A 56293-nucleotide genomic window follows, 5' to 3' on the forward strand; every position below is an offset into this window, starting at 1 on the left:
GAAGTTCGTCAGCCAGTTGATGCCGCCCTCGGCACCAATGTACAGACCCGGCTGCGGCGACTGCGCCTGCGCCGCAACAGGCAGCGCGACGATGGCGGCGGCCGCCAGAAGAGCCTTCTTCATCAGATATCTCCTTTACTTACACAGCCCACCGCGAGGCGGCTGGGCAGAAATTCTTCGCGTTAGCGGGGAGAATGTACCTGAGCCTCCCCCGGGCACGCCACAAACTAAGGCTGGTTGCGCTCATTGTTGCCAGCACTGTGGCGCCTCAGCCACACTTTCACAGGCCCGCCGCCCCATCGATAGAGTTTCCCAAAAAGACTTTTTCAAAAATGGCTCTCCACGGGCCGGATGGCACAGTTTCTTAATCGGTCTCTTCACGCCATCTGATTGCAACATCCTCTCGGAAGACGCAGAATCGGCGCTCGGGGGTGGTCAGCGACGATGAGATTTGCTTCAGCAGTTCTGCTCGCCGTTGCCGGCTGGGCGGTCGGTGCAGCGGCGCAGCCGCGCGGGCCCGAGGGTTTCCGCGTCTGCAATCTGACCGCCGCAGAGATCGAAGTGGCCAAGGCGCTGGACACCGGCGCCAGCGACGGCACGGGTCGCATTGTCATTTCGGAGGGCTGGTACAGGCTGCCGCCCAACGCCTGTACGGTCCTCTGGAGCGGTCCGCTGCAGTACGATCATTACCTCGTCTACGCCCAGGACAAGGCTTCGGGGCGCGAATGGGGGGGAACGGTGCCCGCCTGCGTCACCCCTCAGGCGTTCACGATCCGGGCCGGCGCGTGCGGCCCGAGCCACCAGCGGCGCCTGTTCAGACAGGTTTCCGTCGGGCGCCAGAACGGCTGGACCCACAATTTCACGCCATGAAGGCCTTTCTCCTCGACCATATCGGTCTGTCGCACCCGCGTCGCTTCGAACGGACGATCGGCGTCCTGGTGGCCTGCATCCTCGGGCTCGTGGTCGGCGCGGTGGCGTTGCGGCTGGTCCTGAAGGACGAGTTCCACTTCAACTCGCCGCGCTTCTGGTACTTCACCTACCTCGCGGCACTGCTTCTTCTCGCCATCGTCTGCGTCCGGCTTCCCCGGCTGACCATGGTCCTGCTGTCGGTGGCGGCGCTGGAGATCGGCCTCGGGTTCGGCACGGCCCTGCTCTACAAGCTGCGGCTTTCCTCCTCGGAGACACTGTTCGCCCGCGACTATGTGCGGCCCCACTACGACTGGCACCCGCTTCTGCAGGTCCGCCAGGTCCCGACGGCAGTGGCCCGCAGCACCCGCGAGGTGGCCTACGTGAACGCGGAGCGGCGGCGCGGCCGCGAGCGCGATCCGCAGGAACTCAGGAGCAAGTCCGTCGTCGCCCTGATCGGCGGATCGACGACGCTCGACATCCTCTCGCGCGAAGGCGAGACCTGGGCCGAGCACCTCGAACGGCTGCTCGGCGCCGACCGCTACGCGGTGATCAACCACGGCGTGAGCGGCTATACGACCTCGGAGCACGTCATCCAGACCGCCTTCTATCAGGACAGTTTCGGCGTTCCGGCCAACTGCGCGGTCTACTATATCGGCTGGAACGACCTCCGGAATGCCCACGTCCGCGACCTCGACCCGGCCTATGCCACCAATCATCTGGTCGGCCAGATCGACGCCCTCGACGCCCGGCGTATCAACGGTCCCGCCCTCTCGGTCTCGCCGATCCTGTCCTTCCTGGGCAAGCTGGCCATCCTGGCCTTCGACACGGTTCGCCCACCGGCGCCGGTCCGCAGCGATGGCGGCAAAGGACCCGATCCGGCGCTGGAGAAGATCTACGCCCGCAATATCGCAACGATCTCCGCGATCAATCGCGGACGGGGCATTCGCACGGTCTGGATCGGCCAGGTCATGAACAAGGCCGGCCTCAAGGACGACCAGATGGAGGGATGGCTCCCGTTCGTCCGTGACACCGAGATTCCAGCCATGATCGACTGGCTGAACGGCATCCTCAAGCGAGAGGCCGAGCGGCTGGGCGACACATACATCGACGTCCCCGGCGATGCGCTGGCGCCGGAAGACTTCGGCGATGTCGGGCATTTCAAGGCGAGCGGCTCACGCAAGTTCGCCGAGGCGATCGCGCCCGCCGTCGGGCGCGCGTGTGCAAGCACACCTGCACCACGGTGAATTCGAGGACGGCCAGAGCGAAGAACCGTTGGACGTCAGCCAGACGTAATGGACCGCGGTCTAGTTTCCATGCCGTGCCGACACCCAACATCCTCCACCTGATCGCAGCCCTTGCCGCCGGTGCCACGATCTACCTGCTGCAGAGAGAGGCGCGCGGACGTTCGCTGAGCCCCGGCCAGCTCTTCGCCGGCCTTCCCTTTGCGCTCGTGACGGCGCTGCTGCTGCTCGCGATGCAGTCGCCCGCCGACCGGCAACCGGTTCTCTGGCTCGCAGGCCTGGCCGGCGGGACGGCGGCCGGGGTCATCCGTGGCCTTTTCCTGACACTGCAACTCGATCGAATGTACTCCCGCCTCCGCCTGCCCAACGGGCGCGACGGACTGTGGGCCGCGTGCGGGATGGCCGCTTTCCTCGTCGCGGCGTTCGCGGCCGCGCTCGCCGGACCGGCGATCCCGTTCGTGGAACCCGGCGCCACCGGCGCGGTCGCCGCCTGCGCGGGATATCTCGTCGGCCGCGCGGGCACCCTGTGGCGCCGCTCTCTCACCGCCCCTCATTCCACACTTCACTGACGTCACGGATCGTCGGGCTGCAACATGCCCGGGAACGAAGAGGCACCACGCCCGTTGAGGAGGTCCCTTTCCCAATGGAGTCCCCGCATGCGCACGCTTCTCCTCACCGCCACGATCGCCACCGCCGCCGCTCTCGCCACGCCCGTCATCGTGCTGGCTCAGGGAACCCCACAGACCGTCCAGCTGGTGAAGGTCGACGTCATGAAGGTCTCGACGGGGTATCGCGCCAGCAAGGTCATCGGCTCGAGCGTCGTGAACGAGGCCGGAGACACCGTCGGCAAGGTCGACGAGATCATCGTCGGACCGGACGGTAAGGCGCCCTTCGTCGTCCTCTCGGTCGGTGGTTTCCTCGGCGTGGGCGACAAGCTCGTTGCCCTGCCCTACGAGCAGATGCGGACCGATGGCAAGAAGATCGTCCTGCCCGGCGCCACCAAGGACTCCCTCAAGTCGCTGCCCGAGTTCAAGTACGCCTCCTGACGATGGGCGCTCTCACGGAAGAGTTCGCTCACCCGACCTTCCTCGCCTTTCCTGTGATTGCGGCGCGGCTCCTGTTTGCCGCGCTGCTCGGCGCGTTGATCGGCTTTGAGCGCGAATGGCGCGCCCGACCCGCCGGCCTGCGAACCCATATCCTGATCTGCGTGGCGGCAGCGACCTTCGGAATCCTCACGGTCGAGATCGCCCATTCCACCGCCTTCGTCGGACGCGAAACGGTGAGCGATCCGCTCCGCGCGGTGGAGGCGGTGACGGCCGGCGTGGCGTTTCTGGCCGCAGGGTCGATCCTGTTCACGCGCGGCGAGGTGCAGGGGCTCACCACGGGAGCGGGGATGTGGCTGGCAGGAGCCGTCGGTCTCTCCTGCGGCTTCGGCCTCTGGCAGATCGCCGGGCTCGGGACTTTCCTGATCCTGGTCGTGATGGGGCTGCTTCATTCCTTCGAGGTGAAACTCGGGATTGCCGCGGACAAGCGCGCTCATCAGCGCGAGCGCCGGGAGGCGCGGTCGTCCCACAAGGCAAAGGACGATACCGAAGACCGGTGCTAACCTACGCCGGCCATGCGGTCCGTCGTCTTCCGATCCCTGCTCTTTGCCGTCGCCTTCGGCGCCGGCCTTCCTGCGATGGCGCAGACGTCGAGGCCGGTTCCAGAACTCGGGACGGCGCCGATTCCGCGGCAGTTGCCCACCCTCCCGACGCCCGGCCAGCCGCCGGCGGCCAGCGACGAAGTGAAGGATCCCAAGACGGGCTGCGGCGTGGTGATGATGAACGCCGAACCCAATATCAGCATCAGCTGGTCGGGTGCGTGCGATTACGACCTTGCCCAGGGCAAGGGTGTCCTGCAGTGGTACAAGGGCGGCATTCCCACGGATCGTTATGAAGGCGAGATGAAGGACGGCCTCTACGAGGGCCAGGGCAAGCTCACCTACGCCAACAAGGCGCGCTACGAAGGCGAGTTCAAGGCCGGCGAGCGCGACGGCAAGGGCACCTACGTCTTTCCGAGCGGCGCGAAGCTGACCGCGGAGTTCCGCGAGGGCCGGCCGCAGGGCCACGGCATGTATGTCTGGCCCAACGGCAATCGCTACATCGGCGACTTCCGCGACAATCAGCGCACGGGCCGTGGCATCATCATGTTCACCGACGGCGGACGCTACGAGGGCGAATTCGTGAATGGCAAGATGCAGGGCCGTGGCCTGCGCGTCTGGGCGAACGGCTCGCGCTACGAAGGCGAATGGATGAACGATCAGGCCAACGGCTGGGGCACGAAATCAGGCGGTCCCGACGGGCAGGTCTTCAGCGGCATGTGGGTCAACGGCTGCTTCCGCGACAACCAGCGCTGGGCCACCGTCGGCGCAACCGCCGCGTCCTGTGGCTTCCAGTAGGACCGGAGGGCCCCTATGTCAGCCAGCCCCGAGCTGATGATGATCCAGTTCCTCGAATGGGTGGCCGCCCGGCCCCGCCGTCGCGAAGACGTGCTGGAGGCCTGGCAGAGCTCCTGCCCGCGCTTCCCCGTCTGGGAGGATGCCCGCGCCGATGGGCTGATCCGCCAGTATGGTGGCGAAGCGGGCGAGCACCGCGTCGAACTGACCGAACGCGGCAGGGCGATGCTCGGTCGCGGCTGACATCGACGTCGCGGACGCGCCCGACATCTCCCCACGTCCGGCGACTGCGCCTATAGTACCACCATGACGTTGCAACGTGCCGCACTGTGGGCCGTGGTTATCGCCGCGACGATCTTCCTGCTCGTCGCCGGGCGCGGTCTCCTGCTGCCGTTCGTGCTCGGCATCGTGCTCTGGTACATGGTCGATTCGCTGGCCGACACGCTCGCGCAGCCGCGGCTGGGCAGACTGCGGCTACCCCAGCCGCTCGCCCTGCTTCTCGCTGTCGTCGCCATCGGCGGGTTGTTCTGGATCGTCGGGCGAACGATCGGCCGCAACGTGCAGGCCGTCGTCGCCGCGGTGCCGACCTATGAAGCGAGGCTCACCCACCTGATCGAACAAGGCACGCGCATGGCCGGCATCGAACAGGCGCCGACCCTTTCCGAGCTGGTGGCGCGCATCAGCCTGGCCGACACGCTGGGCAGCGTCGCGACCGCCGCCGCCTCGGTGGTGAGCGTCGCCGGTCTCATCCTGATCTACACGCTCTTTCTCTTCGTCGAGCAGGTCCACTTCCGGAGCAAGCTCGCCGCCATCTTCCACGGCGACGGTCAGGAAGCTCGCGTGCGCGCCGTCCTGGCCCGCATCGACCGTGAAATCCGCCTCTACATCCGCATCAAGACCACACTGGCGACGGTCACCTCCGCGCTCGCCTACGTCGTCATGTCCTCGGTCGGGGTCGACTTCGCAGGCTTCTGGGCGGTGATGGTGTTCTTCTTCTATTACATCCCGACCGTCGGCTCGATCCTCGCCATCGTCGCGCCGGCGCTCCTCACGCTGATCCAGTTCGACAACCTCACGCCCTTCCTGATCGTGCTGCTGGTGTTCGGCTCCATCCAGGTGATCACGGCCAACGTCATCGAGCCCGCGATCATGGGACGCTCGCTCAACCTCTCGCCGCTGGTGGTGATCGTGTCCCTGATCGTCTGGGGCACGATCTGGGGCGTGGTCGGCATGTTCCTGTGCGTGCCCATCATGGTGGTGGCCCTGATCGTCCTTGCACAGTTCGAGGCGACCCGGCCGGTCGCCGTGCTGCTGTCCGCTGACGGCCGCATCCCGGAGTCGACGCCATGAAACGAACGGTTCTGCTCCTCGTCCTCCTGATGGCTGCGGGCACTGCCTCCGCCCAGGTGCCTTCGCCCAGCCAGCCGCCCACGCCGCCGCCGATGCCCACGCCGCGGGGCGAGGTCCTGTACTCGTGCCCTGGAGGCATTGATTTCGCATCGACCTTTTCCAACGATGGTGAACTCGCCACCCTGCGCATGCCGGGCCAGCCCGACATCGAATTGTCGCGTGCACCGTCGGGCTCGGGCTTCGCTTATTCCGATTCCTACTACGAGTTGCGTGGCCGCGGCCGCGAGGCGACGCTGACCGCCGCCGGACGCTCCATGCGCTGTCACGCCGCCGGCCGCCCCGGCGAGCCGCCCCGCACCTATGCCGGCGGCACTCTCACGGTGACGCTGTTCCCCGACGGCACGTTCCGACTGCGCGACAGGCGCGAGGGAGCGGCCGAGCCGGTGCTCGACGTCGGCCAGTGGGCACAGGAGGTGGAGGGCGGTGTCCGGATGGTCTTAAGGGGAATCGACAACAGCCGCCGCGCCTTCCGCGAACTAAGCGTCGACAAACTGGTTGCCGACGACGGTACCGAACTCCGGCGTACCGAGAAGACCGATCCGATCGACGGCAAGTTCCGGCTGGCCGGCATGTATCGCGACGCCCAGGATGGTGGCCTCTTCACCGCCTGTCTGGTCGGACGCACCTACGGTGTGGCGCCCGGCGGCGCGGAGCCGGAACTCGAAAAGGCCTGGGTCGAAGCCACCCCTTCGCGCGAGGCGAGCCTCTATGTCGAGATCATCGGTGGGTTCGACAACAACAACTCGATCACGGTGGATCGCTTCCTCACGCTGAAGCGCGACGGTGCCTGCCCTGCCCTGGTCTTCCGTGGATCGGCGCTGCGCGACACCGAATGGCGCCTGGTCGAACTCGATGGCACCCGGCCGACCTTCACTGAATGGCGGCGCCGACCGCTCATGCGTCTCGACGATGCCGGCCGGTTTACCGCCTCCACGGGTTGCAACACCCTGGCCGGCGACTTCGTCCTCGATCCCGATGGGCTGCGGTTCGTCCCCGGGCCGATGACACTGATGGCGTGCCCGCCGACGGAGGCCGAGATCGAGAAGAGCTTCGTCGAGGCGCTGACGGCTGTGAGGACGGCACAGATCTCCGGCACGACGCTCGACCTCATCGACGCAACCGGCAAACGGCGCATGCGCCTTGAGGCGCGTGGGCGCTAGGGCGCCGGGACGGCCGTGGGATCGGCCCGCAGCGTCAGGCTCTTGTCGTCGATGGTGATCCGCAGGAACGGAATCTCCGGAAGTGCCGCGCTCCCCTGGGCCTGGCCGTCGAACTCACGATCGACGTCTCCGAACAGGCGGAGATAGAGCTTCCACTCGATCATCGTCGGATCGATCGGAACGCTCACGGCTTCGTTCCAGTCGAGCGCCCGGATGCCGCTCTTCACGACACCGTCGACCGGGCGGTCGCGTACCAGCGTCGCCTCGAAACGGCCGATCGTGGCGCTGCGCGCGGCCTTGGTCACGGGCTTGGCCACCACGGAGATGCAGATCTGTCCGGGCGCATCCTCGCGCACGAAGTCGACGCCGCCGCCGTTCATCGTCTCGTCGGGAATGTCGTCGAGCCAGCCCAGCCGCTCGACGATAACGACCCGTCGGCGGTCCATGTCGAAACGCCAGCCGGGCGGCGGATCGAAGCAGCGCCTGACCGTGCGGGTCTCGCCGACCGGTGCCCGCGCCAGGATCTCGGGCGACACCAGCGTGTTGGATTCAGACGTCATGCTCCTCACCTTCTGGTCGAAGGCGAAAGAGCCCGGTTTCTCCGGCAGCGAAAGAAAGAGGAGCTGGAATACCTGCGTGTGGCTGGCATGACGCACGAAGAGCGACCCCGCCGCCAGTTTGGCGCGCGCGATGTCGGTCGGGAATGCGCTCCGCGGCAGCCTGAAGCGCAGGCGCTCGGGCAGCACCTCCGCCTCCCCGCGCCACGGCCCCATCGTCAGGACGGGCGGTGCGGGGCCGGCCGTCAGGCGCAGGCCCACGATGTCGATCTCGACGACGGGGTCTTCGGCGACAGGTACGGCGAAGCTCGGCGCGAACCGGGGCACCATGCCGCCGGGGGAGTCTCCGCCGACGGGGCCGGCGGCGGCGCCGTCGCGCGCGGCTCCGTCCGTCGGCACGGCCGCTCCAGCCTCGGACAACAGCGTGAGTTCGCCGGTCATCCGCCGCGGCGTGAGGATATGCGGCGTGTACGAGAGGATGACCGGTGCCTGGTCATGCGAGGCGAGCCGTTCGAGATCGGCCGGGATGCCAACGGCGGCCTGGTTGACCGCCATCGCGCGGCCCGGCGCGCCCGGGCGGTCGAGCGCCGCCCGCAAAGCCGCATTGACCGCTTCCAGCCTGTCGAACATCTCGCGGCGGCGGGGCGGCAGCCCGTCGTAGGGCTGTTCCCGCTCGGGCTCGTACCGGGCGGCCAGCGCATCGAACAGGAGGCTGGCGGCGCGAAGGGACGCGAGCAGTTCGATCCGCGCCATGCCGTCGGCGCGGGCCTGCAACTCGGCCCGCTCGGCACGCAGGTTCACGAGTTTCTCGGCGATCGTCGGTCCGACGGGGACGCCGCGCGTCTCATGCAACAAGCCGAACGCCAGCGCTCCGCACGCGACCAGCAGGACCGCGACGAGCGCCAGCGTGCGGCCCCAGTAGGATTCGGAGGCGGTCGAACCAGCCGTCATGCGGCGCGTTCTAGCACGACCGCCGGCCGGAAAACCGGCGGCGGATTGTCTGGATCAGTACGAGAAGAGCACCGGCAGCGGCGACGACAGGATGAGGTCGCGCGTGACGCCGCCGAAGATCATCTGACGCAGCCGGCTCTGGGTGTAGGCGCCCTTCACGATGAGGTCGGCGCCCAGCGCCTGCGCGCGATCGATGATCGTCTGCCCCGCGGTCTTGCTGCCCGGCTTCACATGCTGGCCGGTCACGTTCAAACCATGACTCTTGAGCGATTCCGCGATCTCCGCCGAGGTCGGGCCCGGCACCATGGCTCCCTCGACGCTCAGCACCTCGATGGTCTCGGCCCCGCTGAGAACGGGCATGGCGAGCGAGATGGCGCGCGCACTTTCCGTCGAGCCGTTCCAGGCGAACAGGATCCGCTTGCCGACCATGCCCGTGAAGCCGGGTGGCACGACGAGGACCGGGCGGCCGGAGTCGAACAAGGCGGTCTCGAAAACGCTTTCCGGCATCTTGGGCAGAGCGCCCGGCTGCGGCAGCACGATCAGATCGTAGGCGCGTCCGATGGTTCCGATCGCGGTGGGGCCGCTGTCGTCGGCGGAACGCCATTCGGAGACGAGGCCGGCCGCGCGCTGATCGAAGGCCTGCTTCACCGCAGCGACCCTCTGACGCTCCTCGGCGTCCTCGGCCAGGCCGCCGCCGATCGGGGCACCCATGCCGGCATCGGCCCACGCCATGCTCATGACACCATAGGAAGGCGGCTCGAGCCCGATCAGGCGCGCCCCGAAGGTGCGCGCGATTTTGGCCGCCAGATCGAATGCCGACGGATCTTCCGCCGTCCAGGCCATGGTCAGAATGGACTTCATGACGCGCCCTCCTCTTCGTCCGACGATACCACGAGGATCGGGCCCGCGCGCGCCGGGATGTACTTGATACAATTCTCACATTGAATGGGTGTTTCAGTCCAATACGTTGAACGGGTTTGTTGATGCCGCGATCGAAGGCGGGCCGGCGAACGGCCCCCAAGCATTTCCTGCCCTGGAGTTATGCATGCTGTCGTTTTTTCGCCGCCTGCTGACGGACGACAAGGCCGCTACCGCGATCGAATACACTCTTATCGCATCGCTGATCGCCATTGCGGCGGTCACGGCCATCAGCACCGTCGGCGGCAGAACCCTCTAGCGCACCGAACCGGTGTCGGCGCGCATCGCACGCCGACGGGCCGCCACCGCGGCGATCAGACGATCTGGCCGGCCGAGGGAACGATCCACGCGAAGCGGTCCGACAGCGCGGCCAGCGTGATCCGGTTGATCTCATCCGCGCCGATCGTGCCCCCGCCCGTCGCATCGGGCAGGTCGCGCGTCGCCACCGTATCGGCCGCGATCGTGCACATGTACCCATGATCCGTCGCTGCGCGGACGGTCGCCGAAACGCACATGTGGGTCATGAAGCCGCCGACGATCAGGTTCTTGCGGCCGATCGCGGCAAGCCTGGTGGCGAGGTCCGTGCCCGCGAACGAATTGGGCAGGCCCTTGTCGATGATCGTCTCGCCCTCGCGGGGCGTCAGTTCCTTGACGATTTCGTAGCCTGTCGAACTCGGATTGAACGCCTTGCCCTTGGACTGGTGACGCACATGGACGACCGGCGCCCCCACCTTGCGGGCCTTCTCGAGCAGGACCGCGAGAGCGTTCACGGCCGGTTGCACGCCCGTGAGTGGCAGCATGCCATCGGTGTATTCGCGTTGTGCATCGATGATCAGCAGGATCCCGTCGGCCATGGTGGCCGGCGTCGGTTGCGCGCCGGCCATCTGCAGCATGGTCATCGCCATATTCATTCCTTCGACAAAAATACGGTTGTACAAGCCTCGAGCATATCAACGCCGAAGGCAGCCCGATTTGCAATACCTTCGAGGGGGGAGTCTGGAAGCCCCCTGGAGGCGACACCGATTCACCGGCGTCGCAATGTCCATTACCGGACGGTCTCGACTACGGTAGGGATGAAACCATGAAGACGATCATCATCGGCGGCGGCATCATGGGCCTGGCGACGGCGTGGGGACTCGCGCGCCAGGGACACGACGTCGAGTTGTTCGAACAGGGGCCTCTTCCCAACCCGCTCGCCTCGTCGATGGACGAGCACCGGCTGATCCGCCACCCCTATGGAACGCATGCGGGCTACGCGCGCATGATCGACGAAGCCTATGCGGCCTGGGATCTGCTATGGAACGACCTCGGCCAGACCCTGCATGAACCGACCGGGACGCTGGCGCTGTCGGGCAACGGCGCCGACTGGGCGCAGAATTCCGCAGCCACCCTCGCTTCGATCGGCAGGCCGATGACCGAACTGTCGATGGAAGAGCTGCCTCGTCGCTTTCCCCTGCTCGACACCAAGGGGCTGGAGCGTGCCTTCTGGATCGAGACGGGCGGCGTTCTGCTGGCGCAGGACATCGTGTCGGCACTCGCGTCGCATCTGAGTGCCCAACCGCGCGTGAAGCTGCATGCCGGCGTGCCCATCCGGTCAGTGGACCTCGAGCATGGGCGCGTCGCCACCGACCTCGGCACAACGCACGCCGCCGACGTCGTCGTGGTGGCCGCCGGCGCCTGGGCCTCGCGCCTCGTACCCGACCTGGCCGGACGTGTCGTGCCCTCCCGGCAAGTCGTGATCTATTTCGATCTGCCGGAGGACCAGCGCCTGCCCTGGGCAAAGGGACCGATGATCATCGAGAAGACAGGCGATGTCGGTCTGTATCTCGTCCCTCCCGTGCGCGGACGCGGCATGAAGGTCGGCGACCACGAGTTCAGCCGCACCGGCGATCCGACGGCAGCGCGTGACGCGGCACCGGATGAGATGCGTGCCCTGCTCGACCGCTGCGGCAGCCTGCTGCGGGGCTTCGATCGCTGGAAGATCCGCAACCTGAAGGTCTGCTTCTACAGCGTGACCGACGACGAGCGTTTCGTCGTCGAGAAGCAGGGCGGCAAGGGCTGGGTGATATCGCCCTGCTCCGGCCACGGCTTCAAGTTCGGCGCGGTGATGGGCCTCGAACTGGCCCGGACGATCGCCGAGGGTCGCGACGCCGCGGCGCATGCGCGCTGGGCGGCCGGTCTGGCCGGCGATGGGCCGACCTGACAAAATGCAGTGAATTCCGGGAGAGAAACCGACATGGCATCCGCCAAACGCAGCGCTAAGTCGAAGACCGCATCGAAGAAGGAGACCGGCCTGCGCCAGGGCCTCGCCACCTACGGCGACGCCGGCTTCTCGCTGTTCCTGCGCAAGGCCTTCATCAAGGCCGGCGGCTATTCCGACGATGCGCTCGACCGGCCGATCGTGGGCATCACCAACACCTTCTCCGACTACAATCCCTGTCACGGCAACGTGCCGGACCTGATCGAGGCGGTGAAGCGCGGCGTCATGCTGGCCGGCGCGCTGCCCATGGTCTTCCCGACCGTGTCGATCCACGAGAGCTTCTCCCATCCGACCAGCATGTTCCTGCGCAACCTCATGTCGATGGACACCGAGGAGATGATCCGCGCGCAGCCGATGGATTCGGTCGTGCTGATCGGCGGCTGCGACAAGACGCTGCCGGCCCAGCTGATGGCCGCCGCGAGCGCGGACCGCCCTGCCGTCGTGCTGCCGGTGGGACCGATGCTGGTCGGCCATTTCAAGGGCGAGGTGCTGGGCGCCTGCACCGATTGCCGTCGCCTGTGGGGCCAGTATCGCGCCGGCACCTTCTCCGAATCCGACATCGAGCAGGTGAGCGAGCGTCTGGCGCCGACCAAGGGCACCTGCATGGTGATGGGCACCGCCAGCACCATGGGCTGCATCGTCGAGACGCTGGGCATGGGCCTCCCCACGAGCGGCTCGATTCCCGCGACGCACTCGGACCGGCTGCGCATCGCCGAGCAGACCGGCCGGCTCGCGGCCGAAATGGCCGTGAAGCAGGGTCCCAGGCCCAGCGAGATCATGACAAAGGCGGCCTTCCGCAACGCGCTCACCGTGCTGCAGGCGATCGGCGGCTCGACCAACGCGCTGGTGCATCTCACCGCAGTGGCGCGGCGCCTCGGCATCGAGATCGAACTGGAGGAGTTCGACGAGATCGGCCGCAACGTGCCGGTGCTGGTCGACCTCAAGCCATCGGGCGACCACTACATGGAGCACTTCCATTGGGCCGGCGGCAATTCGCGCCTGATGAAGGAGATCCGCAAGAACCTCGACGAGAAGTGCCGGACGGTCGCCGGCAAGACGCTCAAGCAGGTGATCGATGCGGCCGAAATGGTGCCGGGTCAGACCGTGATCCGCACGCCGGCCAATCCGATCAAGCCGACCGGCGGCATGGCCGTGCTGCGCGGCAACCTCGCGCCGCGCGGCGCCGTCATCAAGCACGCCGCCGCCTCGCCGTCATTGATGACCCACACTGGCCGCGCCGTGGTGTTCGAATCGCTGGAGGATCTCGCCGCGCGCGGCGACGATCCCAACCTGGATGTGAAAGCCGACGACATCCTCGTGCTGCGCAATGCCGGTCCGAAGGGCGCGCCGGGCATGCCCGAGGCGGGCTCCTTCCCCATCCCCATGAAGCTCGCGCGTGCCGGCGTGAAGGACATGATCCGCATCTCCGACGCGCGCATGAGCGGCACGGCGTTCGGCACCATCGTGCTGCATGTCGCGCCCGAGGCCGCCGTCGGCGGGCCGCTCGCGCTGGTGAAGACGGGCGACCGGATCACGCTCGATGTCCCGAAGCGCAAGCTGGAACTGCACGTCGACGCGAAGACCCTGGCGGCCCGCCGGAAGATCTGGAAGGCGCCGCCCGCGCATCCTGGCAGTGGCCGCGGCTACACCGGCCTGTTCTTCAAGACCGTGCTGCAGGCCGACGAAGGTGTCGACTTCGACTTTCTCGGACCGGAAAAGTGACCGACGCCAGGCTTCCGTCGATCTCGGTCGTCGTCACGTGCTTCAACTGCCGTGACTACATCGCCGACGCCGTGCGCTCCGTCGCGCACCAGACGCTGCGCGACTTCGAATGCGTGATCGTCGACGACGCTTCGACCGACGATTCGGCTACGGTCGTGCAGCACACGCTGGACGAACTGGCGGACCCGCGTTTCCGGCTGGTCCGTCTCGACAAGAACGTCGGACAGACCGGCGCCACGCGGCGCGGCCTCGCGGAAACGAATGCGACGTTCGTCTGCTTCCTCGATTCCGACGACCTGTGGAATCCGGATTTTCTCGAGCGCCATCTCGCCGCACATCTGAATGAGAGCTACGCGGTGGGTTTCACGGCCTGCAACGCGCGGGTGATCGACGGACAGGGCAAGTTGATCGCCGGTGGCTTCTACTGGTTCGGCCAGGATCGCGCCCGCGCCGATCGCGACAAGTCGTTCGTTCCGATCGATGCCACCCGGGTGCCAACGCTGGACACCACGCAAGGCACAGCCAGATGGCAAGGCAGCACGCCTTACAGGCTGTACACCAAGCGCGTGGTCCATTGGGTCTGGGTCAGCACCTCCTCGATGATGTTCAGGCGGTCCCTGATCAATCTCGTCTTCCCAGCCGACGACGAGGTGTTCCGGCTCCACATGGACTTCTACGTCGTCGTCATGGCGCAGATGGTGGCGGGATCGCTGCTGATCGACGAGGCGCTCTATTCCTATCGCCTTCACGGCCGCAACGGCGCCGCCGACAATCCCGTGCTGGGTGGACGACTGCATCTTTCGAGTCGGAACTGGGGTAGCACCTATTCGACGATGCTAGATCGCATGCTCGATGCAATGTTGCGCGATGAGGAGCGTTTCACAACGGCGCTCGGCGATCGGCAGTATCGACGGATGGTGTTGCGAATGCGAGCCGCGCGCGCAGGTCCCATCGTCGGATTGGCGCATACCATCCGGAGTTGGTTGATCTAGAAAAAATCCTGCCTCATTCTGCATCGAAGAGATGCCCGCAGGCTGCGGGACTCGGGGGAGAATCTGGTGAGCAGGCTAGGACTTTGCGTGAGCGTCTTCGCTCTGCTGGCCGCCGCCCTGTCGGCGACGATCGTCGGTGTGCGCCCGGCGATCGCGCAGCAGACGCAGGCCGTCTCGCCCGAACTGGAAGCGGAGTACGATGCCGCCTTCCAGGAAATGCTGAAGAATCCCTCGGATCTCGACGTCCTCTTCAAGTTCGCGACCATCGCCTCGAAGACCGGCGACCTCGAAGGCGCGATTTCCGCGCTCGAGCGCATGTTGCTGGTCGACCCGGACCTGCCGCGCGTCCGCCTCGAACTGGGCGTGCTGTACTACAGGCTGGGCTCCTTCGAGGTGGCCCGCAGCTATTTCGAGGTCACGCTCAAGTCAGCCTCGCTTCCGCCGGACGTGAAGGCGCGCGCCGAGCAGTTCCTGGCGGAATCCGAGAAGCGCCTCACCAAGTCGCGTTTCACGGGCGAGATCTTCGCCGGCATGCGTTACCAGTCGAACGCCAATCTCGGCCCGCCGACCTCGAGCGTGCGCCTGTTCGGACAGACGGCCAACCTCAACCAGACGGCGCTGGGAACGGCCGACTGGGGTGCGGTGACGTCGGGCTTCCTGCGCCATATCTACGACCTCGGCCAGAACAACCCGGCGCAGCTCGAAACCCAGCTCTCGGGCTACCTCAACCGGCAGTTCCAGATCCAGGCGGCCAACGTGTCGATCCTCGACCTGACGTCGGGCCCGCGCTTCAAGGCCTTTAACGGCATCTTCGAGGACGTGACGCTGAAACCCTTCGGTACGGTGGGTTACATCTGGGTCAACGACGTCCCTTACTACGGCAGCTTCGGTTCGGGGCTCGAGGTCGGCACCCTCCTGTCGGACAAGCTGCGGAACACCACGAACTTCGTGTGGCGGCGGCAGATGTACCAGAACACCTGGTACATCCCGACCAACAACCAGTTCACCGGCGTGGAGTACTCGGCCAACTCGACGTTCCAGTACGCGGTGAATCAGGCCGTGATGCTCTACGCGAACGGCAACCTCCAGCGTTACCAGACCGACAGCACGCCCTGGCAGAACTACATGCTCTACGGTGTCGGGGGCGGCATGTCCTTCTCCTTCACCGACCCGCTTTTCAAGAGCGAGCTGCCGTGGAGCATCAGCCTGTTCGGCAACGTCCAGTGGTGGTACTATGACCAGCCGGACGCCGTCGTGGATCCGACCGTTACCCGACAACAAATCGACACGATCCTGAACCTTACTCTGTCGATCCCGTTCGACCAGCGGACGATGTTCACGGTTTCGGGCGGACGGTTCGTCCGGTCGTCGGACATTCCCAACTACGCGTTCACCAACAACAGTGCGCTCATCGGAGTAACCTGGCGCTTCTAGCGCCGCCCAGGAGAACACAGTGGCCTTCAGACTTCCCGGCGTGAACCTGTCCCTGTTGACGGCGGCCCTGCTCGCCGCAGGCTCATCCGCCCTGCTCCCGGCCATCGCCCATGCCAAGGTCGGCGTGACCTCGGCGACGGACGGCGATCCGCGCGGCAAGCCGCCGGCCGAAGCCGAGCGCGTGCTGCGCGTCGGCATCGACGTGCAGGCCAACGAATTGATCACCACGTCGGCCAACGACCGCGCCCACCTGATGTTCCTCGACGGCACGTCCCTGTCGGTCGGGCCCAACGCCCAGATCACTATCGACAAGTTCGTCTACGATCCCACCACAAAGACGGGCGATCTCGCCATCAATGCGAGCAAGGGGGTCTTCCGCCTGGTCGGCGGCAAGATCAGCAAGACCAACGCCATCACGGTCACGACGCCATCGAGCACCATCGGCATTCGTGGCGGCATCAGCCTCTTCAACGTCGAGCAGCGCTCGACCACGTCCGTCTTCGTCTTCGGCATCAGCATGAGCGTCGGCGCCGGCGGCCAGCTCGAAGTCGTGACCCGTCCGGGTTTCCAGGTGACGACGCTGCTGGGCGGGCAGCCCGGGCGGCCGGGCGCCGTGCCGCCGGGCACGCTGACGGCAACCCTGGGCCAGCTCGAAGGCGGCCGGGGCGGCCAGCAGGGCGGCGGCGCCGATCAGTCGGCCCAGAATTCGGGCTTCTCGAACGCCAACTCGGGCCAGGGCTCGGGGAACACGCTGGGCAACCGCTTCGGCAGCGGGCCGGGTCCGCGCAACGTCAATCCCAGCAACATCGTCACCAACGCCATCAGCAACGCGACCGAAACGGCGCCGTCGAATCTGCCGACCTTGCCCGACAGGATCGTCTCCCAGTCGACGCCGATGCAGCAGACGATCACCTACAGCGGCGTGATGGGCGGCCTGGTGAACAACAACGGCAATACCTCGTTCGGAACCGGCACCTATCAGCAGATCTGGTCGATGAATACCGGCACCGGCAACACCACGGCCAACTTCAACAACAGTACCTACAGCGGCACCACGACCCGCGTCGGCAATTCCGGCTTCCAGGCCACGATGCCGACGACCACGCCCGCCACGCCCGGCCGCACGATGACGATGAACGGTGCCTTCGTGGGCCAGGGAACGTTCCCGACGAACCAGGCCGGCACCTTCGCGGTCAACGGCCCGAACTATCAGGCCGGCGGCGCTTTCGCCGGACAGAAGACTCCCTAGAGCGCTTCTGGGCGAGATTGAATCAAGCCGAACATTCAAACAACGACCTCACCCTGAGGAGCATCGCGCAGCGATGCGTCTCGAAGGGTGGGAACGCGCACCTTGCCTGTTGCCCATCCTTCGAGACGCGGCCTGAGGCCGCTCAGGATGAGGTCGGTGGGTCAATGTGACCTGGAACGGCTCTAGCCGACTTTCGTCGCGATGAAGTCAGCGATGGCAGCGATGTCGTCGCGACGGAACCAGGGCAGCGCGGCATCGTGCGGCCGAACGTCGGACGCGATCGCCACGATGGCGGGATCGCCCGGCGCCAGAGGCTTGGCATCATCGGAGGCACGCACCTCGATCTTGAGGTGCGGCTCGTTCTTGTAGCCTTCGATCAGAACGAGATCCGACGGCGAGAGGCGCGCCAGAACGTCGGCAATGGACGGCTCGGGCGTCTCGCACAAGATGGCGTAGCGCCGGCCCCCGACCAGGGCCACCTCCCCCGCCCCGGCGGCGCGATGTCGCCAGGAATCAGTACCGGGCTGGTCGATGTCGATGTCGTGGTGGGCGTGCTTGACGGTCGACACACGCCAGCCGCGGCGCACGAACTCCGCCACCAGACGCTCCGTCAGGGTCGTCTTGCCGGCATTCTTCCAGCCGGTGACGCCGAAGACCCGCTGCCCGGTCACGTCATAATCGCTCACGCCGCAATCCGGTCGGCACAGGCATAGGCGGTCAGGCGCCCCTCACGCACGAACGCCACCAGGGCAATGCCCGCCTGCTCCGCCGTCTCGATCGCGAGCGAGGTCGGGGCGGAGACGGCCGCGATGGCCGAGGCGCCGATGGCGGCGGCCTTCTGCACCATCTCGTAGGAACAACGGCTCGTCACGACCACGAAACCGCCGGCAGCGGCCGCGTCGCTTCGCGCAAGGGCACCCGCCAGCTTGTCGAGCGCGTTGTGCCGGCCGACATCCTCGCGCACGGAGACCAGCCCGCCATCCGGTGCGGCCCAGGCGGCGGCATGCAGCGCCCCGCTCGCCCGGTTGAGCCGCTGCTGCGCCGGCAGCGCCGCCATTGCCCGCTCGATCGAGAGCCGCGACACGGGCCGGGGTTGCGCCACGCTTGGCACCGTCCGCAGCGCGGCGTCGAGGCTGTCGACCCCGCAGAGGCCGCAGCCGGTGCGGCCGGCGAGGCTGCGCCGCCGCTCCTGCAGGCCGGCCAAGCGCTGCGCGGCGATCTCGAGGCGCACTTCGATGCCGCGGCCCATCGGCTCGGCTTCGATGTCGTAGATTTCCGAGGCTTTCTCCACGATCCGCTCGGTGAGGGAAAAGCCGCGCGCGAAATCCTCGAGATCGCACGGCGTCGCCATCATCACCGCGTGACTGATACCGTTGTAAACCAGCGCCACGGCGACTTCCTCGGCCACCGCCTCCTCCAGCGACTGGCTGCCGCCGGCCGTCAGGCGGCGGGCCGTCCGGCGCACCGTTCCGTCCCGACTCATCCCGCAGCCTCGTCGATCCGCAGATGACGGCCCTCGCGATCGAAGAAGAGGCCACGATTGAGCGTCAGCGGATCGGCCTTCACGTCGGCCTCCACATCCTTCAGTCGCCGGGCCGCGACCGGATCGGGCAGCGGGCCGCCTTCGTGCCCCAGCCCCACGAAGAACGCGACACCGTCCCAGGGCGTACGCGCGCTATCCAGCAGGCCACGCATCTCCGGCCAGGTCATCTCGTCGCCGATCAGATGGGCATAGCTCGACTTCAAGGGCACGGCATTGCTGGGCGTGATGCGCACCAGCAGGATGAAAAGCGTGAAGGGGCCGGTCTCGGCGAACTGCGCCGCGAGCCAGTGCTCGAAGTCGGATTTCATCGAACGCCCTAGAATTCGACCACGGGCGTGGGCGGCACGTAGCGGTCGAAGACCTGCAGGAACGGCTCGCCGCGCTCGGCCTCGTACCAGGCCTCGAAGGCACGGAAGGCAGCAATGGGATCGGCGATGACCGGCGGCTCCGCCGCCTCGCCTTCGGCGGGCTCGACGGGATGGGCATCGGCATGCAGCGCCTCCGCGATCGGCCGCAGCCAGTCGAGAAGCGGCCGCGCCCCTTCCCCCAGCTCGGAAAGCCCGTTCTCGATCCAACCGATATCGCGGAACAAAGCCTCGAGCTGCCGCTCTACGGCCAGTTCCCGATCCGGTTCCAGTGCCGCGACGCGCGCCATGTCGGACAGCGCGCTGAGACGGCGCCAGGCGAAGGTGCGCGCCCGCTCCGCCTCACGGATCTGGGCATCGACGGAGGCACGCACCTGTCGTTCGGCCGTTTCGGCCGCGGTGCAGTCCGCCTGGAGACGGGCGATCAGGGAGTCTGTGGCAGCCGGCATCCCGCCAGTTGACCCGACCGGCCGGACCGCCGCAAGCCTCTCCCGCGCCGCTACTTGGCGTACTTCAGCTCAACCTCGGCGACGCCGGCCGCGACGTTCAGGCCGACGCTGCCCTCCACGCTGACCGGCTGCAGGGTGACCTGCCCGCTGCCGCCGCCGACCAGCACATTGGCACCGACACCGCCGCCCACCGTCGCCTGGGCCGTCGCGCCGACATAACCGCCGGTGAGCGCGCCCGGCGCGATACTGCCAGGGGCGAAGACGAGCCAGACGATCTGCGATTCCTTGGTGAAGCCGATGTCGACGCCGTAGCGCTTGATCGCCCCGGTGTACTTCTCCCCCACACCGTCGGTGCGCGCGAAGATGCAGTCGAGGTCCTTCGAGGAGCCGAAGATGAAGCCCATGCCGCCCGCCACCTTGCAGGTGAGCGACCCCACGTTGGCGCCGGATTTGCCGGCCGCCTGGGGCGTGCCGGGCGCGGCGGGGGTCTGCGCCTGGGCCGCGCCCCCGGCGCTCACCAGAAACATTGCGGCGGCGGCCGTCAGCAGGGATCGAAGCATGTCGAAGTCCTTTCCGGTTGGAGGTCAGTCTTCCTTCTTCGCTCTCTCGATGGCATCGAGGATCTCGGTCAGGCCGTTGAAGTAGACAACGCCCTGCTTGTGCATCTCATGGCGGACCGTGCGGATGAGCCCCGCTTTCCGGATCATGAGCTCTGCGAGCGCGATCTTCGCGTCGTCGCGCGTCTGGCTTTCGATCGTCACGACACCCCCTTCAGTCCGCAATCCGGGCCTGGCCGCCATACTGGCCGCGCGCCTTCAGCACGTAGCCCGTCGCCCTGAAATCCGAATCCTGCCGGATCGCAGCTGTAACGACCGGGTCGTTGTGCGGGTTGCTGCTGGCGATCAACGCATTGGTCTCGGCCTGGCAGTTCGCGCTGATCGTGCGCCCGATGCTCGCAGGGTCTCCGGTGCCGGTCGCATGCGACGCCGCTTCCCGCTGGAGGCAGGCATCCCGCGCCTCGTAGGTCTTGCCGACGGCTTTCACGGTCCAGGGCTCCGAGTACTGGGAATTCGCCGAACAGCCCGCCAACGACAACAAGGCGGCGACAATCAGGATACGCATCAGGGGGCCGAACTCCAGGGACGACGGAAGAAGGACATGCAAAGATGGCGGAAGAGAGTGGGAGTCGAACCCACTAAGAACCGCCTAACGGCCCTCTCTGGCTTTGAAGGCCAGCCGCCCCACCGGGAGCGCTTCCCCTCCAAGGCCGATGATTCACCAGAATGAATCCCCTGTCACCTGCCGTGCTAGGCTGAATTTTCCCAAGGGAATCAGGATCATGGCAATCGAGCTGAAATACATCGTCGGAAACGTCTCGGATCTTTCCGCGGCCGTCGCCTTCTGGCGCGACACGGTCGGCCTGAAACTCAAGTTCCAGACACCCGAATGGGCAGAGTTCGACACCGGCACCACCCGTCTGGCGCTTCAACCAGCCTCGCCCTCCAATCCGGCGGGCACATGGCAACCCGGGCTGCGGGTTCCCGACCTCGCGGCGAAGCGTGCCGAACTTCAAGCGCGCGGCGTGAACATTGGCCGCCCACCCCACGAGGAGCATGGGTTCCTGCTGTCGCTCTTCACCGGCCCGGACGGCGCCCCGGTGAGCCTGAGCGGGCCGGCACCTAAGGCGTAGGCGGCGGGCCGTACTGGCCGATCTTCTGCGGCACGGCGCGGCGCAGGTCGCCGCGGCGGATCGTGATCCCGTGGCGATCGAAGAACTCCAGGATCTGGATCGCGACCTTGCGTCCGTTGTCGAGCTTGTCGCGGAACTCCGCCGCGGTGAACTCCCGGCCGAAATCGTTGGCGATCCCGATCATCTCGGCCACCACGGGCCTCAGGAAGTAATGGTCGGGCGCCACCTCGACGATGCGTCCCAGCTTGGCGAGACGTTGCAGCAGCCGGCGGGTATCGGCCTCGGGCGCGTCGTAGGTCTCGGCGAAGTCACGCACGCGCGGCGGCTTGAAGCGGTCGCGCGTCATGTCCGCCAGGATCTTCTGCCACAGCGCCTCGTCGCGCGATCCCAGCTTCAGCGAATGGCCGGGCAGGCGCAGGAAGGCGCCATCGACGGTCACGGCCTTGGCGCGGATCGCCTGATCCAGCAGGGCCTTGAAAACCGGGGCGGGCCAGCGACGCTTCAGCGTCACCCGCAGGCGCTCGGCCTGCAGGCCCGGCGCGTCGGGCTTCGTTTCGTGGAATGTCTTGAGCGTCTCGACGATGTCCTTCTTCGCCGCGTCCAGGGTTTCGGCGAGGAAGCCGAACCCTTCCAGCCTCGCCCCGCTGGCCGCTTCGAGCAGCTTTTCCACCTCGGCCGGCCTCAAATTGCGCGACAGGCCGAACCGCGCCAGATCGACGAAGCCGCTGTCGAGGCGCAGCAGCTGCGGCAGCACATCGGCGTCGGGCTCGACGAGCGCCGCGAGTTCCAGCAGGCGCCGCTCCGCGCGCCGGTTGCGCGGCGGACCGAAGGGGTCGATCGTCGTTGCACCGGCCATCGTGCGGATGGCCGATGGATCGCGAAGGATCACCCGGTCGCCGGCCAGCGCGCCGACCTTCTCGTCGAGGACGATCTGCGCCAGCCCGCTGTCGCCGGGCTGCAGCCGTTCACCTTCCAGCAGTGCCACGCGGCCCATCACATGAGCCGATCCAAGATGCACGTGCACGGGCGACCAGTGCTTGAGCGCCTGGGCTTCCGAGGCAAGCAGGCTCAGCCGCACGTCGATCCGGTCGGTCGGCGCATGGAGCTCCGGACTGACGACCCAGTCGCCGCGCCGGATCGCATCCTTCGAAAGCCGGGGGCCCGCCAGATTGAGCGCGCAGCGCTCACCCGCGCGCCCGATCTCCGCCGGCCGGTTCTGTGCGTGCAACGAGCGCACCCGCGCCTCGATGCCGGAGGGCGTCAGCAGCAGGCGGTCGTCGACCCTGATCTCGCCGGCATGGACGGTGCCGGTGACGACGACGCCCGCGCCCGAGAGAACGAAACAGCGATCCACTGCGAGCCGTGCGAAGCCCGCCGCGCCCTTGCCGCTCTCGCCGAGAACCAGGAGCTTTTCCTTGAGTTCCTGCACACCCTGCCCGGTCACCGCCGACACAGGAACGATCTCGGCCCCGCGCAGCGAGGTTGTGGACAGCAGCGTCTCGACCTCGGCCATCCGATCCAGCAGCTCGTCGTCGTTGACGAGATCGCACTTCGTCAGCGCCACGAGGCCGCGATCGAGGCCCAGCAGGTCGAGGATCTGCAGATGCTCGACCGTCTGCGGCTTGATGCCTTCGGCCGCCGACACGACGAGCAGCGCCGCATCGATGCCGGTGGCGCCGGCCAGCATGTTGTGCACGAACCGCTCGTGACCGGGCACGTCGACGAAGCCCAGCTGACGGCCGTCGCCCAGGTCGCTGTAGGCGTAGCCGAGGTCGATGGTGATGCCGCGCGCCTTCTCTTCCTTGAGACGATCGGCATCGACGCCGGTGAGGGCCTTCACCAGCGAAGTCTTGCCATGATCGATGTGACCCGCCGTTCCGACGATCATGCCAGCGGCTCCTCGGCGCGACGTTCGGCTTCGGCGCGTTGCGAGGGCTTGGCGTGCGCCCGCGCTTCCTTCAGGAAGCCGGCCGCGAGCTCGCCCGCGCCGTTCATCTCCGCGCGCCGCAGCCAGTGCAGCGCCTCCACGACGTCGCGCGGCACGCCCTTGCCTGCGAGATAGGCCGCACCCAGCATCGCCTGCGCCTCGGGATGGCCGAGGCGCGCCGCCCGCTGCCACCAGCGGGCCGCCGCATCGGCGTCGCGCTCGACGCCCAGCGCGTTGTGATGGATGTCACCCAGCCGCGCCATCGCCGCGGCGCGACCGTTGGCGGCGGCCTTCTCCGCCCACTGGCGCGCGCCGACGTAATCCTGCGGGCAGCCGCCGCCCAGCAGCTTCATCCACGACAGCATGTCCTGGGCATCGGCGTCGCCCTGCAAGGCGGCGCACTCGTACAGCCGCGCCGCTTCCGCATGATCCTGCGGCACGCCCCACCCCTCGTAGTGACAAAGCGCCAGGTTGCGCTGTCCGCCGGCATCGCCCTGTTCGGCCGCGCGGCGAAGCCAGTCGACCGCCTTGGCGTGATCCTGCTCCACGCCGCGGCCCTCGAGGAACGCCGCGCCCATGTTGCTCTGCGCCCGGGCATTGCCCTCGTGCGCGAGCGGCGCCCACAGGTCGAGCGCGACGCCGTAGTCGCCCTCCTTCCAGGCGGCCAGCGCCTCCGCCATCCGCTGGGCAGGCGGCGGCTTGCGATCGAGCAGCCTAGCCAGCCACGACATCGAGCCTGTCCAGCTGGGCGACGAACGCCGCCTCGTCGTCGAGCGTGCGAAGGTCGAAATGCAGCGTGGCGTCGGCGATGCGCCCGATCACCGGGATCGGCAGGGCACGGAATCCGTCGGCGATCCGGTCGATACCCTTCGCGCGGATCGCGAGCGCGAAGGACGGCAGCAGATCGACCGGCAGTGCGCCCGATCCTATCTGTCCGCGCACCTCGACGACGCCGACCTGTGCCCGCTCCCCCAGCACGCCGCGGACGGCAGGCAGCAGCCGCTCGGCCACCGCGCGGATTTCCGCCGCCGGCCGCGCGAGATTGCGGATCGTGGGCAGGCGCTCAGCAAGACGCGCGGGATCGGCATAGAGGCGCAACGTGGCTTCGAGGGCGGCGAGCCGGACCTTGTCGAGCCGCAGCGCGCGCTTCATGGGGTTGCTGGCGATGCGCTGGATCAGCGGCTTGCGGCCGACGATCAGGCCGGCCTGCGGGCCGCCGAGCAGCTTGTCGCCGGAGAAGGTGACGACATCGACGCCCGACTGGACGGCCTCGCGCGCCGTCGGCTCGTGCGGCAGGCCCCAGGTCTCTAGATCGGCCAGCGTGCCGCTGCCGAGATCCTCGATCAGCGTCACGCCCTTCTCGCGCGCCAGCGGAACCAGCTCCGCCGCCCCGACGGATTTCGTGAAGCCCTGGATCGCGTAGTTGGAGGGATGGACCTTCATGATGGCGGCCGTGTCCGGACCGATCGCTGCCGCATAGTCCTTGAGATGCGTGCGGTTCGTCGTGCCGACCTCGACCAGCCGGCAGCCGGCGCGCGCCATGATGTCGGGAATCCGGAAGGCGCCGCCGATCTCGATCAGCTCTCCCCGCGAGACGATGACCTCTCGGCCGGCGGCCAGCTCGCTCAACACCAGCAGCACGGCCGCGGCATTGTTGTTCACCGCGGTGGACCCCTCCGCGCCGGTCAGGCGGCACAGCCAGGGCGCGATGTGATCGTCGCGCTCGCCGCGCGCGCCGCCCTCCAGATCGTATTCGAGCGTGGTCGGCGAGCGCATGGCCTCGACCGCTGCCGCGATGGCTTCCTCCGCCAGCACCGCGCGGCCAAGATTGGTATGCAGCACCGTGCCGGTGAGGTTGAACACCCGCCGCTGCGAAGGCTGCAGGAATTTTGCGAGCCGGGCGGAACACCAGGTCGCGCACGCCGCCTCGTCCGCGACCTCGGCCGAGCCGCGCTTCTCGGCCACCCACGTTCGCAGCGCCTCGATCACGAGGGGACGGCCGGCGCGCTCGACCAGCGGCGCCAGGGAGGGCCAGCCGGCCATGCGGTCGATCGACGGGGGACGGACTTCGGAGGCGCCATCGGCGCGGTCGGCACGCGACACGGTTCGTTTCCTGCAGGAGTTGGGCGGACGGTCATCCGCCGGATGCGAAGATGGACCAGCCACGGCGGGCGATCAATGGAGCGGGCCCGTCAGTCCTCGGGCGGGTGCTGCATGATGCCCAGCACGAAGGGATTGGGCACCCGCGCGAAACCCTCTTCGCCCACCAGCACGTCGAGGCCGAGCGACGCCAGATCGTCGGCCAGCGGTTCGATGGCGCGGGCCTTTTCGAGATAGAAGACCTTCGAATAGCCTTGGCAGACCTCGCAGCATTCGGCGCGGAGGTAGCTCGAGCCCGCGAGGTTGCGGAACGAAATCTTGTCGGTGCTGCCGCAATGCACGCAGCGCACGCGCACGTAGCGCCACGACGTCGCGCAGAGCGAGCAGTGAAGATGGCGGTGGCCGAACTTGGTGCCGCCCGGCGAGATCAGGCCGGAAACGGCGGGCGAGCCGCAGGCCGGGCAGTCGCCGCTCTCGGTCTCGCCCGCGAGGTCGGCGGCATCGAGCAGCGCGGCCATGCGCGTCCAGACGACCTGCAGGGCGGCCGCCACGAAAACCGCCTGTGCGGCTTCGGGGCCGGCGACGTCGCCTCCGAGAAAGCGGTCGGCGAGCGCCTCCAGTTCGGCAGGCTTTGCAGCCAGCAGGGCATCGCGGGCCGCGCGCGCCGATTCGGGCAGGACCTCGCCGTCGATGGTTTCGAGTATGCACGACAGGGCCACGCGCCAGCTTTCGTCGCGCGACCAGATCGCGGGATCGAGGGGCGCGCGCTTCACCAGCCTTGCCTTGGCGATCTCCGCCGCTCCCGGCAGCGAGCCCGGCGGCAGCTTCGACAGGGCCCCGTGCTGGGCCGTGACCAGCGCCGCGATCAGACGCAGGAACCCTTCGAGATCGTGGCCCGGCGCCAGCTCGCGAAGGCGGGCCGCCCGCGTCTGGAACAGCGTCGAGAGATCGGGCAGCCGCACACGCTCACCCTCGGCGGCGGCGCCGAGGATGTTTTCGCCGAAGTTAGCGGACGGATTGTCGGGACCGGAGCTCAGGACTTCCCGACTTCCTGACGGAACCACTTGCGATGGTGCTTCCATGCCCAGCCGCCGCTGACCGAGCCGCGCGTCATGGCGCTCATCGTGCCCTTGACCCAGATGGCGGCATAGACGTGCACGATCCAGATCAGGATGGCGCCGATGGCGCAGAGCGCGTGGACGACCGCAGACCAGCGCTTCTGGTCAATGGTGGTATAGGATGCGAAGTAGGTGTCCCAGAGCACGACGCCGCTTCCCAGCAGCAGCAGGATCAGGACCGACTGCCCCCAGAAGACGAGCTTCTGGCCGGCATTGTACTTGCCGAGCTCGGGCAGCCCCTCTTCCTTGTTGTTGATCACCGATCCCAGGTTCTTCATCCAGACGGTGTCGTCGCGGTTCCAGAAATTGAGCGTGAAGAACCGCAGGAACAGGCCGAGGAAACTGACGGCCAGGACGACGCCGATCCACGGATGGATGATCCGGGTCATCTGTCCGCCGCCGAACAGGTAGGTGAGGAAGTAGAGCGACGGATGGAACAGCGCCAGGCCGCTGAGGGCCAGCAGGATCAGCGAAACGGCGGTGATCCAGTGGTTGATGCGCGCGGCAGCGGTGTAGCGGCTGACCGGCTTGCTGTGCTCGATCATGCCTTCTTGCTCCCCGCACCGTCGCTGCCGGCGAGTTCGGCGGCCTTCTCCTCATCATGCTCGGTGACCCGATTGGGCCCCTTGGTGACGTAGTGCATGAGGCCGAAGGCCCCGGCGAAGGCGATCGCCGCCAGCGACAGGGGCTTCATCACGCCCTTCCAGATGCCGACCAGCGGGCTGATGCGCGGATCGTCGGGAAGTCCAGAATAGAGCGAGGGCTTGTCGGCATGCTGCAGCACATACATGACGTGCGTTCCGTTCACGCCCGGCGGATTGTAGAGGCCGGCATTCTGGTAGCCGCGCGACTTAAGGTCGGTGATGCGCTTGCCGGCGTGGGCGATCATGTCTTCCTTGGTGCCGAAGTAGATCGCCTGCGTCGGACAGGCCTTGGCGCAGGCCGGCGCCTGACCAACCACGACCCGATCGGAGCAGAGCGTGCACTTGTAGGCCTTGCTGGTGGCCTGCGAGATGCGCGGGATGTTGAAGGGACAGCCCTTCACGCAGTAGCCGCATCCGATGCAGTTGTCGGAGATGAAGTCGACGATGCCGTTGGTGTACTGCACGATCGCACCGGGCGCCGGGCAGGCCTTGAGGCAGCCCGGATCGTCGCAGTGCATGCAGCCGTCCTTGCGGATCAGCCATTCGAGATCGTCACCGCGCTCGTGCTCCGTGTAGCGCATGACGGTCCAAGAGGCAGGCGTCAGATCGGTCGGGTTGTTGTAGGTGCCGTCGGTATAGCCGATCGACTGGTCGAGCTGGTTCCACTCGAGACAGGCGGTCTGGCAGGCCTTGCAGCCGATGCACTTGCTGACGTCGATCAGCTTGGCGACCGGTACGGCGGCCGCCTTGCCGGAGGCCGGCGGCGGAACGCTGGAGGCCGAGCGGCGGCGGAGATCGAGGGCTTGCAGAGCAGACATCGTTCCCTCCCCCGATCAGGCCACGGCCGGCGACGAGGCCGGCGGGGTGGTTTTCTTCACATCCACCAGGAACGCCTTGTATTCGGGCGTATTGGTGCTGGCATCTCCGACCGCAGGCGTCAGCGTGTTCATCGGATATGACTTCCGCGCCATGCCGACGAAGCCGTAGTGGATCGGCAACCCGATCACGTCGCAGGGCTTGCCGTCGACCATGATCGGCCGGAAGCGCTTGGACACCGACGCCTTCGCCTTGATCATGCCGCGCTGGCTCGAGACCTCGACCCAGTCGCCGTTCTTTATGCCCTTGGCCTTCGCCAGGCGTTCGCCCATCTCGACGAACATCTCCGGCTGGACCACGACGTTGTCGTGAACGTTCTTGGTCCAGTAGTGGAAGTGCTCGGCGAGACGATAGGACGTCGCCACGATCGGGAACTTGTCCGGCGTGCCGAACGACTTGGCATCGGCCGCGAACACCCGCGCCACCGGATTGGTGTTCACCTTGGGGTGAAGCGGATTGGCGATATAGGCGTCCATCGGCTCGTAGTGCTCGGGGAACGGCCCGTCCGGCATGGCCGTGCGCGAGAACAGCCGCGCCGTGCCTTCCGGATTCATGATGAACGGGCCGACCGACTTGTCGGGCGCCACCGTCGGCGCATAGTCCGGCACATCGGCACCGACCCAGCGCGAGCCGTTCCAGGTGATGTACTTCTTGCGCTCGCTCCACGCCTTGCCGTCGGGATCGGCCGAGGCGCGGTTGTAGAGGACGCGGCGATTGGCCGGCCAGGCGTAGCCCCAGTTCGGGTGCACGCCGAGACCGCTCGGATCGCTGGCGTCGCGCCGCATCGACATGTTGCCGGCCTCTGTATAGACGCCGGTGTAGATCCAGCAGCCGCCCGACGTCTTGCCGTCGTCGCGCATCACGGCGAAGCCCGGCAGGAGCTGGCCGGCCTTCAGCAGCACCTTCGTGGGATCGGCCGGATCGGGCAGATCCTCCAGCGCGTAGCCGTTGATCTCCTTGAGGAGTTCGACCGGCTCGGGATGCGCGGGCTTGGCGTAGTCCCAGGTCGTGTTGAGGATCGGGTCCGGGAACGCGCCGCCTTCCTTCGCGTAGAGCGCCCGCAGCCGGCTGTGCAGGTCGGCGATGATCTCGATGTCACCGCGCGATTCGCCCGGCCCGGCCACCGACTTCCAGTGCCACTGGATGACGCGGCTGGAGTTGGTGAAGGTGCCCTCGTCCTCGGCATAGGCCGTGGTCGGAAGCTGGAACACCTCGGTCTGGATCGACTTGGGATCGACGTTGTTGAACTCGCCGTGGTTTTCCCAGAACCGCCCCGTCTCGGTCTCCAGCGGATCCATGATCACGAGCCACTTGAGCTTGGACAGACCGGCCTGGACCTTGGCCTTGTTGGGCGCGGCCATCATGACGTTCAGGCCCTGGCAGAACAGGCCGTTCATCTGGCCGCCCGCCATCATGTCGACGATCTTGAGAACGTCGTAGGCCGTGTCGAACTTGGGCAGGTAGTCGTAGGCCCAGTCGTTCTCCTTGGTCGCCGCCTTGCCGAACAGGCTCTTCTGCTGGCTGACGAAGAACTTCCCGTAGTTCTGCCAGAAGCTGGTCTGGCCGGGACGGATCGGCTTGAAGGCGCGCGACTTCATGTAGTCGGCGTAGGTCGCCTCCCGCTCGCTCGGCAGGACAAGGTAACCCGGCGTCGAGGTGGTGAGCAGTCCGAAGTCGGTGATGCCCTGGACGTTGGAGTGACCGCGCAGCGCGTTCACGCCACCACCCGGGATGCCCATGTTGCCCAGCAGGAGCTGGATCATGGCCATGCTGCGGATGTTCTGTGCGCCGGTCGTGTGCTGCGTCCAGCCCAGCGCATAGAGCGAGGTCATCGAACGCTCGCCGTTGGCCGTCGAGGCGATCAGCTCGCAGACCTTCAGGAACTTGTCCTTCGGCGTGCCGCAGATCCGCTCGACCATCTCGGGCGTGTAGCGCTCGACATGGGCCTTCAGGAGGTTGATGGCGCAACGCGGGTTCTGCAGGGTCTCGTCGACCTTGGCCATGCCCTGCTCGTCGAACTCGTACTCCCACGTCGTGCGATCGACGTAGTTCTTGCGGGCCTCGTCGTAGCCCGTGAACAGTCCGTCCTCGAACTTGAAGCCTTCCTTCACGATGTAGGAGGCGTTGGTGTAGGCATTGACGTACTTCTGATGGATCTTGCCGGTGCCCAGCAGGTAACGCATCACGCCCGACAGGAACGCGATGTCCGTGCCAGGCCGGATCGGTGCATAGAGGTCCGAAACCGCGGCCGAGCGCGTGAAGCGCGGATCGACCACGATGAGCTTGGCGCCGTTGTTGGCCTTTGCCTCGACGACCCACTTGAAGCCGCAGGGATGGGCCTCGGCGGCATTGCCGCCCATGATCAGGACGACATCAGCGTTCTTGATGTCGTTCCACGAGTTCGTCATCGCGCCACGTCCGAATGTGGGGCCAAGACTGGCCACCGTCGGTCCGTGTCATATTCGGGCTTGGTTCTCCAAGGCCAGGATGCCGGTGGACCGGATGGCCTTGTAGGTGAGGTAACCCGCCTCGTTGCTGCAGGCCGAGCCGGCCAGGAAGCCGGTGCTCACCCAGCGGTTGACCGTGACGCCGTCGCGATTCTTCGCGATGAAGTTCTTGTCGCGGTCTTCCTTTGCGAGCTTGGCGATGCGCTCCATCGCGAAGTCCCAGCTCACGCGCTCGAACTTGTCGGAGCCGGGCTTGCGGTGCATCGGATACTGCAGGCGGTTCACGCTGTTGGCGAATCCCAGCGAGGCCGCGCCGCGCGCGCACAGCGTGCCGCGGTTGATTGGATTGTCCGAATCGCCCTCGATATGAAAAGCCCGCGCCTTGCCGTCCTTGGTGCCGTCGGCCGACGAGTAGACGAGGACGCCGCAACCCACCGCGCAGTAGGGGCAGGTATTGCGTGTCTCGGTCGCCTTTTCGAGGCGGTACGGCCTGACGTTGGCCGCCAGGCTCTCGCTCGCGCCGACGAAGCCCAGCGCGCCCACGGAGGACGCGGCGAGGCCAGCCGCGCTCACCTTCATGAATTGCCGACGTGTAACGGCCATGTTCCAGCTCCATCCCAACGACGCTTATGGGGTATCTAAGCACCCCGTTTTTATTCCGCGTCGCGGCCAGTCAATCGCTTCAGGTGTCGCGAATAAAGATCAAACTGAATAATGAACGAAATTTGAATGGGTTTTCCCGGCGCCGCTGCCCACCGGGCCTCAGGGCTTGCGCTGGAAACCCCAATTCTCCGCGAGGATCTCGCCCATGCGCGCCGCGATGATGCGGTTGCCGGGGCTCTCGTTGGCCGCATCCCGGGCATAGTGGATGTGGTCGGCGTAGATCGTCCCCTTCTCTCCGGCGAAGATCTGGGTCAGGTCGAAGATCGGTGTGCCGCCGTTGCGCAGGGTCATGAGGCCCGCGACGATGTTGCCGTACATGTTCCGGTAGGACAGGTCGCCGACAACCCGCTTCTCCTCCTCGGTCAGCTCCTTGCCGATCGCGGGGGCGGGCTGGATGAAGTAGGCGGCCTTGACGTTGTTGTCCTTTGCCACGGCCACCGTAGCCTTGATGTACTTCTGGTAGAGGCCGAGCTGGGTATCGAAAGCCAGCTTGTGGTTCGACCGGATGTTCTCGGGCATGTGGAACATGCTGTTCAGGGTCGTCTTCTTGGCCGACTTGAAGATGTCCTTGCCCTTGGCGGCCTGTTCGATGCCGCGGATCACCATGTAGGCAGCGTGCGAATGGCCGAGGATCGGGTTCAGCGCCAGGGTGCCGGCGATCCGCCCCATGACCCAGCCGATCGCCGCGTCGCCGAAATTCTCGTCGGCCACGAAGGGGTTCACGTCGAGGAAGTTGCTCAGCGGCCGCTCCAGCCGCTCCTCGGCGCCCGGCCAGAAGAAATAATGCTCGTTGAAGCCGCCCAGCACCGCCACGGCATCGACCGACGAGGCGTAGAGCGAGAACAGGATGAAGGGCTGCGGCTCCTTCCACGCGCCGTCGCCGCCGTTCAGCACCATGAACGGCTTGCCGTTCGGGCTGATGTACTTCCTGTTGAGCTCTTCCTCGAGATAGCGCGGCGCCGGCGGCGCGGCGTTCTGGCCGAGCTGCGAGGCCACCGAGCCCCCGGTCAACATCACGACATAGCGGTCGGTGGGCTTCAGGACCGGATAGTCGGGGCCGAACAGGCCGACATTGTTGACCCAGGGGATGCCGCAGGGCGGGTTGGCATGATGGACGAACGCCACGTACGGATGCGGGAACAGCGTGTCCACGTAGCGGCACGCCGTGCCCTTGGTGGCGTCGCGCACGTAGGTGTTCTGCGTGCGCTCGAACAGCTCCTCGGCCGAGGTGTAGCGGCCGTCTTCCAGGTAGAGCCAGACGATCGCCGTGACTTCGAGTGCGGCGAGCGACAGGACGATGCCGAAAAGGACGGAAATCCAGCCGAAGATGCGCTGTTTCATCTCCTCTCCGCTACTTGCGCGTGGACTGGATCGCCTGCCAGACGCGCTGCGGCGTCGCCGGCATCTGGATGTTGCGCACGCCCAGCGGCCACAGCGCGTCCATGATCGCGTTCATCACGGTGGGGGTCGAGCCCACCGTACCGGACTCGCCGACGCCCTTGGCGCCGATCGGGTTGCTCTTGGCCGGCACGGTGTCGTCGAGCTGGTTGTTGAAGGTCGGGAAGGTCTCGGCACGCGGCATGGCGTAGTCCATGAACGAGCCGGTCATCAGCTGGCCGCTCTCGCGGTCGTAGACGTTCTCCTCCAGCAGCGCCTGGCCGATGCCCTGGGCGCAGCCGCCATGGATCTGGCCGAACACGATCGGCCGGTGCAGCGGCTTTCCGACGTCGTCCACCGTCGTATAGCGCTTCAGCTCGACCATGCCGGTCTCGGGGTCGATCTCGACCTCGCCGACATGGGCGCCGTTGGGCCAGGCGATGCCGTCGACCGTGTTCACGTTCTCGATGAAGATGCGCTTGTCGGGCTGCTTCGCCGCCAGTTCGCCGAGGCCGATGCCGCGGTCGGTGCCGGTTATGGTGAAGCGACCGGCCGAATAGACGATGTCGGCGGTCGCCGCCTCGAGCGCATCGGCCGCCAGTTCCTTGCCCTTGTCGACAAGCTTCTCGCTGCCGCTCAGGACGGCCGAGCCGCCGATATAGGCCGAGCGCGACCCCATCGAGCCGACGCCGCCGACGCGATCGGAATCGCCCATGGCGATCTCGATCTGCGACGGGTCGATGCCGAGCAGTTCGGACGCGAGCTGCGTGAAGCTGGTCTGCAGCCCCTGCCCCATGCCCTGGGTGCCCATCCAGATCACCACCTTGCCGTCTTCCTTGACCTCGTAGTGCGCCATCTCGTTCATGACGTTGGCCGAGGTCCATTCGACGTAGGAGGCGAGGCCGCGGCCGTAGAGCTTGCCGCGCTTCTCGGCCTCCGCCTTGCGCGCCGCAAAGCCGTCCCAGTCGGCCGCTTCGAGCGTCTTGGTGAGGAACAGGTTGAAGTCGCCGGAATCGTACTTCTCGCCCATCGCCGTGGTGTAGGGCATCTGCGAGGGCTTCACGAAGTTGCGCCGACGCAGTTCGGCCGGATCCATGCCCATCTGGCGGGCCGCCGTGTCCATCAGCCGCTCGAGATTGAGGATGCACTCGGGACGGCCGGCGCCGCGATAGGCGCCGATCGTGGCGGTGTTGGTGATGACGCAGGTGATCTTGAGATCGACCAGCGGGATGTCATAGGTGCCGGTTGTCACCTTGGGGCCGACGAACAGCGGGATGACGACGCCGCCGCGCGACGGATAGGCGCCGATGTTGGCGAAGGCTTCCATGCGCAGGCCGAGGATGCGGCCGTCCTTGTCGAATGCCATCGAGGCCTTGTGGAACTGGTCGCGGCCCGCGGTCGTCGCGGCAAACTCCTCGCCGCGCTCGGCGCGCCACCGCACCGGCCGCTTCAGCACCTTGGCGGCCCAAACGGCCACCGCCTCGTCCGGCTGGATGCCGACCTTCATGCCGAAGCCGCCGCCGATGTCGCGCACGACCACGCGCACCTTGTCCTTGGGCATCTTCAGGATGACGTCGCACAGAGTGTCGCGCGTCACCGAGGGGTTCTGGCTGCCGATATGGACGATCAGCCGGTCGTTCTCCCACTCCGCCATGACCGCGCGCGGCTCCATGGCGTTCACGATCAGGCGCTGGTGCACGATGTCGAGCGACACGACGTGGGCCGCGCTCTTGAAAGCCTCCTCGGCCTTGGCGTGGTCGCCGAACTTGTTGTAGCCGGCGATGTTGCCAGGCGCGCCCTGCCAGACCTGCGGCGCGCCGGGCTTGAGCGCGTCCTCGATCTCGGTGACCGACGGAAGCTGCTCATACTCGATATCGACCAGCTCGACGGCGTCCTGCGCCTGCTCGCGCGTGTCGGCGACGATGGCCACCACGGCCTCTCCGACGTAGCGCACCACCTCGTGAGCCAGCGAACGGCGGGGGGTCATCTCGGGCTTGCTGCCGTCGGCCGCCGGAAACATCGTCGGGAAGGCGAAGTTACCCACACCTTCCTTTTCCATGTCGGCCCAGGTGTAGACCGCGACCACGCCCGGTGCCTTTTTGGCTGCGGAAGTGTCGATCTTCAGGATTTTTGCGTGGGCATGCGGAGACCGCACGAGCACAACATGCGCCTGATTGGGCCGCGAGAGGTTGTCGGTGAAGCCGCCCGTGCCGGTCAGGAGCCGGTCGTCCTCGACGCGCTTGATGTACTGAGCCTTGCCAAACACCGCCATACGCCACTCCCGCCGCAAAATCCCATCAGGTCGGCCGACTATAGCGGCGATGCCGCGCCCTACAAGCCAGCGCGACGCATGGCCCCGGAACTCACGGGCGCAGGCTTGGCATTTCCGGCAGCGGCACGATGCGGATTCCGGCCGCTTCGAGCCCCTCGCGGACCGCCTTGGAGACCGTCACGGCGGTCGGCCCGTCGCCATGGACGCAGATCGAATCGACCTGGCAGGGGATCCGCTTGCCCGAGGTCGAGTAGATCGCCTGCTCGTCGACCATCCGGCGGACATGTTCCACGGCCTTGGCCGGGTCCTTGATCATCGAATTGGCTTCCTTGCGCGGGGTCAGGAAGCCGGCGTCGGTGTAGGTCCGGTCGGCGAAGACCTCCTCGGCGACGCGCAGCCCGTGCTTGCGGGCAGCCTTGCCCTGCTCGGTATTGGCCTGGGCGAGGAAGATCAGGTCGCGATCGACCGCGCGGGTGGCCCGGGCGATGGCTTCGGACATCTCGGGACTCTCGGCCGACATGTTCGCCATCATGCCGTGCGGCTTCATGTGTGTGACCTTCATCCCGTGGAGGGCGGCGATCGCCTGCAGGGCGCCGATCTGGTAGGCGATGTTGGCCTCCAGCTCCTTGATGGTGAGGTTGATGACCCGGCGGCCGAAACCCTGGAGGTCGGCGAAGCCCGGGTGGGCGCCGATCGACACGCCGTTCTGCGCGCACAGCTTCACCGTATCCATCATCACGACCGGATCGCTGGCGTGGAAGCCGCAGGCCACGTTGGCCGAGGTCACGATCTTCAGGACCTCGGTGTCGTTGCCCATCACCCAGGGACCGAAGCTCTCGCCCAGGTCGGAGTTGATGTTCACGTGTCCGGCATTCGTCGTGGCGGCCATGGGAGACTCCCTCAATTTCAGGCGCTATCGTAGCAGATGTGAGCGTTCGGTACCTATCCTGCGGCGACACCGCCTTCACCGTCGAGTTCGGCAACGAGATTTCTCCCGAGATCAACGACCGGGTGATGGCCCTGCATGCGGCCATCGGCCTGGCCCGCGAGGCCGGCGAAATTTCGGGCGTCGTCGAGACAGTTCCCACCATGCGGTCGCTGATGGTGACCTACGATCCGCTCGCGACCTCGCGGGCCGACCTCGAGCCCCGGATCGGCCTGCTGATCGAGCGCGGCCTGCCGGTCGACGGAAACAGCCGTCGCATGACCATTCCCTGCTGTTACGACGATCCCGAGTTCGCCCCCGACCTCGCCGAGGTGGCGGAGCGCACGAACAAGACGCCGGAGCAGGTGATCGCCGCCCACCTCGGCTCGCCCTTCAAGGTCTATGTCCTGGGGTTCATGCCGGGCCTCGCCTATGTCGCCGGCCTCGACCGGACGCTGTTCCTGCCGCGCCGCAGCCAGCCGCGCGTGCGCGTGCCGCGCTCCTCGGTCGCCATCGCCATGGACATGACCACGATCTATCCGTTCGAAAGTCCCGGCGGCTGGCACCTGATCGGCCGCACGCCGCTGTGGATGTTCGACAAGCGCCGCGAGCAGCCGGTGTTCCTGTCGCCCGGCGATTCACTTTCCTTCGAGCGCATCGACCGCAAGAGCTTCGACCGCATCGCCCGCGAGGTCGAGGCCGGCAGCTTCGACTGGTCGAGCCTGGTGAAAAGCAGATGACCGCCGGCTTGAAAGTCGTCCGCGCAGGCCTGTTCGACACGCTGCAGGATCTCGGCCGCACGGGCTTCATGGCGCTGGGCATGCCCACCGCCGGCGCGATGGACCGGATCGGCCTCTGCCTCGCCAACGCGCTGGCCGGCAATCCTGCGAACACGGCGGGCCTCGAGATCGGCGTCATGGGTCCGGACCTGCTGGTCGAGGCCGACAGCGTGCGCGTGGCGCTCGTGGGCCCGCTTTCGCCCCAGTTGATCGACGGGCCCGATGCGGCGCCCAAGCCGATCGAGTCGGATCGCAGCCATCTCCTGAAGCGCGGCCAGACGCTGCGCGTGGGCATGATCGACGGGTCGAGCACGGCCTATCTCGCGGTGGCGGGCGGTTTCGAGCTGCCTTCCTTCATGGGCAGCTTGTCCACCTACTCGCGCGCCGGCATCGGCGGCTTCGACGGCCGCAAGCTCGCCGCTGGCGACGTGTTGCCGCTCGCGAGGCCGAGCGTCCCCGCCATCAACGAACGCAAGCTGGCGCAGCCCTTCGACTATGGCAGCGGTCCGGTACGCGTCGTCTGGGGACCGCAGGACGATTACTTCAGCAAGGCCGGCCGCCGCACGTTCGTGGAAACGGAGTATCGCGTTTCCAAGGAAGCCGATCGCATGGGCATCCGCTTCGAGGGTGCCGTGATCGAGCATGCGAAGCCCGTCGAGAAGGGGGGCGCCGACATCATCTCGGACGGCATCGCACCGGGCGCCATCCAGGTGCCCGGCGCCGGACTGCCCATCGTGCTCCTGGCCGACCGGCAGACCGTCGGCGGCTATCCCAAGATCGCCACCGTGGCCTCGGTCGACCTGCCGCGGCTGGGACGCCTGTTGCCCGGCCAGACCGTGCGCTTCGCAGCGGTCAGCGTCGAGGAAGCGGAGGCACTGCGGCGGGACCAGGAAACGAGGCTGCAACGCGCGATCGCAGGCTTCGTCGTGGCGCGCCCGCCGGGGGGTATCGACCTCGTCCGGCTCTACGAAGAGAACCTGATCGACGGCGTCGTCTACGATTCGCCGTAGAACACCATCTCGAAGCCTTCGGCGGCCGAGGGCGGCACGAAGTAACTCGTGAAGAGATCGAATTCGGCATCGCTGGTGTTGAAGGCGTGCGTACCGGCGGCATTGCGGGCATGCAGCCGGGCCTTGCAGACCTCGTCCGGAACATCGAGAAAATGCAGCCGGTGGTCCGCGCCTGCGCGCTCGAAGAGACTTCGCATCCATTGCCGGCTGGCCGGCGTGTTGGCGGGAAAGTCCAGCACGACCGACAGGCCGGCCCGGAGCAGCGCCACCACATGGTCGCCCATTGCCTCGCGTAGACGGCGGGAGTTGCGCACATAGTCATCGATCGTCTTCTGCTCGTCCCTGTAGAGACAGGCGAGCCACGCATCTTCGCTGATCCGGATTGTGTGGGGATGTGCCGCCAGCGTGGCGGCAAGCGTCGACTTTCCGGCGGCGATCTTGCCGCAGATGATGTGGAGCGTAGTTCCTCCTCGCCGTGCCGTTTCGTCCATCGGTCGCTTCCCTTGCAAAGACCGGTTTACAGTAGCCGCTCCGGTCCTTGGTTGGTACGAACCGCCGGGGCTGGAAACGTTCCGACAAAATGATCGGGGGAAGCGTCGAGATGAGCTGGCAACCGGAAATGGACGAGCTGCGCCGCCGTCAGGAGATGACGAAGCGCATGGGCGGCGCCGACAAGGTCAAGCGCCAGCACGATGGCGGCCGGCTCACGGTCCGCGAGCGCATCGAGCGCCTGCTCGACAAGGATTCGTTCCGCGAGATCGGCAGCGTGGCCGGCAAGGCGGAGTATGACGGCAAGAACGACCTGATCGATCTCACGCCTGCGAACGTCGTGATGGGCCGCGGCAAGATCGACGGCCGTCATGTCGCCGTCACCGGCGACGACTTCACCGTGCGCGGCGGCTCGGCGGATGCCACGATCAAGGAGAAGTCGAACTTCGTCGAACGCTACGCCAACCAGTATCGCATCCCCGTCATCCGCCTGATCGAAGGTTCGGGCGGCGGCGGATCGGTGAAGACGATCGAGACGACGGGCCGCGCCAACGTGCCGGGCGTCGCCGGCTGGGAATGGGCGGTGCGCAACATGGGCGTCGTGCCCACCGTGGGCCTGGGCCTCGGTTCCGTCGCGGGCCTCGGCGCCGCACGGCTGGCGGCCACGCACTACTCGGTGATGGTCAAGGAAATCTCGGCGATGTTCGTCGCCGGTCCGCCCGTCGTGAACCGCCTCAGCCCCAAGCAGTACGACAAGCAGGAACTGGGCGGCTGGGAGATCCAGCTACGGGCCGGCGCCATCGACGAGGCCGTCGACAGCGAGGACGAGGCCTTTGCCGCGGCCCGCCGCTTCCTCTCCTACCTGCCCTCCTCGGTCTACGACGCACCGCCGCGCGGTCCCGTCACCGACGATCCGGCGCGGCGCGAGGAAACGCTGTTCGACGTCATCCCGCGCGATACCCGCAAGGTCTATCGCATCCGTCCCATCGTCGAGAAGATCGTCGACCAGGGCAGCTTCTTCGAAATGGGCCGCCTCTACGGTCGCTCCGTCGTGACCGGCTTCGCGCGCGTCGATGGTTGGCCGGTCGCGGTGATGGCGAGCGACCCGATGTTCTATGGCGGTGGCTGGACCGCGGATGCCTGCCAGAAGGTGACGCGCTTCCTCGACATGGCGGAGACCTTCCATCTGCCGGTCGTCTATTTCTGCGACTGCCCCGGCTTCCTGATCGGTCTCGAGGCCGAGAAGAGCGGCGTCATCCGCCAGGGCGTGCGCGCCATGTCGTCGATGTTCCAGACCACCGTGCCGTGGTGCACCTTCATCATCCGCAACGCCTTCGGCGTGGCGGGTGCGGCACACCAGAACGGCTCGCGCATGAACTGGCGCTACGCCTGGCCCTCGGGTCGCTGGGGTTCGCTGCCGCTGGAAGGCGGCATCGAGGCCGCCTACCGCGCCGACATCGACGCCGCCGAGGACCCGAAGGCCAAGATGGCGGAGATCGAGGACCGGCTGAACAAGCTGCGCTCGCCGTTCCGGAGCGCCGAGAGCTTCTGGATCGAGGAGATCATCGACCCGCGCGACACGCGCAGGATCCTCTGCGAATTCGTCGACCTCGCCGCTCCGGTGCGCGGCAGCGGCCCGGCGCACATGTGGATGCGGCCCTGATTCAGCGACGCCAGCCGTATCCTTTCAGGCGGGGCAGGAGTCCGCATGCCGGCTCGAAAGGCGGATTGCTGAGATAATCCTGGTCGGACACGACATAGGAGCGGCCCGGCGTACGGCTCACGACGGCGCTGAGGGCGGGGTAGGACCAATCCTGGAAGAACAGCTTGTTCGGCCAGTCGTGCAGCGGCAGCGTTTCGGCCCGCACGAGCCCGCTGGCGCCGTCGACGACGATGCGCAGGCGTTCGATGTAGCCGGCCCACAGCCGGGTCAGCGCGACGTCCGGCACCGCCGCGGCTACCGTCAGCGCCGCCAGCGCGAGCATCATGCGGCGCGCCACCTCGGGACGGCGGACCACGACGAAGATCGCGGGCGGATCTCGGCGGGCGACCTGGACCCACATGACCGCGAGCAGCGCCGCCAGCAGCATGCCAGCGGCCTGGCGGGCCACGTAGTGCGACGGCGGATATAGGATCGACGGACCGTGCACGACCCGCCACCAGGGAGAGATCGCGAGCAGCAGGGCAATGACGCCCATCACCACCATCGGCCCCCGCCCCTGCAGCCACGCCGGACGCCGCACGCCCGCGATCGCACAGATCAGGAATCCCGCCAGCGGGATCGAGAACTGCATGTTCTGCCAGAAATCGACGCTGGTGGAGCGCACCTTCATGAAGTGCGGGTGATCCCAGTAGTCGACGATCGTGATTGCGGAGATGAGGGCGCTGCCCACGAAGGCGAGCGCCGCCAGTCCACGCAGGGTGCGGGTCGGCAGATCGTCGCTCTGCCGCATCGACCACAGGATCGCCGAGGCAACCAGAGGCCCCAGATAGATCATCGCCTCATAGGAGCGCAGGCACAGGAGGCCGAATGCCAGCAGCAGAGCGGCGTCGCCGCGGCCGCGGCCATCGGTCGTCAGCACGATCGACATCGCGGCGGTGATGCAGGCGAAGGCCACGTTGTATTCGCCGACGATGAAGAACGACGTCGGCAGATAGACCGCCGCCACGATCGCGAGCACGGCCGTCAGCAGCACCGGATCGCGGCGTACCCGCATCAGGGCGAGGTGATAGAAGGCGGTGGGCAGCGCGAAAAGCGCCGCCGAGTACACCATCGTCAGAAGCCGGGTGTCCCGGACACCCAGTTTGGCAAGCAACAGGACCGGAGCCTGCGTGACCCAGTCGACATGGGCGCGGGCGGCATAGAAATCGTGGAAGTGTGCGTGATCGAGCAGGTTCACCAGAAACGACGCGCCGTCCCAGAACAGGGCCCGCCCGGCGAGCGTGTTGTGCAGCGCGAGCAGCCACAGGAGCAGGACGACACCGCGGGCGACGGCAACCGGCGACAAGGTGGACACGCTCAGTCGCGCCACACATAGGAGCCCAGCGGATAGGGCTCGGCGGGCGGGAAAGGCTGCCAGGCGTTGAAGCCGCGCGGCGGGGCGATGATGCCGTCGCCTCGCTTGGCGCGCAGGATCAGGCTCTGGCTCGGCAGGATCCACGATTCGACCAGCGTCTCGAGCGGGCGCCTGGCAAGCGGCGTCGATTCGAATTCGATCACGCCGCTCTGGCTGCGGACGATCGTTCGAACCGTGTTCAGGTAGCTCCGCCACTCGAACGTCAGATAGGCGTTCGAGGGCAGGATCGCGAGCACCATGAGGCAACCGAAGGTCAGCATCCGGCGGGACACTTCCGGTCGCCGCAGCACCACGAAGGACTTGATGCGCGTTCCCAGCGGCGACGTGTAGAGCCAGATCAGGATGACGATGATCGTCATGACGAGGCCCGCGATGCTGCGCGCCGTGTACTGCGACTTGGCATGCGGACGGACCAGGGTGTCCGTCAGGACCAGCAGCGGAGACAGCGCCAGCAGTGCCAGGAAGACGCCGGCGAACAGGTAGGGCTTGCGGGTGCCGAGATCCTGCGGCCGCAGCGCCGCCCAGCCGAAGATGACCAGCGCCGCGAGCAGGGCGAGGTCGAACTGGATGTTCTGCCAGGCGTCGAGCACGGTCGCGGCGGTCCGGCTGAGATGGTCCTGCGAGAAGGGATGGATCAGCGAGTTGGCCGCCACCAGCATGCCGCCGAGGAAGGGCAGGATGGCCAGAAGGTAGAGCACCGTGGCGAGCGGCGGCCGGGTCCTGACCCGGTAGATCGTCCAGGCGATCATCAGGGCGAGGACGGGCCCGAGATAGAGCATCACCTCGTAGGCCCGGATCGCCAGCAGGCCGACCGCGACCAGGAAGGCGCCGTCCTCCACGGTCAGCCTCTGTGCCGTCGCCAGACGCACGGCCACGACCATGCCGATGGCATAGGCGGTGTTGTATTCGCCGACGATGAAGAAGGACGTCGTCATGAACACGACGCCGATGGCCGCCAGGACGGCCGACAGCAGGATGGGGTCGTCCTTCACGCGCTGCAGGGCGAGGTGGTAGAGCGCCGTCGGCAGGGCGAACAGGCCCAGCGACAGGAGTTGGGCCAGGAGGTGCAGGTCCGTGACGCCCAGGAACACGGCGGTCAGGATCGGCGCCTGTCCCAGCACCATCGCGAACAGCCGGGGATCGTAGAAATCGAAGAAGAATTCGCGGCGCGCGACCTGCACGAGGAATGCAGAACCGTCGACGAACAGCCCCCTGCACTCCCAGCTGTGCCAGAGCACGAGGGTCCAAAGGAGGCCGACGGTGGCCTTGTATGCGACTGAAGTTGTTGGCATTTCCCCGCGTGCGGGCCTACAGGAGCCTTGCCGGGGGTGCAAGCGCTGACGGCTTGCAGCGTCGATGGGGCGCTGTTAGCAAGGCGCGGCAAACGAGGATGGCGGATGCTCACTTGGGAGAAGATCGACGCGATTCCGGGCTGGTTCATGTTCCAGTCCTATTGCGTCTGGCGCGCCCTGCTCGACCAGCAGGCCGGAACCGCCGGCGACCTGTTCGAGATCGGGGTCTGGCGGGGCCGGTCCGCGTCCGTCCTGGCGTCCTATCGCAAGGGCAACGAGAAGCTCTATTTGTGTGACCTCCGCCTCGACGAGACCGCCGTCCGCCGGTCCATCGAATCGGTCGGGGCGCAGGCCACGAACATCGTACCGCTGTCCGGGCCGTCCGCGGACCTGCCGGCCAAGCTCGACCTACAGGCGATGCACCAATCCGTCCGGTGGTTCCACATCGACGGAGAACACACCGGCACCGCCGTCTATCGCGAGCTGGAGTTCGCCAACCGGATCGTGAACACCGAGGGCATCGTCGTGATCGACGATTTCTTCTCGCCGCGCTACCCGGCCAACACGACCGAGGTCATCCGCTTCCTCGAGAAGAATCCGTTCAGCTTCCGCCTGCTCGCCGTCGGCTTCAACAAGGGCTATCTCTGCCGCCCCGAGAGCCTGCCGCGCTACATGGATTTCATGGCGACCGGCATGTCGAAGACGCTGCTGCAGTACGGCGCCAAGACGACGATCTTCAAGACGACGGGTCCATGGGACACCGATGCCGTCGGCATCACCGACTACGTCGACGATGCCGGCGCGATCGCCGGGCCCGACAACGAGCCGCAACGCTGGCACATGATGCGGACCCGCCACGTCTGGGGGCCGATGCGTCACCTTCAGAACGGCTGGCGGATGCTGCGCGGCCGCTAGGCCGGAGGCGGCTGCAGCGGTCAGCCCGCGGGCTTCGCGATCTTCAACTGCTCGTCGAGGTCGTCGGCGATGAAGTTGCGCACGACCTCGTCGAGGTCCTTGTCGGTTTCGAAGCCGAGGCGGCGCGAGCGGGCGGAATCGATGCCCTGGGGCCAGCCGTCGCAGATCTTCTGGATCGCCGGATCGTGCTGCCAAACGACCTTGCCGACCTTGCGGTTGCCGGCGTGGCGGCCGACCGCCTGCTCCAGCTCCTTGGCGGTCACATTGATGCCGTTCAGGAGCAGCGTGCGGCCAGGCCCGAACGCATCTGCCGACAGATCGTGCAGGCGCATGAAGGCATCGACCGTCTTGCGCGGGCTCAAGACCACCATGACCGTCTCCGGCGTCACCGGGCAGACGACGTCGACGCCGGTCAGCGGCTCGCGCAGCACCGAACTGGCCCAGGTCGAGGCCGCCTTGTTCGGCAGGCCGGTGCGGACGCAGATCGTCGGCAACCTGACCGCAGTGCCGCGCAGGAAGCCCTTGCGGGTGTAGTCGCGGACCAGGAACTCGCCGATCGACTTCTGGGCGCCGTACGACGTCTGCGGCGTGAGCGGCGTGTCGTCGGTGACGGCCGGTGGCAGGTCGCCGCCGAAGGCCGCGAGCGAACTGGTGAAGACCACACGCGGGTTGGTGCCGAGCGCCCGGCAGGCTTCGAGCACGTTGCGCGTGCCGTCCAGATTGACCCGGTAGCCCAGGTCGAAATCGGCCTCCGCGCCGGCGCTGACCACGGCCGCGAAATGGAACACCGTCGACGCGCCCTGGACGATCGACTGCACCGTCGCGAAATTAGAGATGTCGCCGGCCACCGTCTTGACCCGCGGATCGTCGAGGCCGGGGCCGCTCGCCTTCGCGACGTCGAACAGCAACAGCTCGCCGACCTTCTTCGGCTGGCCGGAAGGACCCGCGATCTCGCCCTGCTGCAGGATGCGGCGTGCCAGCTTCTTGCCGAGGAAGCCCGCGCCGCCGGTGATGACCACCTTCATGTCGTTTCCATCCCGATTTCGTTGTGTGCGGATGAAAGTGTGCACAGATCGCCGTTCGCAGTCTATGTTTGCGGGACATGGCCGGCCCCAGCGACATCTACGTCTTCAAGGACGCTCTCATCGTCCTCGGGACGGCGGCCGTGGTGGCGCCGGTCGTGCACCGCCTCAAGATCAGTCCCGTGCTCGGCTTCATGGTCGTCGGCGCGGCGCTCGGTCCCTACGGGCTCGGCCGTCTGGCCGACTTCTCGCGGGCCATCGACTGGCTGACGGTCACGGGCGAGCGGCAGATCGCCTTCATCGCCGACCTGGGCATCGTCTTCCTGCTGTTCTTCATAGGCCTCGAGCTCTCGATGCGCCGCATGATCACGATGCGCCGTCTGGTCTTCGGGCTGGGCGGACTGCAGGTGGTGCTCTCCGCGGTTGTCATCAGCCTCGCCCTCTACTGGCTGGGCCAGCCCGCCGCCGCAGCCCTCATCATCGGCACCTGCCTGGCGCTCTCCTCCACCGCCATCGTGATGGAACTGCTGTCCGGTCAGCGCCGGATGATGTCGACCACCGGCCGCACCAGCTTCGCAATCTTGCTGGCGCAGGACCTCGCCGTTGTCCCGCTCCTGTTCCTGATCAGTGCGCTGGGCGGCCATTCGGAAGGGTCGGTGATCCAGGGCGTCATCGTGGCCGTCGTCGAGGCGGTGCTTGCAGTCGCCGTGATCGCCGTGGTCGGCCGGGTCGTGCTGAAGCCGCTGTTCCGCCTCGCCGCCAGCACCGACAATCCCGAATTCTTCATGGCCGCGACGCTTCTGATCGCGGTCGGGTCGGGCGTGATCGCGGCCATGGCCGGCCTCTCGATGGCGCTGGGCGCCTTCATCGCCGGGCTGCTGCTGGCCGAGACCGAATACCGTCGCGCGGTCGAGGCCATGATCGACCCGTTCCGCGGCCTGCTGCTGGGCGTGTTCTTCTTTTCGGTCGGCATGCACATCGACCTGAGCTTCATTTGGCGCGAACCGCTGCTCGTGATCGGCGGCTTCATTGCCATGATGGCCGCGAAGACCGTGCTGCTGCTCCCGCTCTGTCGCTTCTTCGGGGTGCCGTGGGCGGCCAGCGTCGAAACCAGCCTGCTGCTGGCGCCGGGCGGCGAATTCGCCTTCATCGGCATCGGCCTCGCCACCCAGTTCAGCCTCGTCCAGCCGGGTGTCGCCGCCGGGGTGCTGGCGGTGGTGTCCCTGACCATGGGCACCCTGCCGTTCGTGTCGCTGTTCGCGCGCCGCGCCGCCCGGCGTGTCGCCAAGCAGGTGACGGGCGAGGCGCCGGCGACTCCGCTGCCTCCCGCCGACCACGAAAAACGCGTGATCGTGGTCGGTCACGGTCGGGTCGGCCAGCTGGTCTGCGACCTGCTCGACAAGCATCAGATCTCCTACATCGCCGCCGACCACGACGCCGTGCGTGTCGAGCGCTGGCGCAAGCTCGGGCGACCGATCTATTTCGGCGACGCGTCCAACTCGCTCTTCCTGCAGCGCTGCGGCATCGACGAGGCGACGGGCGTGATCGTCACCATCGATACGGCGGCGGTCGACGACGTGGTGCGGGCCGTGCGGGCGCGCCGCCCCGACGTGATGATCGTGGCGCGCGCCCACGACGCCCAGCATGCGCGCCATCTCTACACGCTCGCGGTGACCGACACGGTGCCGGAGACGATCGAGGCCAGCCTGCAATTGGCCGAATCGGCGCTGGTCGGGCTCGGCGTCCCGATGGGCCTTGTCATCGCCTCGATCCACGAACGCCGCGAGGAGGTCCGGAACGAGTTGCAGGCCGCGGCCGGCGGCACGGGGTCGATGTCAGCGCGCATCCGCGATGCCCGGCGTGAGAAGGCCGTGAAACCATGAAGGTGATCAGCTGGAACCTTCTGCGGCTGACCGGCGCCGCGGTCGAGGACGTGGCGAGGCTGATCGATATCCAGAAGCCCGACGTGCTGCTTATGCAGGAGGCCACGAAGCACATCGAAAAGTTGCCCGAACTGGTGGGCGGCCATTTCTACCGGCTATCCTGGCTCGGCCGCATCCACGGTCTCGCGGTCTGGAGCCCGAGCCATTTCCCGCGGCCCACGGCGCTGTCGCTCCCGGCATCGCGGCTGCCGGGCCGGCTGCCTCGGCGCCGGGCCCAGATCATCCAAATGGGCGAGATCACCCTGGCCAACGTCCATCTTTCGCACGGCCAGCTTCTCAATCGCCGCCAGCTCGCCCGCGTCGCCGCGGCGCTGCAGGGCAAGCCTTCGGCGATCATCGGCGACTACAATGCCGTCGGCCCGGTGATGCTGCCTGGCTTTGCCGATGTCGGTCCGCGCGAGCCCACGCACCTCTCCGGCAACGTGATGCCGGTCCGCCTCGACCGCTGCCTTGCCCACGGGCTCGTCTGCCGTGCCTCCGCCGCGCTCGACTTCGGCCCCTCGGACCATCGGCCGATCCGGCTCGAACTGCACCTCGAGGGCCCCCACGCCGAGCCCCAGCCGGCGCGGTCGCGCAAGGACCGGCTGGGACGTTTCTACAGGTAGGGCTGCAAAAGGCGCGCCGCGCTGTTGCGCAGGCGGATCGGCAGCGGGTCGCCGTCGATGTCGGCCAGGGTAAGGCGCTGCTGCGGCGTGGCCGATTCCACGATCTTCCGGGCAAAGGCCGCGTCGTGCAGCTCGACGTTCAGTTCGAAGTTCAGCCGGAAGCTGCGGGTGTCCCAATTGGCGCTGCCGATGAACGACCAGGAATCGTCGATCGTCATCAGCTTCGAATGATCGAACGGCGCCGGCATCATCCAGACGCGGCAGCCCGCCTCGATCAACGGCCTGAGCGGCACACGCCGCGCCCAGTCGAGTATCGCGTGATTGGAATTCTCCGGCAGCAGGATGTCTACCCTGATGCCGCGCATGGCCGCGAGGCCCAGCGCCATGGTGAGCGGCTCGCCCGGCAGGAAGTACGGCGTCACCACGCGGATCGATTCGCGCGCGCACGAGATGGCGTGCAACGTCGCGAACTCGATCTGCTCCATGTCCTCGTCAGGTCCCGAGGGCACGATCCGCGCCGACACGGTGCCCACCGGTTCCAGCGGGGGGAACCAGTCGGCGTCGGGCAGGTGCTCGCCGGTCGTGAACAGCCAGTCGTCGGCGAAGGCGTCGGTGAGTTGCTCCACCACCGGGCCCTCGATGCGGAAATGCGTGTCGCGGACGCGGTGGGACGGATTGGCCGCCTCGACGTTCTCGGCGCCGATGTTGAGGCCGCCGGTGAAGGCGATCCTGCCGTCGACCACCAGCAGCTTGCGGTGGTTGCGCAGGTTCAGGAACGGCATCTGCCAGGGAAAGTACGAATGCAGGAAGCGCGCGACCGGGACGCCGGCCTTGCGCAGCCGGTCGTAGGTGCCGGACCAAAAGTATCCGCTGCCGATGCCGTCGATCAGCACCCGGACCTGCACGCCGCGCTTCTGCGCCTCGATCAGCGCCTCGTGGAACTTCTCACCGGCCGCATCGGCGCGGAATATGTAGCTGCAGAGGCCGACGCTCGTCCGCGCGCGGCCGATTTCTTCCAGCATCCGCGGATAGGCTTCGTCGCCGCTGCGCAGCATCTCGACCTTGTTGCCCGGCGCCGAGGGGAGGCCGGTCAGTCGACCGACCGCATACTCCAGCGGGGTCAGGGCATCCGTCCCGATCGCCTCCGGAACCGAGACGGCCAACGGAAGGCGCTGGCGCTTCAGCCTCTGCGCACGCCGCTTGACGCGGTTGATGCCCATGATGGCGTAGAGCAGTCCGCCCATGAAGGGCGAAAGCCAGGCGATCCCGATCCAGGAAACGGCGGCGCCGACGCTGCGCTTGTAGAGCAGCACGTGGATCGTCACCGCGCCGGCGATGGCCACGTGAGCAACCGCTGCCGCTGCGCCCACCAACGCCGTCACATTGTCATCGAGAGTCACTTCGCCCGTTCCCCGACCCCTGCACTGCGGCTGGCCGAGGAACCGTTCTAGCGGCGACCGGTGTCGAATGCCATGCGTACCGCGAGCGCCGCGAGCACGGTCCCCATCAACCATCGCTGCGCGGCCATCCAGAACGGCCGGCCGGCCAGGAACGCCGCGACCGAGCCGGCCGCCAGCACGATCAGCGCGTTGACCGTGAGGCTGATCGCGATCTGGGTCGATCCGAGCAGCAGGGTCTGCCCGAGGACATTGCCCCGGTCGGCATCGACGAACTGCGGCAGCAGCGAGAGATAAAGCGCCGCGATCTTCGGATTCAGGAGGTTGGTGAGCAGGCCCATGGCGAAGAGCCGCCGCGGCGAATCGGGCGGCAAGGCGCGCACCTCGAACGGCGAGCGGCCGCCGGGACGCAACGCGCTCCAGGCCAGCCAGCCGAGATAGGCCGCGCCTGCCAGACGCAGAGCATCATAGGCATAGGGGATCGCAAACAGCAGCGCCGTGATGCCGAACGCCGCCAGCAGCATATAGGTGACGAAGCCCAGCGCCACGCCACCCAGCGAGATCAGACCGGCGACCCGGCCCTGGCAGATCGAACGGGAGACGAGATAGGCCATGTTGGGCCCCGGGCTCAGCACCATCCCGAGCGCTACCGCCGCGAACGCGGCCAGGGCCGGCAACGACACCATCCCGTCCTCCGTGAAGCGACCTCAGGCGACCGCTTTGATGGTCTTCGCCGTGATGTCGACGATCTCGTCGATCTGGGCCTTCTCGATCACCAGCGGCGGCGACATGGCGATGGCATCGCCGGACTGGCGGACCATCAGGCCGAGTTCGAAGGCCTTGGTGAAGGCCTTGTAGCCGCGCGTGCCGACCGCGCCCTCCGGCGCGAGGTCGATGCCGCAGGCCATGCCGAGATTGCGGATGTCGGTGACGTTCGGCAGGCCCTTCAGCGAGTGGATGCCCTCCTCCCAGTACGGCGAGAGCTCGGCGGCCCGTGCGAACAGTTCCTCGTCGCGATAGATGTCGAGCACGGCCGATGCCGCGGCGCAGGCCAGCGGATGGGCCGAGTAGGTATAGCCGTGGAACAGGTCGATCGCGTTCTCCGGCCCGTTCATCAGCCCGTCGAACACGTGCTTGCGCACGAACACGCCGCCCATCGGCACCGTGGCGTTGGAGATGCCCTTGGCGACCGTCATCAGGTCGGGGATCACTCCGAACTTCTCGGCGGCAAAGGAGGTGCCGAGGCGACCGAAGCCGGTGATGACCTCGTCGAAAATCAACAGGATGCCGTGCTTGTCGCAGATCTCCCGCAGGCGCTTCAGGTAACCCTTCGGCGGCGGCAGGAAGCCGGTGGAGCCGGCGCACGGTTCGACGATCACGGCCGCGATGTTCGAGGCGTCATGCAGGCCGACGATGCCTTCAAGCGCATCGGCGAGATGGGCGCCGTTCTCCGGCTGGCCCTTGGAGAAGGCGTTCTCCGGCAGGTGGGTGTGCGGCAGATGGTCGACGCCCGGCAGCATGGCACCGAACCACTTGCGATTGTTCACCATGCCGCCGACCGAGATGCCGCCAAAGCCGACACCGTGATAACCGCGCTCGCGGCCCACGAAACGGGTGCGGGTGCCCTGGCCGTTGGCACGATGGTAGGCCAGCGCGATCTTGAGTGCGCTGTCGACCGCCTCGGAGCCCGAGTTGCAGTAGAACGCGTGATTGAGATCGCCCGGCAGCAGGGCGGCATGCCGCGCGGCCAGTTCGAACGCCTTCGGATGGCCCATCTGGAACGAGGGTGCGTAGTCCATCTCATCCAGCTGTTTGGCGATCGCCGCCTTGATCTCCTCGCGGCCATGGCCGGCGTTGACGCACCAGAGGCCGGCGGTGCCGTCGATGATCTGCCGGCCCTCCGGAGTCCAGTAGTGAACACCCTTCGCCCGGGCCAGCATGCGGGGGTTCTTCTTGAACTGCCGGTTCGCGGTGAACGGCATGAAGAACGCTTCGAGATTGTTGGCGGCGGGTGCGGTGTTCGACGGCGTCATCGGCAGACCTTCGGGCTAAGAATGGACTTGGCGGCAAACTATCACTTGTTCACGTCGACAACCACGCGGCCACGTATCTCTCCTTTGAGGATTTTTGGGGCCAGCGCCATCAGGTCGCCCAGTCCCGCCTCGCTGACCGTGCTGTCGAGCCTGTCCAGCGGCAGATCGCTGCCGAGACGACGCCACGCTTCCTCACGCGGCGCCTTCGGCAGCATCACCGAGTCGATGCCATAGACCGAAACGCCGCGCAGGATGAACGGCAGGATCGAGCCCGGGAACGCAGGCCCGGCCGCGAGTCCGCAGACCGCTGCCGCGCCGCCGTACTTCAGTTGCGCCAGCGCCTTTGCAAACATCACGCCAGAGACGGTGTCGACGATGCCGGCGAACCGCTCCGACAGCAGGGGCCGGTCGGGCGCCTCGGTCAATTCCTTGCGGTCCATGATCGTGGTGGCGCCGAGCGCCTTCAGGTACTCGCCTTCCTGCGGCCGGCCGGTGGCCGCGACGACGGCATAGCCGAGCTTGGCCAGGATCGCGACGGCGACCGAGCCGACTCCACCCGCCGCACCGGTCACCAGGATTTCGCCCGAGGCCGGGGTGATCCCGTGCTTTTCCAGCGCCATGACGCAGAGCATCGAGGTGTAGCCCGCCGTGCCGATGGCCATGGCGTGCCGGGGCGAGATCGCAGCGGGCAGCTTCACGAGCCAGTCGCCCTTCACCCGCGCCTTCGATGCGTAACCGCCCCAGTGCAGTTCGCCGACGCGATAGCCGTTCAGCACGACCTTGTCGCCCGGCTTCAACGCGGGGCTTTCCGAGGTCTCGACAGTACCGGCGAAATCGATGCCGCCGACATGCGGCCAGGTCTTCACAAGTCCGCCGCCGGTCGTGAGCACCAGCCCGTCCTTGTAGTTCAGGGTGGAGTAGTCGATGGCGACGGTGACGTCGCCCGCCGGCAACCTGTCCTCGGTCAGGGTTTCGACGGCGCCGCTCACCTTGCGGTCGGCACCCTGGGTCAAGACGAGCGCGCGGAAAGTCATGGGATCTCCTCAACGATTGGCGACCCCTCTCTAGCAAGGCCGCAGCCGCTCAAACAGCCTTGGCGAGAAGTCCGTTTCGCGCACGGCGCCAGTGCCTCCACCCGGCGGCGATGATGAGGAGAATAAAGGCGATCAGCCCGTGCGAGCCGCGCCGCGATCACGACGTCTGGCCCGTCGGCGGATCCGATCCTATCCGCCGCAAGCCACAGCCCGATCACCCACCGCCGACGTCTGGATCATGTGCATCGCGAACAAGCAGGCCAGACCGAGATAGTCGAGAGCGCCGAACCTCGCCTCACGATGCCCGGCATGGGCCAGATGGCGGTCCATGCCCGCATCGGCCATGAAGCCCGAAGGCTGGAACAGTTCGATTGGCGCCAAGACTGCGGGTGGCCAACAGGCAGACCAACCACAGGATATTCTTCATCCTCGGCCCCGCTCACGGCAATGTGAATCTCCGCTTCGCCAGACATCACCAAGAGGTACGCGACGACCGCAACGCAACAAACGAGCCAAGCTAGTGAACGACAGGTTCTACAACCGGAATGGCTCGTGTGAGCAACCGTGATCAAAAAAAAGAGGCCGCCCCCGCCATGGCCTGTTAAGATTAATGTAATCAAGAGTGGGGAGAGCAAGGGTACTTCCCTCGTATCGTACACATGTTCGGAAATTATCGGCTCCCCGTCCTTTCGACCGTACCCCGTTCGGGCACGTGGTTCCTGCGGTACGTCTTCTCCTTCGTCTGCCATCTCGACCAGGGCGGCCGCCTCGACGACCTGCTGACCGGGGAAATCGTCGGTAATCCACAGGGTCCTGCCTTCGACTTCGAGCGCTTCAGGGGGGGGCCGCTGTTTCGCGTCGCGGGAACGCTGCCCGACGATCACCTGTTCATCGGGCACACGGTCTGCCCCGGCTTCGCAAACCGCACGGACCAACCGGACTGGTGGAAACAGGGCAGCTTCCACGTTCGGGGCTACGACGCTCTTCACGAGGAAGAGAGCTACCGGAACACACCCGTCGATCTGGCGACCTACGATTTCGCCCCCATCAAGGTCCCGGCGATGGACCGCGCGGCCCGAAAGGGGCGCGGCGCTCCAATCGCGCTCGTCTATCGAAACCCCATCGACCAGGCTGCGTCGTACTTCCGCTACTGTCAGGCGCACGTGAGCCCGGCCTACCACGTGCTCCGTGGGCGCCCGGTGGCGGACATGTCGTTCCGCGAGTATCTCTTCGAGGCGGCCCTGAACTCCTATGCGCGCCAGTTCGTGTCCTACCAGGAACAGGCCGCCCGCTACCCTGGGCTCGTCAAGCTGGTCCCTTATGAAGGTCTGATCGACCGCCCGGTCGAAACGCTGACGGCGCTGCTCGATCATTTTTCGGCGACCCGCCGCCCCTGGCCGATGCTTCCTGCCGCCGTGCGGCTGGCCCGCAAGGAACACATGCGTGCGATCGAAGGCAGGCTCGGCCGCTCGCTCGATGGCACCCGCAACGGCCGCAACAGCCAGAGCCACATGCGCGCCTCGGACGACACCGAGCGGGAACAACCGATGGATCCCGAACTGCGGGACGAGGCAGTCTCCATGCTTGGCGGCATGGGCATCGATTGCCGGCTCTTCGCGTGGCCGGCGCAGCGTGCTCCGTCGATCCGCCTGGCCTATAATGACGAAGAGTGGCACAGGAAGCGCGCGTCGCGCTGAGGCCGTGCCCCTGAAGCAAGGACAAGCCGGCGTGCCAGTCTCCCTGACCTACCTCGAGCAGCTGGAAGCCGAGAGCATCCACGTGCTGCGGGAGACCGTGGCCGTGTTCTCCAATCCCGTGCTGATGTACTCCATCGGCAAGGACTCCTCGGTCCTGCTGCATCTCGCACTCAAGGCATTCTATCCCGCGAAGCCGCCTTTCAAGGTTCTCCATGTCGACACGACCTGGAAGTTCCGGGAAATGATCGCCTTTCGTGACCGGCGCGCCCGCGAACTGGGTCTCGACCTCATCGTGCACACCAATCAGGAGGGATTGAAGGCCGGCGTCAATCCCATCACCCACGGCGCCGCCGTCCATACTGACGTGATGAAGACGGAAGCGCTGAAGCAGGCGCTGGATCACCATGCGTTCGACGCCGCGATCGGGGGCGCGCGCCGGGACGAGGAGCCGTCCCGCGCCAAGGAGAGGATATTCTCCCGCCGCAACGCGTCGCATCGGTGGGACCCGCGCCGCCAGCAACCCGAACTCTGGCAGCTCTACAACAACCGGCTGGGACCGGGCGAAAGCGCCCGCGTGTTCCCGCTGTCCAACTGGACCGAACTCGACGTCTGGACCTACATCGCGCGGGAAAATATCCCGGTCGTACCGCTCTACTTCGCCGCACAGCGGCCGGTCGTCGAGCGCGACGGGATGCTCATCATGGTCGACGACTCCCGCCTGCCGCTGCGGCCCAACGAAGTGCCGCAGCAGCGCTGGATCAGGTTCCGCACGCTCGGATGCTATCCGCTCACCGGCGCCGTCGAATCCCGGGCGACCACGATCGAGGCCATCATCGCCGAACTCGCCGACGGCCGGACGTCCGAACGCCAGGGCCGGGCGATCGACCACGGTTCGGGCGGTTCGATGGAACGCCGCAAGGCCGAGGGCTATTTCTGATGGACGCGACGATCGTCGGCCCGGCGCAGCGGGATCTGCTGCGCCTCATCACCTGCGGCAGCGTCGATGACGGCAAGAGCACGCTGATCGGCCGACTGCTGGCCGATGCCGGTGCCGTTCCCGACGACCAGCTGCGGAACGCCGTTCCAAGCTCGGCGAACAACGGTCTTCCCGACTACGCGATGCTTCTCGACGGCCTGCAAGCCGAACGCGAGCAGGGCATCACCATCGACGTCGGCTACAGGTTCTTCACGACGCCGCGCCGTCGCTTCATCCTTGCCGACACGCCCGGCCACGAACAGTACACGCGCAACATGGCAACCGGGGCTTCGGCCTCGGACGTTGCCATCGTCCTGGTGGACGCGTCGAAGGGCCTTCTGAGCCAGACCTGGCGCCACAGCGCGATCGTTTCGAAGATGGGCATCCGTCGCGTCGTTCTGGCCGTCAACAAGATGGACCTGATCGACTACCGGCAGCGCGATTTCGCCGACATCGTGGCGGCCTACGCATCGATGGCCGAGCGGCTCGGTCTTTCGGATGTCACGAGCATCCCGGTTTCGGCGCTGCGAGGCGACAACGTCATCAGGCAGAGCGATGCGATGCCGTGGTACGAGGGCCCGACGCTGCTGCGCTATCTCGAGACAGTCGAGATCGCCGATGCCTCCGGCAAGCCCTTCCGCTTCGGCGTGCAATGGGTCAATCGCGGCGCGACCGGTTTCCGGGGCTATGCCGGCACGATTCTCGGCGGACGGGTGCGGGTCGGCGACGAGATCGCCGTCCTGCCGTCGGGTGTCCGCAGTCACGTTTCCCGGATCGTTACCTTTGGCGGCGATCTGGAGGCGGCGCAGGCCGGACAGGCGGTGACGCTCACGCTCGCGGAGGCCGTCGACGTCTCCCGCGGCGATCTCATCACCGGGTGCGAAGCGCCCCCTCATCTTGCCGACCAGTTCGCCGCCGACCTCGTCTGGCTCGACGATGCCCCCATGCTGCCGGGTCGCCCCTATGTCATGCGACTGGGAACCGCGACCTACACGGCGACGGTGACGGAACTGAAGCACCGGCTGGACATGAACACCGGCGCCGGCCGCGCGGCAAAGCAGCTCGACGTCAATCAGATCGGGTTCGCCAATCTCGCCCTCGACCGATCGGCCGCCTTCGATGCCTATGCGGACAATCGCAACACCGGCAACTTCATCCTGATCGACCGGGTCACCAACGGCACCGTCGGCGCTGGCATGATCCGCTTTCCGCTGCGCCGCGCCGGCAATCTGACGTGGCAGAATTTCAGCACGGACCGCTCCGCACGTTCGGCCATCAAGGGACACCGGCCGGCCGTGCTTTGGTTCACGGGCCTCTCCGGCTCGGGCAAGTCCACGGTCGCGGATGCGATCGACCGGCGACTCCTGGCGCGGGGATGTCACACCTACATTCTCGACGGCGACAACATCCGCCACGGCCTCAACCGCGACCTGGGCTTCACCGACACCGACCGGGTGGAGAACATAAGGCGCGTGATCGAGGTGGCGCGCCTGCTGGCGGATGCCGGCCTGATCGTGCTGGTGTCGTTCATTTCGCCCTTCCGGGCCGAGCGCCAGCTGGCGCGCGAACGGCTGGGAGCCGACGAATTCCTCGAGATCTTCGTCGATACCTCGCTCGCCGAATGTGAACGCCGCGATCCCAAGGGCCTCTACCGCAAGGCGCGGGAAGGCAAGATCGCGAACTTCACCGGACTGGATTCGGCCTACGAGCCGCCCGAGGCTCCCGACCTGCACCTGCGGACGGCGGACCTGTCGGTGGAGCAGGAAGTCGAGCTGGTGCTGCAGTCGCTGCGGCAGCGCGGCATCCTCGACTGAGGCGCCGCGACCGCAATTAGCCATACCTTTTCAATGGACTTGAGGCGCTTGCCAAGGGCCGTGCGCAGCCCCAACTCTGAAGCATGTCCTCCAAATTCAGCCTGCTGCCCCATCGCAGCGTCATCTCCGTGGCCGGCGCCGACCGCGTCGAGTTCCTGCAGGGCCTGATTTCGAACGACACGCGGAAGGTCGCGCCCGGTCATGCCGTCTGGGCGGCCCTGCTGACGCCGCAGGGGCGTTTCCTGAACGACATGTTCGTCGTCGATGCCGGGCAGGATGTCTTCTACCTCGAGACGGAACGCGAGCGCGCGCCGGCACTCGCCCGGAAGCTCAAGATGTACACGCTGCGCTCCAAGGTCGTGGTGGAGGACCGGAGCGCCGCGCTGGAGGTCGCCGCGGTGTTCGGCGACGACGCCTCCCGGGCACTGGGCCTCGAGAACGCCGTGACGTTCGCCGATCCCCGCCTCCCGACCCTCGGGGTCCGTGTCATCGCTGCCGCCGGGCAGGCGGCGACGCTGCTTTCCGCCCGTGGCCTCTCCGAAGCGCCGCTGGTGGCCTACGATGCGCTGCGCCT

Annotated in this window: 55 protein-coding genes and 1 tRNA gene (1 of these 56 cut by a window edge); 26 read left to right on the forward strand and 30 right to left on the reverse strand. The window is 66.9% G+C overall.

Annotation, left to right across the window (positions count from 1 at the left end):
* Positions 1–444 precede the first annotated feature (444 nt).
* The 9 genes from LJ725_RS05850 (at position 445) to LJ725_RS05890 (ending at position 7157) form a co-directional block, all read left to right on the forward strand.
* On the forward strand, positions 445–870 hold the full coding sequence (locus LJ725_RS05850) for a DUF1036 domain-containing protein (protein ID WP_230549706.1): 426 nt from the start codon (positions 445–447) through the stop codon (positions 868–870).
* Positions 867–2153, forward strand: coding sequence for an SGNH/GDSL hydrolase family protein (locus tag LJ725_RS05855; RefSeq protein ID WP_230549707.1), 1287 nt, complete (start codon positions 867–869; stop codon positions 2151–2153). The genes LJ725_RS05850 and LJ725_RS05855 overlap by 4 nt, the downstream gene beginning before the upstream one ends.
* Positions 2154–2227: 74 nt before the next feature.
* Positions 2228–2719, forward strand: a complete 492-nt coding sequence (locus LJ725_RS05860) for a hypothetical protein (RefSeq protein ID WP_230549708.1) — start codon at positions 2228–2230, stop codon at positions 2717–2719.
* Positions 2720–2806: 87 nt separating this feature from the next.
* Positions 2807–3196: a PRC-barrel domain-containing protein gene (locus LJ725_RS05865; RefSeq protein ID WP_230549709.1), complete on the forward strand. Its 390-nt coding sequence runs from the start codon at positions 2807–2809 to the stop codon at positions 3194–3196.
* 2 nt (positions 3197–3198) lie between these two features.
* Complete coding sequence (locus LJ725_RS05870) at positions 3199–3756, forward strand: MgtC/SapB family protein (RefSeq protein ID WP_230549710.1); 558 nt, start codon at positions 3199–3201, stop codon at positions 3754–3756.
* A gap of 132 nt (positions 3757–3888) precedes the next feature.
* Entirely contained in the window at positions 3889–4590 is a 702-nt protein-coding gene (locus tag LJ725_RS05875; protein WP_230549711.1) for an MORN repeat-containing protein, read from the forward strand.
* Positions 4591–4605: 15 nt separating this feature from the next.
* Positions 4606–4830: a hypothetical protein gene (locus LJ725_RS05880; RefSeq protein ID WP_230549712.1), complete on the forward strand. Its 225-nt coding sequence runs from the start codon at positions 4606–4608 to the stop codon at positions 4828–4830.
* 63 nt (positions 4831–4893) lie between these two features.
* Entirely contained in the window at positions 4894–5937 is a 1044-nt protein-coding gene (locus tag LJ725_RS05885; RefSeq protein WP_230549713.1) for an AI-2E family transporter, read from the forward strand.
* On the forward strand, positions 5934–7157 hold the full coding sequence (locus LJ725_RS05890) for an META domain-containing protein (protein WP_230549714.1): 1224 nt from the start codon (positions 5934–5936) through the stop codon (positions 7155–7157). The genes LJ725_RS05885 and LJ725_RS05890 overlap by 4 nt, the downstream gene beginning before the upstream one ends.
* On the opposite strand, the gene LJ725_RS05895 is transcribed toward LJ725_RS05890, so the two are convergent.
* Both LJ725_RS05895 and LJ725_RS05900 read right to left on the reverse strand, forming a co-directional pair.
* Positions 7154–8665 (reverse strand): hypothetical protein, encoded by a 1512-nt coding sequence (locus LJ725_RS05895; protein ID WP_230549715.1) that lies wholly within the window; start codon positions 8663–8665, stop codon positions 7154–7156. The genes LJ725_RS05890 and LJ725_RS05895 overlap by 4 nt on opposite strands.
* A gap of 54 nt (positions 8666–8719) precedes the next feature.
* Positions 8720–9526 (reverse strand): universal stress protein, encoded by an 807-nt coding sequence (locus LJ725_RS05900; protein WP_230549716.1) that lies wholly within the window; start codon positions 9524–9526, stop codon positions 8720–8722.
* A gap of 184 nt (positions 9527–9710) precedes the next feature.
* Here LJ725_RS05900 and LJ725_RS05905 point away from each other — a divergent pair, with 184 nt between their 5' ends.
* A complete protein-coding gene (locus LJ725_RS05905; RefSeq protein WP_230549717.1) occupies positions 9711–9842 on the forward strand; it encodes a Flp family type IVb pilin in 132 nt (43 codons plus the stop codon).
* Between the two features lie 55 nt (positions 9843–9897).
* Here the strand turns inward: LJ725_RS05905 and LJ725_RS05910 are convergent, their stop codons facing one another.
* A complete protein-coding gene (locus LJ725_RS05910; protein ID WP_289295865.1) occupies positions 9898–10488 on the reverse strand; it encodes a cysteine hydrolase family protein in 591 nt (196 codons plus the stop codon).
* A 176-nt stretch (positions 10489–10664) separates the two neighbouring features.
* Between LJ725_RS05910 and LJ725_RS05915 the strand changes: the two genes are divergently transcribed.
* From LJ725_RS05915 to LJ725_RS05935, 5 genes are all read left to right on the forward strand, one after another.
* Positions 10665–11786 carry an FAD-dependent oxidoreductase gene (locus LJ725_RS05915; protein ID WP_230549719.1) on the forward strand — a complete coding sequence of 374 codons (1122 nt, stop codon included), beginning with the start codon at positions 10665–10667 and terminating at the stop codon, positions 11784–11786.
* A gap of 33 nt (positions 11787–11819) precedes the next feature.
* Positions 11820–13565 carry an IlvD/Edd family dehydratase gene (locus LJ725_RS05920; RefSeq protein WP_230549720.1) on the forward strand — a complete coding sequence of 582 codons (1746 nt, stop codon included), beginning with the start codon at positions 11820–11822 and terminating at the stop codon, positions 13563–13565.
* Entirely contained in the window at positions 13562–14557 is a 996-nt protein-coding gene (locus LJ725_RS05925) for a glycosyltransferase family 2 protein (protein ID WP_230549721.1), read from the forward strand. The genes LJ725_RS05920 and LJ725_RS05925 overlap by 4 nt, the downstream gene beginning before the upstream one ends.
* Positions 14558–14644: 87 nt before the next feature.
* Positions 14645–15991, forward strand: a complete 1347-nt coding sequence (locus LJ725_RS05930) for a tetratricopeptide repeat protein (RefSeq protein ID WP_230549722.1) — start codon at positions 14645–14647, stop codon at positions 15989–15991.
* A gap of 19 nt (positions 15992–16010) precedes the next feature.
* The gene (locus tag LJ725_RS05935) at positions 16011–17240 is read left to right on the forward strand and encodes a FecR family protein (protein WP_230549723.1); all 1230 of its coding nucleotides are present in this window, start codon (positions 16011–16013) and stop codon (positions 17238–17240) included.
* A 182-nt stretch (positions 17241–17422) separates the two neighbouring features.
* Here the strand turns inward: LJ725_RS05935 and mobB are convergent, their stop codons facing one another.
* The 8 genes from mobB to LJ725_RS05975 form a co-directional block, all read right to left on the reverse strand.
* The gene (gene mobB / locus LJ725_RS05940; RefSeq protein ID WP_408015721.1) at positions 17423–17926 is read right to left on the reverse strand and encodes a molybdopterin-guanine dinucleotide biosynthesis protein B; all 504 of its coding nucleotides are present in this window, start codon (positions 17924–17926) and stop codon (positions 17423–17425) included.
* The gene (gene fdhD, locus LJ725_RS05945) at positions 17923–18723 is read right to left on the reverse strand and encodes a formate dehydrogenase accessory sulfurtransferase FdhD (protein ID WP_230549724.1); all 801 of its coding nucleotides are present in this window, start codon (positions 18721–18723) and stop codon (positions 17923–17925) included. The genes mobB and fdhD overlap by 4 nt, the downstream gene beginning before the upstream one ends.
* A complete protein-coding gene (locus LJ725_RS05950) occupies positions 18720–19091 on the reverse strand; it encodes a hypothetical protein (protein WP_230549725.1) in 372 nt (123 codons plus the stop codon). Before LJ725_RS05950 ends, fdhD begins: the two co-directional genes overlap by 4 nt.
* Positions 19092–19099: 8 nt before the next feature.
* The gene (locus tag LJ725_RS05955; protein ID WP_230549726.1) at positions 19100–19597 is read right to left on the reverse strand and encodes a hypothetical protein; all 498 of its coding nucleotides are present in this window, start codon (positions 19595–19597) and stop codon (positions 19100–19102) included.
* A 50-nt stretch (positions 19598–19647) separates the two neighbouring features.
* Positions 19648–20157 (reverse strand): DUF992 domain-containing protein, encoded by a 510-nt coding sequence (locus tag LJ725_RS05960; RefSeq protein WP_230549727.1) that lies wholly within the window; start codon positions 20155–20157, stop codon positions 19648–19650.
* A gap of 24 nt (positions 20158–20181) precedes the next feature.
* On the reverse strand, positions 20182–20358 hold the full coding sequence (locus LJ725_RS05965) for a hypothetical protein (protein ID WP_230549728.1): 177 nt from the start codon (positions 20356–20358) through the stop codon (positions 20182–20184).
* Between the two features lie 10 nt (positions 20359–20368).
* On the reverse strand, positions 20369–20719 hold the full coding sequence (locus LJ725_RS05970) for a hypothetical protein (RefSeq protein ID WP_230549729.1): 351 nt from the start codon (positions 20717–20719) through the stop codon (positions 20369–20371).
* 45 nt (positions 20720–20764) lie between these two features.
* Positions 20765–20860 (reverse strand) — tRNA-Sec (locus tag LJ725_RS05975).
* 76 nt (positions 20861–20936) lie between these two features.
* On the opposite strand from LJ725_RS05975, the gene LJ725_RS05980 reads away from it, so the two are divergent.
* The gene (locus LJ725_RS05980) at positions 20937–21287 is read left to right on the forward strand and encodes a VOC family protein (protein ID WP_230549730.1); all 351 of its coding nucleotides are present in this window, start codon (positions 20937–20939) and stop codon (positions 21285–21287) included.
* Here LJ725_RS05980 and selB read toward each other — a convergent pair.
* The 10 genes from selB to LJ725_RS06030 all read right to left on the reverse strand — a co-directional run bounded on the left by selB (position 21277) and on the right by LJ725_RS06030 (position 35600).
* Positions 21277–23175, reverse strand: coding sequence for a selenocysteine-specific translation elongation factor (gene selB / locus LJ725_RS05985; protein ID WP_230549731.1), 1899 nt, complete (start codon positions 23173–23175; stop codon positions 21277–21279). The two genes, LJ725_RS05980 and selB, sit on opposite strands and share 11 nt — an antisense overlap.
* A complete protein-coding gene (locus LJ725_RS05990; protein ID WP_230549732.1) occupies positions 23172–23945 on the reverse strand; it encodes a tetratricopeptide repeat protein in 774 nt (257 codons plus the stop codon). The genes selB and LJ725_RS05990 overlap by 4 nt, the downstream gene beginning before the upstream one ends.
* Complete coding sequence (selA, locus tag LJ725_RS05995; RefSeq protein ID WP_230550145.1) at positions 23929–25257, reverse strand: L-seryl-tRNA(Sec) selenium transferase; 1329 nt, start codon at positions 25255–25257, stop codon at positions 23929–23931. The genes LJ725_RS05990 and selA overlap by 17 nt, the downstream gene beginning before the upstream one ends.
* 149 nt (positions 25258–25406) lie before the next feature.
* Positions 25407–26378 carry a formate dehydrogenase accessory protein FdhE gene (gene fdhE, locus LJ725_RS06000; RefSeq protein ID WP_230549733.1) on the reverse strand — a complete coding sequence of 324 codons (972 nt, stop codon included), beginning with the start codon at positions 26376–26378 and terminating at the stop codon, positions 25407–25409.
* Entirely contained in the window at positions 26348–26977 is a 630-nt protein-coding gene (locus tag LJ725_RS06005; RefSeq protein WP_230549734.1) for a formate dehydrogenase subunit gamma, read from the reverse strand. The genes fdhE and LJ725_RS06005 overlap by 31 nt, the downstream gene beginning before the upstream one ends.
* Complete coding sequence (fdxH, locus tag LJ725_RS06010) at positions 26974–27894, reverse strand: formate dehydrogenase subunit beta (protein ID WP_230549735.1); 921 nt, start codon at positions 27892–27894, stop codon at positions 26974–26976. Before fdxH ends, LJ725_RS06005 begins: the two co-directional genes overlap by 4 nt.
* A 15-nt stretch (positions 27895–27909) precedes the next feature.
* Positions 27910–31002 carry a formate dehydrogenase-N subunit alpha gene (gene fdnG / locus LJ725_RS06015; protein WP_230549736.1) on the reverse strand — a complete coding sequence of 1031 codons (3093 nt, stop codon included), beginning with the start codon at positions 31000–31002 and terminating at the stop codon, positions 27910–27912.
* Between the two features lie 159 nt (positions 31003–31161).
* Positions 31162–32403: a hypothetical protein gene (locus LJ725_RS06020; RefSeq protein ID WP_230549737.1), complete on the reverse strand. Its 1242-nt coding sequence runs from the start codon at positions 32401–32403 to the stop codon at positions 31162–31164.
* Between the two features lie 10 nt (positions 32404–32413).
* Positions 32414–34711 (reverse strand): xanthine dehydrogenase family protein molybdopterin-binding subunit, encoded by a 2298-nt coding sequence (locus LJ725_RS06025; protein ID WP_230549738.1) that lies wholly within the window; start codon positions 34709–34711, stop codon positions 32414–32416.
* A gap of 91 nt (positions 34712–34802) precedes the next feature.
* The gene (locus LJ725_RS06030; protein ID WP_230549739.1) at positions 34803–35600 is read right to left on the reverse strand and encodes a LamB/YcsF family protein; all 798 of its coding nucleotides are present in this window, start codon (positions 35598–35600) and stop codon (positions 34803–34805) included.
* A gap of 38 nt (positions 35601–35638) precedes the next feature.
* Between LJ725_RS06030 and pxpB the strand changes: the two genes are divergently transcribed.
* Together pxpB and LJ725_RS06040 are read left to right on the forward strand one after the other, a co-directional pair.
* A complete protein-coding gene (pxpB, locus tag LJ725_RS06035; RefSeq protein ID WP_230549740.1) occupies positions 35639–36376 on the forward strand; it encodes a 5-oxoprolinase subunit PxpB in 738 nt (245 codons plus the stop codon).
* Positions 36373–37425, forward strand: a complete 1053-nt coding sequence (locus LJ725_RS06040) for a 5-oxoprolinase subunit C family protein (protein WP_230549741.1) — start codon at positions 36373–36375, stop codon at positions 37423–37425. The genes pxpB and LJ725_RS06040 overlap by 4 nt, the downstream gene beginning before the upstream one ends.
* Here the strand turns inward: LJ725_RS06040 and LJ725_RS06045 are convergent.
* Entirely contained in the window at positions 37410–37916 is a 507-nt protein-coding gene (locus LJ725_RS06045; protein WP_230549742.1) for an AAA family ATPase, read from the reverse strand. The two genes, LJ725_RS06040 and LJ725_RS06045, sit on opposite strands and share 16 nt — an antisense overlap.
* A gap of 110 nt (positions 37917–38026) precedes the next feature.
* Here LJ725_RS06045 and LJ725_RS06050 point away from each other — a divergent pair, with 110 nt between their 5' ends.
* Positions 38027–39577 (forward strand): acyl-CoA carboxylase subunit beta, encoded by a 1551-nt coding sequence (locus tag LJ725_RS06050; RefSeq protein WP_230549743.1) that lies wholly within the window; start codon positions 38027–38029, stop codon positions 39575–39577.
* A 1-nt stretch (position 39578) separates the two neighbouring features.
* On the opposite strand, the gene LJ725_RS06055 is transcribed toward LJ725_RS06050, so the two are convergent.
* Together LJ725_RS06055 and LJ725_RS06060 are read right to left on the reverse strand one after the other, a co-directional pair.
* Entirely contained in the window at positions 39579–40931 is a 1353-nt protein-coding gene (locus tag LJ725_RS06055; protein ID WP_230549744.1) for a hypothetical protein, read from the reverse strand.
* A 2-nt stretch (positions 40932–40933) separates the two neighbouring features.
* A complete protein-coding gene (locus LJ725_RS06060) occupies positions 40934–42283 on the reverse strand; it encodes a hypothetical protein (RefSeq protein ID WP_230549745.1) in 1350 nt (449 codons plus the stop codon).
* Between the two features lie 105 nt (positions 42284–42388).
* On the opposite strand from LJ725_RS06060, the gene LJ725_RS06065 reads away from it, so the two are divergent.
* On the forward strand, positions 42389–43198 hold the full coding sequence (locus LJ725_RS06065; RefSeq protein WP_230549746.1) for a class I SAM-dependent methyltransferase: 810 nt from the start codon (positions 42389–42391) through the stop codon (positions 43196–43198).
* A 20-nt stretch (positions 43199–43218) separates the two neighbouring features.
* Here LJ725_RS06065 and denD read toward each other — a convergent pair whose 3' ends face one another.
* Positions 43219–44223: a D-erythronate dehydrogenase gene (gene denD / locus LJ725_RS06070; RefSeq protein ID WP_230549747.1), complete on the reverse strand. Its 1005-nt coding sequence runs from the start codon at positions 44221–44223 to the stop codon at positions 43219–43221.
* Positions 44224–44300: 77 nt separating this feature from the next.
* Between denD and LJ725_RS06075 the strand changes: the two genes are divergently transcribed.
* Together LJ725_RS06075 and LJ725_RS06080 are read left to right on the forward strand one after the other, a co-directional pair.
* Complete coding sequence (locus tag LJ725_RS06075; RefSeq protein ID WP_230549748.1) at positions 44301–46103, forward strand: cation:proton antiporter domain-containing protein; 1803 nt, start codon at positions 44301–44303, stop codon at positions 46101–46103.
* Entirely contained in the window at positions 46100–46768 is a 669-nt protein-coding gene (locus tag LJ725_RS06080; protein WP_230549749.1) for an endonuclease/exonuclease/phosphatase family protein, read from the forward strand. The genes LJ725_RS06075 and LJ725_RS06080 overlap by 4 nt, the downstream gene beginning before the upstream one ends.
* Here LJ725_RS06080 and LJ725_RS06085 read toward each other — a convergent pair.
* From LJ725_RS06085 to LJ725_RS06105, 5 genes are all read right to left on the reverse strand, one after another.
* Positions 46759–48168: a phospholipase D-like domain-containing protein gene (locus LJ725_RS06085; protein WP_230549750.1), complete on the reverse strand. Its 1410-nt coding sequence runs from the start codon at positions 48166–48168 to the stop codon at positions 46759–46761. The genes LJ725_RS06080 and LJ725_RS06085 overlap by 10 nt on opposite strands.
* 47 nt (positions 48169–48215) lie before the next feature.
* A complete protein-coding gene (locus LJ725_RS06090; protein ID WP_230549751.1) occupies positions 48216–48851 on the reverse strand; it encodes a LysE family translocator in 636 nt (211 codons plus the stop codon).
* Between the two features lie 21 nt (positions 48852–48872).
* Complete coding sequence (locus LJ725_RS06095; RefSeq protein WP_230549752.1) at positions 48873–50198, reverse strand: aspartate aminotransferase family protein; 1326 nt, start codon at positions 50196–50198, stop codon at positions 48873–48875.
* 41 nt (positions 50199–50239) lie between these two features.
* A complete protein-coding gene (locus LJ725_RS06100; RefSeq protein WP_230549753.1) occupies positions 50240–51232 on the reverse strand; it encodes an MDR family oxidoreductase in 993 nt (330 codons plus the stop codon).
* Positions 51233–51421: 189 nt separating this feature from the next.
* Positions 51422–51613 carry a hypothetical protein gene (locus tag LJ725_RS06105; protein WP_230549754.1) on the reverse strand — a complete coding sequence of 64 codons (192 nt, stop codon included), beginning with the start codon at positions 51611–51613 and terminating at the stop codon, positions 51422–51424.
* 278 nt (positions 51614–51891) lie between these two features.
* On the opposite strand from LJ725_RS06105, the gene LJ725_RS06110 reads away from it, so the two are divergent.
* From LJ725_RS06110 to ygfZ, 4 genes are all read left to right on the forward strand, one after another.
* Entirely contained in the window at positions 51892–52929 is a 1038-nt protein-coding gene (locus LJ725_RS06110) for a hypothetical protein (RefSeq protein ID WP_230549755.1), read from the forward strand.
* On the forward strand, positions 52892–53866 hold the full coding sequence (gene cysD / locus LJ725_RS06115; RefSeq protein ID WP_408015722.1) for a sulfate adenylyltransferase subunit CysD: 975 nt from the start codon (positions 52892–52894) through the stop codon (positions 53864–53866). Before LJ725_RS06110 ends, cysD begins: the two co-directional genes overlap by 38 nt.
* Complete coding sequence (gene cysC / locus LJ725_RS06120) at positions 53866–55719, forward strand: adenylyl-sulfate kinase (RefSeq protein ID WP_230549757.1); 1854 nt, start codon at positions 53866–53868, stop codon at positions 55717–55719. Before cysD ends, cysC begins: the two co-directional genes overlap by 1 nt.
* 83 nt (positions 55720–55802) lie before the next feature.
* Positions 55803–56293, forward strand: the 5' portion of a protein-coding gene (gene ygfZ / locus LJ725_RS06125; protein ID WP_230549758.1) for a CAF17-like 4Fe-4S cluster assembly/insertion protein YgfZ. It continues 382 nt past the right edge of the window; the window shows 491 of its 873 coding nt (coding positions 1–491); it begins with the start codon at positions 55803–55805; its stop codon lies off the right edge, out of view.

Source organism: Reyranella aquatilis (assembly GCF_020880995.1).
GTDB classification, from domain to species: domain Bacteria; phylum Pseudomonadota; class Alphaproteobacteria; order Reyranellales; family Reyranellaceae; genus Reyranella; species Reyranella aquatilis.

Excerpts from the sequence above, each read along its gene's own strand:
- LJ725_RS06060 (WP_230549745.1), bottom strand. The coding sequence starts at position 42,283 with ATGCCAACAACTTCAGTCGCATACAAGGCCACCGTCGGCCTCCTTTGG.
- selA (WP_230550145.1), bottom strand. The coding sequence starts at position 25,257 with ATGGCCGGCTGGCCCTCCCTGGCGCCGCTGGTCGAGCGCGCCGGCCGT.
- LJ725_RS05970 (WP_230549729.1), bottom strand. The coding sequence starts at position 20,719 with ATGCGTATCCTGATTGTCGCCGCCTTGTTGTCGTTGGCGGGCTGTTCG.
- LJ725_RS06090 (WP_230549751.1), bottom strand. The coding sequence starts at position 48,851 with ATGGTGTCGTTGCCGGCCCTGGCCGCGTTCGCGGCGGTAGCGCTCGGG.
- LJ725_RS05850 (WP_230549706.1), top strand. The coding sequence starts at position 445 with ATGAGATTTGCTTCAGCAGTTCTGCTCGCCGTTGCCGGCTGGGCGGTC.
- denD (WP_230549747.1), bottom strand. The coding sequence starts at position 44,223 with ATGAAGGTGGTCATCACCGGCGGCGCGGGCTTCCTCGGCAAGAAGCTG.
- LJ725_RS06040 (WP_230549741.1), top strand. The coding sequence starts at position 36,373 with ATGACCGCCGGCTTGAAAGTCGTCCGCGCAGGCCTGTTCGACACGCTG.
- LJ725_RS05905 (WP_230549717.1), top strand. The coding sequence starts at position 9,711 with ATGCTGTCGTTTTTTCGCCGCCTGCTGACGGACGACAAGGCCGCTACC.
- cysD (WP_408015722.1), top strand. The coding sequence starts at position 52,892 with ATGACGAAGAGTGGCACAGGAAGCGCGCGTCGCGCTGAGGCCGTGCCC.
- fdhD (WP_230549724.1), bottom strand. The coding sequence starts at position 18,723 with ATGAGTCGGGACGGAACGGTGCGCCGGACGGCCCGCCGCCTGACGGCC.
- LJ725_RS06005 (WP_230549734.1), bottom strand. The coding sequence starts at position 26,977 with ATGATCGAGCACAGCAAGCCGGTCAGCCGCTACACCGCTGCCGCGCGC.
- LJ725_RS05960 (WP_230549727.1), bottom strand. The coding sequence starts at position 20,157 with ATGCTTCGATCCCTGCTGACGGCCGCCGCCGCAATGTTTCTGGTGAGC.
- LJ725_RS05880 (WP_230549712.1), top strand. The coding sequence starts at position 4,606 with ATGTCAGCCAGCCCCGAGCTGATGATGATCCAGTTCCTCGAATGGGTG.
- LJ725_RS06110 (WP_230549755.1), top strand. The coding sequence starts at position 51,892 with ATGTTCGGAAATTATCGGCTCCCCGTCCTTTCGACCGTACCCCGTTCG.
- LJ725_RS05865 (WP_230549709.1), top strand. The coding sequence starts at position 2,807 with ATGCGCACGCTTCTCCTCACCGCCACGATCGCCACCGCCGCCGCTCTC.
- LJ725_RS05915 (WP_230549719.1), top strand. The coding sequence starts at position 10,665 with ATGAAGACGATCATCATCGGCGGCGGCATCATGGGCCTGGCGACGGCG.
- LJ725_RS05870 (WP_230549710.1), top strand. The coding sequence starts at position 3,199 with ATGGGCGCTCTCACGGAAGAGTTCGCTCACCCGACCTTCCTCGCCTTT.
- LJ725_RS05855 (WP_230549707.1), top strand. The coding sequence starts at position 867 with ATGAAGGCCTTTCTCCTCGACCATATCGGTCTGTCGCACCCGCGTCGC.
- LJ725_RS05885 (WP_230549713.1), top strand. The coding sequence starts at position 4,894 with ATGACGTTGCAACGTGCCGCACTGTGGGCCGTGGTTATCGCCGCGACG.
- selB (WP_230549731.1), bottom strand. The coding sequence starts at position 23,175 with ATGATCGTCGGAACGGCGGGTCACATCGATCATGGCAAGACTTCGCTG.
- LJ725_RS06065 (WP_230549746.1), top strand. The coding sequence starts at position 42,389 with ATGCTCACTTGGGAGAAGATCGACGCGATTCCGGGCTGGTTCATGTTC.
- LJ725_RS06025 (WP_230549738.1), bottom strand. The coding sequence starts at position 34,711 with ATGGCGGTGTTTGGCAAGGCTCAGTACATCAAGCGCGTCGAGGACGAC.
- LJ725_RS05950 (WP_230549725.1), bottom strand. The coding sequence starts at position 19,091 with ATGAAATCCGACTTCGAGCACTGGCTCGCGGCGCAGTTCGCCGAGACC.
- LJ725_RS06030 (WP_230549739.1), bottom strand. The coding sequence starts at position 35,600 with ATGGCCGCCACGACGAATGCCGGACACGTGAACATCAACTCCGACCTG.
- LJ725_RS05990 (WP_230549732.1), bottom strand. The coding sequence starts at position 23,945 with ATGTCGTGGCTGGCTAGGCTGCTCGATCGCAAGCCGCCGCCTGCCCAG.
- LJ725_RS06050 (WP_230549743.1), top strand. The coding sequence starts at position 38,027 with ATGAGCTGGCAACCGGAAATGGACGAGCTGCGCCGCCGTCAGGAGATG.
- LJ725_RS05955 (WP_230549726.1), bottom strand. The coding sequence starts at position 19,597 with ATGCCGGCTGCCACAGACTCCCTGATCGCCCGTCTCCAGGCGGACTGC.
- LJ725_RS06095 (WP_230549752.1), bottom strand. The coding sequence starts at position 50,198 with ATGACGCCGTCGAACACCGCACCCGCCGCCAACAATCTCGAAGCGTTC.
- cysC (WP_230549757.1), top strand. The coding sequence starts at position 53,866 with ATGGACGCGACGATCGTCGGCCCGGCGCAGCGGGATCTGCTGCGCCTC.
- LJ725_RS05980 (WP_230549730.1), top strand. The coding sequence starts at position 20,937 with ATGGCAATCGAGCTGAAATACATCGTCGGAAACGTCTCGGATCTTTCC.
- LJ725_RS05920 (WP_230549720.1), top strand. The coding sequence starts at position 11,820 with ATGGCATCCGCCAAACGCAGCGCTAAGTCGAAGACCGCATCGAAGAAG.
- LJ725_RS06080 (WP_230549749.1), top strand. The coding sequence starts at position 46,100 with ATGAAGGTGATCAGCTGGAACCTTCTGCGGCTGACCGGCGCCGCGGTC.
- LJ725_RS05900 (WP_230549716.1), bottom strand. The coding sequence starts at position 9,526 with ATGAAGTCCATTCTGACCATGGCCTGGACGGCGGAAGATCCGTCGGCA.
- LJ725_RS05910 (WP_289295865.1), bottom strand. The coding sequence starts at position 10,488 with ATGGCGATGACCATGCTGCAGATGGCCGGCGCGCAACCGACGCCGGCC.
- fdxH (WP_230549735.1), bottom strand. The coding sequence starts at position 27,894 with ATGTCTGCTCTGCAAGCCCTCGATCTCCGCCGCCGCTCGGCCTCCAGC.
- LJ725_RS06100 (WP_230549753.1), bottom strand. The coding sequence starts at position 51,232 with ATGACTTTCCGCGCGCTCGTCTTGACCCAGGGTGCCGACCGCAAGGTG.
- LJ725_RS06020 (WP_230549737.1), bottom strand. The coding sequence starts at position 32,403 with ATGAAACAGCGCATCTTCGGCTGGATTTCCGTCCTTTTCGGCATCGTC.
- LJ725_RS05895 (WP_230549715.1), bottom strand. The coding sequence starts at position 8,665 with ATGACGGCTGGTTCGACCGCCTCCGAATCCTACTGGGGCCGCACGCTG.
- LJ725_RS05890 (WP_230549714.1), top strand. The coding sequence starts at position 5,934 with ATGAAACGAACGGTTCTGCTCCTCGTCCTCCTGATGGCTGCGGGCACT.
- LJ725_RS06045 (WP_230549742.1), bottom strand. The coding sequence starts at position 37,916 with ATGGACGAAACGGCACGGCGAGGAGGAACTACGCTCCACATCATCTGC.
- LJ725_RS06075 (WP_230549748.1), top strand. The coding sequence starts at position 44,301 with ATGGCCGGCCCCAGCGACATCTACGTCTTCAAGGACGCTCTCATCGTC.